Source organism: Burkholderia sp. WP42 (assembly GCF_000745665.1).
GTDB classification, from domain to species: domain Bacteria; phylum Pseudomonadota; class Gammaproteobacteria; order Burkholderiales; family Burkholderiaceae; genus Burkholderia; species Burkholderia vietnamiensis.
Genome location: NZ_JQJT01000025.1, coordinates 1 through 56640, shown reverse-complemented (window position 1 = coordinate 56640; position 56640 = coordinate 1). Strand labels below are relative to the sequence as shown.

52 protein-coding genes, 1 other RNA gene and 1 pseudogene (1 of these 54 only partly in view) are annotated in these 56640 nt (G+C 67.7%); 35 read left to right on the top strand and 19 right to left on the bottom strand.

What is annotated here, in order from left to right; genetic code table 11:
• Positions 1-21: the 3' end of a barstar family protein gene (locus EX20_RS16940; protein WP_011883246.1), read on the top strand. The gene continues 543 nt to the left of window position 1, outside the view; 21 of the gene's 564 nt are visible here — the last part of the coding sequence; its start codon lies beyond the left edge, outside the window; it ends in the stop codon at positions 19-21.
• A gap of 162 nt (positions 22-183) precedes the next feature.
• Here EX20_RS16940 and EX20_RS16935 read toward each other — a convergent pair whose 3' ends face one another.
• The 3 genes from EX20_RS16935 to speE all read right to left on the bottom strand — a co-directional run bounded on the left by EX20_RS16935 (position 184) and on the right by speE (position 2376).
• Positions 184-951 carry a 16S rRNA (uracil(1498)-N(3))-methyltransferase gene (locus EX20_RS16935; protein ID WP_011883247.1) on the bottom strand — a complete coding sequence of 256 codons (768 nt, stop codon included), beginning with the start codon at positions 949-951 and terminating at the stop codon, positions 184-186.
• A 17-nt stretch (positions 952-968) separates the two neighbouring features.
• On the bottom strand, positions 969-1385 hold the full coding sequence (locus tag EX20_RS16930) for a VOC family protein (RefSeq protein WP_011883248.1): 417 nt from the start codon (positions 1383-1385) through the stop codon (positions 969-971).
• 133 nt (positions 1386-1518) lie between these two features.
• Entirely contained in the window at positions 1519-2376 is an 858-nt protein-coding gene (gene speE, locus EX20_RS16925) for a polyamine aminopropyltransferase (RefSeq protein ID WP_011883249.1), read from the bottom strand.
• A 214-nt stretch (positions 2377-2590) separates the two neighbouring features.
• Between speE and tkt the strand changes: the two genes are divergently transcribed.
• Both tkt and gap read left to right on the top strand, forming a co-directional pair.
• Positions 2591-4663 carry a transketolase gene (gene tkt / locus EX20_RS16920; RefSeq protein WP_014722434.1) on the top strand — a complete coding sequence of 691 codons (2073 nt, stop codon included), beginning with the start codon at positions 2591-2593 and terminating at the stop codon, positions 4661-4663.
• 87 nt (positions 4664-4750) lie between these two features.
• Positions 4751-5761: a type I glyceraldehyde-3-phosphate dehydrogenase gene (gene gap / locus EX20_RS16915; protein WP_011883251.1), complete on the top strand. Its 1011-nt coding sequence runs from the start codon at positions 4751-4753 to the stop codon at positions 5759-5761.
• Between the two features lie 169 nt (positions 5762-5930).
• On the opposite strand, the gene EX20_RS16910 is transcribed toward gap, so the two are convergent.
• Positions 5931-6653, bottom strand: coding sequence for a FadR/GntR family transcriptional regulator (locus EX20_RS16910; RefSeq protein ID WP_014722435.1), 723 nt, complete (start codon positions 6651-6653; stop codon positions 5931-5933).
• A 212-nt stretch (positions 6654-6865) separates the two neighbouring features.
• On the opposite strand from EX20_RS16910, the gene EX20_RS16905 reads away from it, so the two are divergent.
• From EX20_RS16905 to EX20_RS16895, 3 genes are all read left to right on the top strand, one after another.
• Complete coding sequence (locus tag EX20_RS16905; protein ID WP_011883253.1) at positions 6866-8188, top strand: C4-dicarboxylate transporter DctA; 1323 nt, start codon at positions 6866-6868, stop codon at positions 8186-8188.
• Positions 8189-8296: 108 nt separating this feature from the next.
• Positions 8297-9304 (top strand): allantoicase, encoded by a 1008-nt coding sequence (gene alc, locus EX20_RS16900; RefSeq protein ID WP_011883254.1) that lies wholly within the window; start codon positions 8297-8299, stop codon positions 9302-9304.
• A 14-nt stretch (positions 9305-9318) separates the two neighbouring features.
• Entirely contained in the window at positions 9319-9849 is a 531-nt protein-coding gene (locus EX20_RS16895) for an ureidoglycolate lyase (RefSeq protein WP_011883255.1), read from the top strand.
• Between the two features lie 94 nt (positions 9850-9943).
• On the opposite strand, the gene fur is transcribed toward EX20_RS16895, so the two are convergent.
• The gene (gene fur, locus EX20_RS16890) at positions 9944-10372 is read right to left on the bottom strand and encodes a ferric iron uptake transcriptional regulator (protein ID WP_011883256.1); all 429 of its coding nucleotides are present in this window, start codon (positions 10370-10372) and stop codon (positions 9944-9946) included.
• A gap of 142 nt (positions 10373-10514) precedes the next feature.
• Here fur and EX20_RS16885 point away from each other — a divergent pair, with 142 nt between their 5' ends.
• The 9 genes from EX20_RS16885 (at position 10515) to EX20_RS16845 (ending at position 19810) form a co-directional block, all read left to right on the top strand.
• Entirely contained in the window at positions 10515-11321 is an 807-nt protein-coding gene (locus tag EX20_RS16885) for an outer membrane protein assembly factor BamE (protein WP_014722437.1), read from the top strand.
• Positions 11322-11387: 66 nt separating this feature from the next.
• Positions 11388-12185, top strand: coding sequence for a 4-hydroxy-tetrahydrodipicolinate reductase (gene dapB / locus EX20_RS16880; RefSeq protein ID WP_011883258.1), 798 nt, complete (start codon positions 11388-11390; stop codon positions 12183-12185).
• A 19-nt stretch (positions 12186-12204) separates the two neighbouring features.
• Positions 12205-12900, top strand: coding sequence for a MotA/TolQ/ExbB proton channel family protein (locus tag EX20_RS16875; RefSeq protein WP_034194163.1), 696 nt, complete (start codon positions 12205-12207; stop codon positions 12898-12900).
• Positions 12901-12922: 22 nt separating this feature from the next.
• The gene (locus EX20_RS16870; protein ID WP_034194162.1) at positions 12923-13378 is read left to right on the top strand and encodes an ExbD/TolR family protein; all 456 of its coding nucleotides are present in this window, start codon (positions 12923-12925) and stop codon (positions 13376-13378) included.
• A gap of 281 nt (positions 13379-13659) precedes the next feature.
• The gene (gene leuS, locus EX20_RS16865) at positions 13660-16254 is read left to right on the top strand and encodes a leucine--tRNA ligase (protein WP_034194161.1); all 2595 of its coding nucleotides are present in this window, start codon (positions 13660-13662) and stop codon (positions 16252-16254) included.
• Between the two features lie 38 nt (positions 16255-16292).
• The gene (gene lptE / locus EX20_RS16860; protein ID WP_014722440.1) at positions 16293-16847 is read left to right on the top strand and encodes an LPS-assembly lipoprotein LptE; all 555 of its coding nucleotides are present in this window, start codon (positions 16293-16295) and stop codon (positions 16845-16847) included.
• Positions 16848-16865: 18 nt separating this feature from the next.
• Positions 16866-17960 carry a DNA polymerase III subunit delta gene (gene holA / locus EX20_RS16855; RefSeq protein WP_034194160.1) on the top strand — a complete coding sequence of 365 codons (1095 nt, stop codon included), beginning with the start codon at positions 16866-16868 and terminating at the stop codon, positions 17958-17960.
• Between the two features lie 138 nt (positions 17961-18098).
• Positions 18099-19370: a glutamate-5-semialdehyde dehydrogenase gene (locus EX20_RS16850; protein ID WP_011883264.1), complete on the top strand. Its 1272-nt coding sequence runs from the start codon at positions 18099-18101 to the stop codon at positions 19368-19370.
• Between the two features lie 17 nt (positions 19371-19387).
• Positions 19388-19810: a CopD family protein gene (locus EX20_RS16845; RefSeq protein ID WP_014722442.1), complete on the top strand. Its 423-nt coding sequence runs from the start codon at positions 19388-19390 to the stop codon at positions 19808-19810.
• A gap of 87 nt (positions 19811-19897) precedes the next feature.
• On the opposite strand, the gene EX20_RS16840 is transcribed toward EX20_RS16845, so the two are convergent.
• On the bottom strand, positions 19898-20746 hold the full coding sequence (locus EX20_RS16840) for a MurR/RpiR family transcriptional regulator (RefSeq protein ID WP_011883266.1): 849 nt from the start codon (positions 20744-20746) through the stop codon (positions 19898-19900).
• Between the two features lie 295 nt (positions 20747-21041).
• Between EX20_RS16840 and edd the strand changes: the two genes are divergently transcribed.
• The 4 genes from edd (at position 21042) to EX20_RS16820 (ending at position 25644) form a co-directional block, all read left to right on the top strand.
• Positions 21042-22898, top strand: a complete 1857-nt coding sequence (gene edd, locus EX20_RS16835; RefSeq protein WP_034194158.1) for a phosphogluconate dehydratase — start codon at positions 21042-21044, stop codon at positions 22896-22898.
• Between the two features lie 19 nt (positions 22899-22917).
• Positions 22918-23544 carry a bifunctional 4-hydroxy-2-oxoglutarate aldolase/2-dehydro-3-deoxy-phosphogluconate aldolase gene (gene eda / locus EX20_RS16830; protein WP_011883268.1) on the top strand — a complete coding sequence of 209 codons (627 nt, stop codon included), beginning with the start codon at positions 22918-22920 and terminating at the stop codon, positions 23542-23544.
• A 221-nt stretch (positions 23545-23765) separates the two neighbouring features.
• Positions 23766-25127: a GntT/GntP/DsdX family permease gene (locus EX20_RS16825; protein WP_014722445.1), complete on the top strand. Its 1362-nt coding sequence runs from the start codon at positions 23766-23768 to the stop codon at positions 25125-25127.
• Between the two features lie 13 nt (positions 25128-25140).
• Positions 25141-25644, top strand: coding sequence for a gluconokinase (locus EX20_RS16820; protein WP_011883270.1), 504 nt, complete (start codon positions 25141-25143; stop codon positions 25642-25644).
• A 109-nt stretch (positions 25645-25753) separates the two neighbouring features.
• On the opposite strand, the gene purB is transcribed toward EX20_RS16820, so the two are convergent.
• Positions 25754-27142, bottom strand: a complete 1389-nt coding sequence (purB, locus tag EX20_RS16815; RefSeq protein WP_011883271.1) for an adenylosuccinate lyase — start codon at positions 27140-27142, stop codon at positions 25754-25756.
• Positions 27143-27344: 202 nt separating this feature from the next.
• Here purB and EX20_RS16810 point away from each other — a divergent pair, with 202 nt between their 5' ends.
• From EX20_RS16810 to EX20_RS16785, 6 genes are all read left to right on the top strand, one after another.
• Positions 27345-28298, top strand: coding sequence for a LysR substrate-binding domain-containing protein (locus EX20_RS16810; RefSeq protein ID WP_011883272.1), 954 nt, complete (start codon positions 27345-27347; stop codon positions 28296-28298).
• 449 nt (positions 28299-28747) lie between these two features.
• A complete protein-coding gene (locus EX20_RS16805) occupies positions 28748-30034 on the top strand; it encodes a Glu/Leu/Phe/Val family dehydrogenase (RefSeq protein WP_034194157.1) in 1287 nt (428 codons plus the stop codon).
• Positions 30035-30286: 252 nt separating this feature from the next.
• The gene (locus EX20_RS16800) at positions 30287-31180 is read left to right on the top strand and encodes a glutamate/aspartate ABC transporter substrate-binding protein (protein WP_014722447.1); all 894 of its coding nucleotides are present in this window, start codon (positions 30287-30289) and stop codon (positions 31178-31180) included.
• Between the two features lie 84 nt (positions 31181-31264).
• Entirely contained in the window at positions 31265-32005 is a 741-nt protein-coding gene (locus EX20_RS16795; protein ID WP_011883275.1) for an amino acid ABC transporter permease, read from the top strand.
• Positions 32005-32682 (top strand): glutamate/aspartate ABC transporter permease GltK, encoded by a 678-nt coding sequence (gene gltK, locus EX20_RS16790; RefSeq protein ID WP_011883276.1) that lies wholly within the window; start codon positions 32005-32007, stop codon positions 32680-32682. The genes EX20_RS16795 and gltK overlap by 1 nt, the downstream gene beginning before the upstream one ends.
• The gene (locus EX20_RS16785; RefSeq protein ID WP_011883277.1) at positions 32679-33404 is read left to right on the top strand and encodes an amino acid ABC transporter ATP-binding protein; all 726 of its coding nucleotides are present in this window, start codon (positions 32679-32681) and stop codon (positions 33402-33404) included. The genes gltK and EX20_RS16785 overlap by 4 nt, the downstream gene beginning before the upstream one ends.
• A 117-nt stretch (positions 33405-33521) precedes the next feature.
• On the opposite strand, the gene EX20_RS16780 is transcribed toward EX20_RS16785, so the two are convergent.
• Positions 33522-38771: an autotransporter outer membrane beta-barrel domain-containing protein gene (locus tag EX20_RS16780; RefSeq protein ID WP_034194156.1), complete on the bottom strand. Its 5250-nt coding sequence runs from the start codon at positions 38769-38771 to the stop codon at positions 33522-33524.
• Between the two features lie 616 nt (positions 38772-39387).
• On the bottom strand, positions 39388-40299 hold the full coding sequence (locus tag EX20_RS16775; RefSeq protein ID WP_034194155.1) for a class II glutamine amidotransferase: 912 nt from the start codon (positions 40297-40299) through the stop codon (positions 39388-39390).
• Between the two features lie 209 nt (positions 40300-40508).
• Here EX20_RS16775 and pyrC point away from each other — a divergent pair, with 209 nt between their 5' ends.
• From pyrC to rnpB, 3 genes are all read left to right on the top strand, one after another.
• Positions 40509-41573, top strand: a complete 1065-nt coding sequence (gene pyrC, locus EX20_RS16770) for a dihydroorotase (protein WP_034194154.1) — start codon at positions 40509-40511, stop codon at positions 41571-41573.
• The gene (locus tag EX20_RS16765; protein ID WP_014722450.1) at positions 41570-42451 is read left to right on the top strand and encodes a DUF3025 domain-containing protein; all 882 of its coding nucleotides are present in this window, start codon (positions 41570-41572) and stop codon (positions 42449-42451) included. The genes pyrC and EX20_RS16765 overlap by 4 nt, the downstream gene beginning before the upstream one ends.
• 12 nt (positions 42452-42463) lie before the next feature.
• Positions 42464-42875, top strand: an RNA gene (gene rnpB, locus EX20_RS29910) — RNase P RNA component class A.
• A gap of 68 nt (positions 42876-42943) precedes the next feature.
• On the opposite strand, the gene EX20_RS16760 is transcribed toward rnpB, so the two are convergent.
• Together EX20_RS16760 and EX20_RS16755 are read right to left on the bottom strand one after the other, a co-directional pair.
• Entirely contained in the window at positions 42944-43408 is a 465-nt protein-coding gene (locus EX20_RS16760) for an OsmC family protein (protein ID WP_072465471.1), read from the bottom strand.
• Positions 43409-43978: 570 nt separating this feature from the next.
• The gene (locus EX20_RS16755) at positions 43979-44284 is read right to left on the bottom strand and encodes a DUF1090 family protein (protein WP_011883282.1); all 306 of its coding nucleotides are present in this window, start codon (positions 44282-44284) and stop codon (positions 43979-43981) included.
• Positions 44285-44595: 311 nt separating this feature from the next.
• Between EX20_RS16755 and rplM the strand changes: the two genes are divergently transcribed.
• The 3 genes from rplM (at position 44596) to erpA (ending at position 46007) form a co-directional block, all read left to right on the top strand.
• Positions 44596-45024: a 50S ribosomal protein L13 gene (rplM, locus tag EX20_RS16750; RefSeq protein ID WP_009687896.1), complete on the top strand. Its 429-nt coding sequence runs from the start codon at positions 44596-44598 to the stop codon at positions 45022-45024.
• An 11-nt stretch (positions 45025-45035) separates the two neighbouring features.
• Positions 45036-45428: a 30S ribosomal protein S9 gene (rpsI, locus tag EX20_RS16745; protein ID WP_011883283.1), complete on the top strand. Its 393-nt coding sequence runs from the start codon at positions 45036-45038 to the stop codon at positions 45426-45428.
• A 207-nt stretch (positions 45429-45635) separates the two neighbouring features.
• The gene (erpA, locus tag EX20_RS16740; RefSeq protein WP_011883284.1) at positions 45636-46007 is read left to right on the top strand and encodes an iron-sulfur cluster insertion protein ErpA; all 372 of its coding nucleotides are present in this window, start codon (positions 45636-45638) and stop codon (positions 46005-46007) included.
• A gap of 88 nt (positions 46008-46095) precedes the next feature.
• Here erpA and EX20_RS16735 read toward each other — a convergent pair.
• A pseudogene (locus EX20_RS16735) lies at positions 46096-47205 on the bottom strand (anhydro-N-acetylmuramic acid kinase); the annotation flags it as partial.
• Positions 47206-47386: 181 nt separating this feature from the next.
• Here EX20_RS16735 and tyrS point away from each other — a divergent pair.
• Genes tyrS through EX20_RS16720 form a run of 3 tightly spaced genes read left to right on the top strand, consistent with a single transcriptional unit; the run spans position 47387 to position 49769 of the window.
• The gene (gene tyrS, locus EX20_RS16730; RefSeq protein ID WP_011883286.1) at positions 47387-48628 is read left to right on the top strand and encodes a tyrosine--tRNA ligase; all 1242 of its coding nucleotides are present in this window, start codon (positions 47387-47389) and stop codon (positions 48626-48628) included.
• Complete coding sequence (gene dtd, locus EX20_RS16725) at positions 48625-49083, top strand: D-aminoacyl-tRNA deacylase (protein WP_034194152.1); 459 nt, start codon at positions 48625-48627, stop codon at positions 49081-49083. The genes tyrS and dtd overlap by 4 nt, the downstream gene beginning before the upstream one ends.
• Before the next feature lie 23 nt (positions 49084-49106).
• Positions 49107-49769: a histidine phosphatase family protein gene (locus tag EX20_RS16720; protein ID WP_034194151.1), complete on the top strand. Its 663-nt coding sequence runs from the start codon at positions 49107-49109 to the stop codon at positions 49767-49769.
• Positions 49770-49871: 102 nt separating this feature from the next.
• Here EX20_RS16720 and EX20_RS16715 read toward each other — a convergent pair whose 3' ends face one another.
• The 7 genes from EX20_RS16715 to dusB all read right to left on the bottom strand — a co-directional run bounded on the left by EX20_RS16715 (position 49872) and on the right by dusB (position 56444).
• Positions 49872-50825, bottom strand: coding sequence for an oxygenase MpaB family protein (locus EX20_RS16715; protein WP_034194150.1), 954 nt, complete (start codon positions 50823-50825; stop codon positions 49872-49874).
• Between the two features lie 29 nt (positions 50826-50854).
• Positions 50855-51922, bottom strand: a complete 1068-nt coding sequence (gene ruvB, locus EX20_RS16710; protein ID WP_011883290.1) for a Holliday junction branch migration DNA helicase RuvB — start codon at positions 51920-51922, stop codon at positions 50855-50857.
• A gap of 121 nt (positions 51923-52043) precedes the next feature.
• A complete protein-coding gene (gene ruvA, locus EX20_RS16705) occupies positions 52044-52625 on the bottom strand; it encodes a Holliday junction branch migration protein RuvA (protein ID WP_011883291.1) in 582 nt (193 codons plus the stop codon).
• Between the two features lie 217 nt (positions 52626-52842).
• A complete protein-coding gene (gene ruvC, locus EX20_RS16700; protein ID WP_011883292.1) occupies positions 52843-53385 on the bottom strand; it encodes a crossover junction endodeoxyribonuclease RuvC in 543 nt (180 codons plus the stop codon).
• Positions 53386-53536: 151 nt separating this feature from the next.
• Positions 53537-55102, bottom strand: coding sequence for a bifunctional phosphoribosylaminoimidazolecarboxamide formyltransferase/IMP cyclohydrolase (gene purH / locus EX20_RS16695; protein ID WP_011883293.1), 1566 nt, complete (start codon positions 55100-55102; stop codon positions 53537-53539).
• Between the two features lie 44 nt (positions 55103-55146).
• Positions 55147-55380 carry a Fis family transcriptional regulator gene (locus EX20_RS16690; RefSeq protein WP_006476892.1) on the bottom strand — a complete coding sequence of 78 codons (234 nt, stop codon included), beginning with the start codon at positions 55378-55380 and terminating at the stop codon, positions 55147-55149.
• Complete coding sequence (gene dusB, locus EX20_RS16685) at positions 55377-56444, bottom strand: tRNA dihydrouridine synthase DusB (protein WP_011883294.1); 1068 nt, start codon at positions 56442-56444, stop codon at positions 55377-55379. The genes EX20_RS16690 and dusB overlap by 4 nt, the downstream gene beginning before the upstream one ends.
• On the opposite strand from dusB, the gene EX20_RS32915 reads away from it, so the two are divergent.
• The coding region (locus EX20_RS32915; protein ID WP_220389342.1) for a hypothetical protein at positions 56424-56640 on the top strand (217 nt) is incomplete at its 3' end. The two genes, dusB and EX20_RS32915, sit on opposite strands and share 21 nt — an antisense overlap.

Here is a 56640-nt window from a genome sequence, read left to right as displayed (position 1 = left end):
GTGTTCTATTCGTTCGCGTAAGCGCAGGTGCGGCGGCCGCCTACGCGGCCCATCCTGCAGGAAGCCCGCGTCGAGCGGGCTTTTTTGCGTCCGCGCTCGCGCGGGCCGGGCGCAGCCGGTGCTCGATATGCGACTCGCCGAGAGTTCGGGGCCGCCGCTTGCCACGCGCGGCGGCCCGCCGCATCACCACCCGCCCCAGCGCGCGGCCAGCGCCGCGAGCACGGCCGCGCCGGCCGTTTCGGTGCGCAGCACGCGCGGGCCGAGCGACAGCGCGGTGAAGCCGTGCGCACGCGCCGCGTTTTCCTCGTCCGGCGACAACCCGCCTTCCGGCCCGATCAGCAGGGTGACCGTAGCCGCGGGCGGCTGATCCGGCAGCGACGCGAACGGAATGCTCGCGCGCGGCGACAGCAGCAGCCGCAACTCGCCGTCGGCCGGCGCCGCGGGCAGCGCGTCGAGCCACGCGCCGAACCCGCGCACCGCGGCGACCTCGGGCACGCGGTTGCGCCCGCACTGCTCGCACGATGCGCGCACGACGCCGCGCCAGTGCGCGACGCGCTTGTCCGCGCGCTCGCCCGACAGCTTCACGACGCCGCGCGCCGTCGTCAGCGGCACGACCGCCGCGACGCCGAGTTCGACGGCCTTCTCGATCACCCAGTCCATCTTGTCGCCGCCGGCGATGCCTTGCGCGAGCGTCACACGGTACGGCGGCTCGGCCTCGACCGGCTCGAACGCGTCGAGCTGCGCAAGCGCGTTGCGCTTGTCGATCTCGACGAGCTGCGCGCGGTACTGTCCGCCGCTGCCGTCGAACAGCACCAGCGCGTCGCCGGGCTCCAGCCGCAGCACCTGCGCGTGACGCGCGACGTCGGCCGGCAACGCGAGCGTCGCGCCGGCGCGCAGCGTCGCTTCGACGAAAAAGCGCGGCACGGCCGCGGTGGTGGTCGCCTCGTTCATCTCGATTGCGGCTCCGTTCATGGGCGCACCCGGCACGCGAGTGCCCAGCGGTAGCCGTCGAGATCCTCGATCTGCGCGAAGCGGTCGCCCCAGAACTGGTCCTGCGGCGCGCTCAGCGACTTCGCGCCCGCATCGAGCGCGCGCTGCCAGGTCGCGTCGACGTCGTCGACGTACAGATAGAACGACTGCGGCGCGGTCGCGTTCGCATGCTTCGGCGTGAGCGCGGTCGAGCCGAATGCGCCTTCGGGCGCGAACATCACGATCAGCTGATCGTGATAGGTCATCTCGACGTGCATGATCGCGCCGTCCTCGTCATGGACGTCGCGCAGCGCGAAACCGAATGCGGCCTTGAAGAAGTCGATGGCGGCGCGCGCGTTGCGCACGGCCAGATAAGGCGTCAACCAAGGCACGTTGGCCGGACGTGGATCGGTCATCAAATCTCCTGTGGAAAGGTCGTCGCGCGGGCGTTCGGCCGCATGCGGCCGCCGCGACGGGCGTTTACCGCGCCCGCCCGCTGCGCGCCGACGAGCGCGCGATCAACCGGCATCACGACGCGTTGCGCCAAGCTCAGCGGCGCCCGCCCAGTGTATCGCGCAGCGCGCGCGGCAGGGCAAAGAGGGCCGCATGAAGTCGCGCATCGTAGTAGCGCAATCCGTGCACGCGGCGGGCGGCGAGCCGCTCGTCGACGTCGTGTGCGAACAGCGCGGCCGCGTCGAGCGTGTCGCTCGCGATCGCCATCAGCCATTGGGAGCCGTACAGCGGCACGTGCGCGGACAGCGGGTCGACGAACGCGAAGCTCGCGCGCAGATCGTCGAGCAGCGCGGCGATGCGCGCCGCATGGAACAGCGGCGAGCCCAGATGCATCGACAGCGCGGCGCGCGGCGTCAGGATCCGCTTGAGCCGCGCGTAGAACTCGCGCGTATAGAGGCCGGCCGCCGGCGAGTCGGGCGGCGTGAGGTCGAACACGACGAGATCGAAATGCTCGACGGTCGACGCGACGAACTGCGCGGCGTCGCCGATCACGACCTCGACGCGCGGATCGTCGAGCGCGCCCTGGTGCACGTCGTCGAGATAGCGGCGCGCCATCCCGACCACTTCGTCGTCGAGTTCGGCGACGACGATCCGCTCGATGCACGCGTGCTTGAGCAACTGGCGCGCGGCGCCGCCGTCGCCGCCGCCGAGCACGAGCGCCTTCTTCGGGCACGGATGCGCGAGCGCGGCCGGGTGCGTCATGCACTCGTGGTACACGTATTCGTCGCCGACCGACGTCATCGGCCGGCCGTCGAGCGTGAACAGGCGGCCGAGCTGCGGGGTGTCCCACACTTCGATGTGCTGGTGCGGCGAGGCGACGTGCGCGAGCCGTCGCGCGTTGGGAAAGCCGTACGCGGCGTCGGGCGTGGGATGAAAAAGGAGGGTCGTGCTCACGGGGGGCGCGCGGGGCGGGCAGTTCCGACGCCTGAATTATAGGAGGCGCGCGGTTTGCCGGAAATGCGTGCCCGAACACGGAGCGCCGGCAGGGGAAATGTCGGCCCATCTGTTAAAATGCCGAGCTTTGCAGCCCCGTCCGTCGGCTCCGTCCGCTTCGCGTCCTTCAGGCGCCGCATCGCGCGCCGGGAACGTTCGACGCTCGAGCTTCCGGATGCCGCCGTGCTCCCGTTTCCTCGACTCGTTCTCCGGACTCGACATGACGACTTCGTCTCCCGCCTCCACCACTTTGATGGCCAACGCGATCCGTGCGCTCGCGATGGACGCCGTCCAGCAAGCGAACTCCGGCCACCCCGGCATGCCGATGGGCATGGCCGAAATCGGCGTGGCGCTGTGGTCGCGTCACCTCAAGCACAACCCGACGAACCCGCATTGGGCAGACCGCGACCGTTTCGTGCTGTCGAACGGCCATGGCTCGATGCTGCTGTACTCGCTGCTGCACCTGACCGGCTACGACCTGCCGATCGAAGAGCTGAAGAACTTCCGCCAGCTGCACTCCAAGACGCCGGGCCATCCGGAATACGGCATCACGCCGGGCGTCGAGACGACCACCGGCCCGCTCGGCCAGGGTCTCGCGAACGCCGTCGGGATGGCGCTCGGCGAAGCGCTGATGGCCGACGAGTTCAACCGTGACGGCGCGAAGATCGTCGACCACCACACCTACGTGTTCCTCGGCGACGGCTGCCTGATGGAAGGCATCTCGCACGAAGCCTGCTCGCTGGCCGGCACGCTGAAGCTGAACAAGCTGATCGCGCTGTACGACGACAACGGCATCTCGATCGACGGCGACGTCGTCAACTGGTTCCACGACGACACGCCGAAGCGCTTCGAGGCGTACGGCTGGAACGTGATCCCGAACGTGAACGGTCACGACGTCGACGCGGTCGACGCCGCGATCGCCAAGGCCAAGCTGTCGGACAAGCCGACGCTGATCTGCTGCAAGACGGTGATCGGCAAGGGCGCGGCCACCAAGGCGGGCGGCCACGACGTGCACGGCGCGGCGCTCGGCGCGGAAGAAATCGCGAAGACGCGCGCCGCGCTCGGCTGGACCTGGGAGCCGTTCGTGATTCCGCAGGAAGTCTATGCGGCATGGGACGCGAAGGACGCCGGCCAGCGCGCCGAAGCGGCTTGGAGCGACACGTTCGCGCAGTACCGCGCGAAGTACCCGGCCGAAGCAGCCGAATTCGAGCGCCGGATGGCCAACAAGCTGCCGGCCGACTGGGCCGAGAAGGCTGCGGCGATCGTCGCCGGCGCGAACCAGCGCGGCGAGACGGTCGCGACCCGCAAGGCGTCGCAGCAGGCGATCGAAGGGCTCGCCGCGGTGCTGCCGGAACTGCTCGGCGGCTCGGCCGACCTGACCGGCTCGAACCTGACCAACTGGAAGGCGTCGAAGGCGGTGCGCGCGAATCCGGAAGGCGCGGGCGTCGTGCTCGGCAACCACATCAACTACGGCGTGCGCGAATTCGGCATGAGCGCCGCGATCAACGGCCTCGCGCTGCACGGCGGCCACAAGCCGTTCGGCGGCACGTTCCTGACGTTCTCCGACTACAGCCGCAACGCGCTGCGCGTCGCGTCGCTGATGAAGGTGCCGTCGATCTTCGTGTTCACGCACGACTCGATCGGCCTCGGCGAAGACGGCCCGACGCACCAGTCGATCGAACACGTATCGAGCCTGCGCCTGATCCCGAACCACGACGTGTGGCGTCCGGCCGACACGGTCGAGACGGCCGTCGCATGGACCCACGCGGTTGCCGCCGACCGTCCGTCGAGCCTGATCTTCAGCCGCCAGAACCTCGCGTTCAACCCGCGTACCGATGCGCAGATCGCGAACATCGAGAAGGGCGGCTACGTGCTGAAGGACTGGGACGACGAGATCGTCGCGCGCAAGATCATCCTGATCGCGACGGGCTCCGAAGTCGAACTCGCGATGAAGGCCGTCGAGCCGCTCGCGCAGCAGGGCATCGCGGCGCGCGTCGTGTCGATGCCGTCGACCAACGTGTTCGACCGCCAGGACGCCGAGTACCGCGAGCGCGTGCTGCCGCACGGCGTGCGCCGCGTTGCGATCGAAGCGGGCGTGACCGGCTTCTGGCACAAGTACGTCGGCCTCGAAGGCGGCGTCGTCGGGATCGACACGTTCGGCGAATCGGCGCCGGCCGGCGTGCTGTTCAAGTACTTCGGCTTCACCGTCGAGCACGTGATCGAGACGGCGAAGGCCGTGCTGGCCTAAGAGCATTCGCGGCGCGCGCGGCCGGCCGCGCGCGTCGCACCGTGAAGCTGCACGAAACGAATTTTTTCAGCCATCAGGAGATAGACCATGACGATCCGCGTCGCAATCAACGGCTACGGCCGTATCGGCCGCAACACGCTGCGCGCGTTTTATGAAAACGGCAAGAAGCACGATCTCGAGATCGTCGCGATCAACGATCTGGGCGATGCGAAGACGAACGCGCACCTGACCCAGTACGACACCGCGCACGGCAAGTTCCCGGGCGAAGTGTCGGTCGACGGCGACTACCTGGTCGTGAACGGCGACAAGATCCGCGTGCTCGCGAACCGCAACCCGGCAGAACTGCCGTGGGGCGAGCTGGGCGTCGACGTCGTGATGGAATGCACGGGCTTCTTCACGTCGAAGGAAAAGGCGAGCGCCCACCTGAAGGGCGGCGCGAAGAAGGTGATCATCTCGGCGCCGGGCGGCAAGGACGTCGACGCGACGATCGTCTACGGCGTGAACCACAACGTGCTGAAGGCCGAGCACACGGTCATCTCGAACGCATCGTGCACGACGAACTGCCTGGCGCCGCTCGTCAAGCCGCTGAACGACCAGATCGGCCTCGAAACCGGCCTGATGACGACGATCCACGCCTACACGAACGACCAGGTGCTGACGGACGTCTATCACGAAGACCTGCGCCGCGCGCGTTCGGCCACGCACAGCCAGATCCCGACCAAGACGGGTGCTGCTTCGGCGGTCGGCCTGGTGCTGCCGGAACTGAACGGCAAGCTCGACGGCTATGCGATCCGCGTCCCGACGATCAACGTGTCGATCGTCGACCTGTCGTTCATCGCGAAGCGCGACACGACGGTCGAGGAAGTCAACGCGATCATGAAGGAAGCTTCGGAAGGCGCGCTGAAGGGCATCCTCGGCTACAACGACGCACCGCTGGTGTCGATCGACTTCAACCACAACCCGGCTTCGTCGACGTTCGACGCAACGCTGACCAAGGTGTCGGGCCGTCTCGTCAAGGTGTCGAGCTGGTACGACAACGAGTGGGGTTTCTCGAATCGCATGCTCGATACGGCAGTCGCATTCGCGAACGCGAAGTAAGTCTGCGAATCGTGCGGCCGCGGCGACGCGGCCGGCGCGATGCACGAACCCGGCCCGGTTATTCGGCCGGGTTTTTTATTGTCCGGCGCTACATGAGCAGCGCGCCGAGCCGTTTCCCCGGCCCGCGAGCGCCAGGTGCGCGACTGCCATGCGACGCCCGCGCCGTGCGTCAACCGCCCGGCGTCGGAAAGAAGATCCCGGCACGGCGCGCAGCATTCGTGATGTGCGTCTCGATCGCATCGCCCGCCGCGGCCGCGTCGCGCGCGCTCAGCGCATCGACGATCGCGCGGTGCTCCTGCCACGTCGACAGCAGCAGCTCGCGCCGGTAGAACGGCATGCGCTGGCTTTCCTTCATGATGTCCGCGCTGCTGCGCAGCACCGACTCGATCGCCGCGTTGCCGGCGAGATGAATGATCCGCATGTGGAAGTCGAAGTCGAGGCGCGACGCTTCGTCGAGCTCGCTTTCGGTCAAGGCGACGTGCAGCTCGGCAAGGTTGTCCTCGAACCACGCGATGTCGTCGTCGGTGACGACGTGCGCGGCCATCCGCGCGGCGAAGCCTTCGAGCGCATAGCGCATCTGGTACGTGTCGGGCGGCGACGATTGCTCGGCGAACTGCCACGCATGCGCGGCGCTCGCCTGCGCGCTCTCCACATAGACGCCCTTGCCGGCGCGGATGCGCAGCATCCCGAGCGCCTCGAGCGTGGACAGCGCCTCGCGCAGCGACGCGCGGCTGATCTCCAGCTCCTCGGAGAGCTGACGCTGGGCCGGCAGCAGGCTGCCGACCGGATACACGCCTGCCTCGATCCGGTCGCGGATCGTCGCGATGGCGGCGTCGGTCACGGTGTGCGGAACGTTTTTCATGATCTGTGCAATGGCCGGTCTGACCGGCATTGTAATCCGCACGCGCGCCGCGCACGACGGCGCTACGGGTAAGCCACGACCCATCGCGTTCCGGCCCCCGTCGTGCCGGGCTCGAAGCGCGGGAAATCCCTATTTTGTCCATCCTTGACGCGACTATATCGGCTTCCTACTATCCACCATAACAGCACTGGTCATACCAGTATGAACAGACGAAACTGCAACCGTTGGATCGGGAGAGCGCCGTGTCGAAATTCCTCAATTCGCTGTTTGGCCGGGTAGTCATCGCATTGATTCTCGGGGTGGCGCTCGGTGCGTTCTTCCCGCATTTCGCCGAGTCGCTGCGGCCGCTCGGCGACGGTTTCCTGAAGCTCATCAAGATGGTCATCGGCCCGATCGTGTTCTGCGTCGTGGTCAGCGGGATGGCCAACGCGGGCGACCTGAAGAAGGTCGGCCGGGTCGGCCTGAAGGCGGTCGTCTACTTCGAGGTGATGACGACGCTCGCGCTCGGCATCGGCCTCGTGCTCGCCTGGCTCACGCGCCCGGGCGTCGGGATGAACATCGACCTGCGCTCGCTCGACGCGGCGTCGCTGTCGACGTACGCGAAGAACGCCGAAAGCCTGAAGGACACGGCCGGCTACCTGATGAAGATCATCCCGGAGACCGCGATCGACGCCTTCGCGAAGGGCGACATCCTGCAGATCCTGGTGTTCGCGGTGCTGTTCGGCTCGGCGCTGTCGCTGCTCGGCGACAAGGCGCAGCGGGTGAACGGCCTGATCGACGAGCTGTCGCACGTGTTCTTCCGCATCATCGGCTTCATCATCAAGCTCGCGCCGCTCGGCGTGCTCGGCGCGATCGCGTTCACGACCGGCAAGTACGGCGTCGCGTCGCTCAAGCAGCTCGGCTACCTCGTCGCGGTGTTCTACCTGAGCTGCTTCGTGTTCGTCACGGTCGTGCTGGGCATCGTGATGCGCATCGCCGGCTTCTCGGTGTTCAAGCTGATCCGCTACCTGCGCGAGGAGCTGTCGATCGTGCTCGGCACGGCGTCGTCGGACGCGGTGTTGCCGCAGGTCATGAGCAAGCTCGAATACATGGGCATCAAGGATTCGACCGTCGGCCTCGTGATCCCGACCGGCTATTCGTTCAATCTCGACGGCTTCTCGATCTACCTGACGCTCGCCGTGCTGTTCATCGCGCAGGCCACCAACACGCCGCTGTCGACGCACGACCTGATCGTCGTGCTGCTCGTGTCGCTCGTCACGTCGAAGGGCGCGCACGGGATTCCGGGCTCGGCGATCGTGATCCTCGCGGCGACGCTGTCGGCGATTCCCGCGATTCCCGTGCTCGGCCTCGTGCTGATTCTGCCGGTCGACTGGTTCGTCGGCATCGCGCGCGCCGTGACCAACCTGATCGGCAACTGTGTCGCGACGGTCGTCGTTGCGGTCTGGGAGAACGACATCGACCGCGTGCGCGCCAAGCGCGTGCTGAACCGCGAGCTGTGCTACGTGCCGGCGGCCGAGCAGGGCGCCGCCGCACCGGTGGCCGGCGATCAGGCGCACGCGCTCTGAGCCCCACGCGCGCGTCGCGGCTTCCCCGGCCGCGGCGCGCGAATTCCTTTCCCGCGGCCGGCGTGACGATCCGCCGGCCGCCGCCAAAATCAAGATAGTGGAGACGACATGGCAGCCCCCATCCTCGATCCGAATGCGCCGGCGTTCACGCGCCGCTACATGAACCTCGCCGATCCGCGTCTCGGCGCGCAGGCGCTGTTCGCCAGCGACGAGTTCTTCGCGCCGAAGGAGCGCATGCTGAACCCCGAGCCGGCCGTGTTCATTCCGGGCAAGTACGACGACCACGGCAAGTGGATGGACGGCTGGGAAACGCGCCGCAAGCGCACGACCGGCCACGATTTCTGCGTGATCCGGCTCGCGCGGCCGGGCGTGGTCCACGGCGTCGATCTGGACACCAGCCACTTCACCGGCAACTTTCCGCCGGCCGCGTCGATCGACGCGTGCAGCGTCGACGGCGACACGCCGCCCGACGACGCCGCATGGCGCACGATCGTCCCCGCGACGACGCTGCAGGGCAACGCGCACCACTACGTGAGCGTGAGCGACGCGCAGCCGGTGACGCATCTGCGCGTGAACCTGTATCCGGACGGCGGCCTCGCGCGGCTGCGCGTGTACGGTCAGCCGCAGCGCGACTGGCACGACGTGGCGGCCGGCGAACTCGTCGATCTGGCCGCGATCGAGAACGGCGGCTACCTGGTGGCGGCGAACAACCAGCACTTCGGTGCGGCGTCGCAGATGCTGATGCCGGGGCGCGGCGCGAACATGGGCGACGGCTGGGAAACGCGGCGCCGCCGCGAGCCCGGCAACGACTGGGCGATCGTCGCGCTCGCGCGGCCGGGCGTCATCCGGCGCGTCGACGTCGATACGGCATTCTTCAAAGGCAACTTCCCGGACCGCTGTTCGCTGCAGGCGGCGCGCGTCGCGGGCGGCACCGACGATTCGCTCGTCACGCAGGCAATGTTCTGGGCCGAACTGCTCGGCGAGCAGAAGCTCCAGATGGACCGCGTGCACACCTTCGACCAGCTGGCGGCGCTCGGCCCCGTCACGCACGTGCGCTTCAACATCTTCCCGGACGGCGGCGTGTCGCGGCTGCGTCTGTGGGGCGAACCGGCCTGACGGAGGGTATCGGCATGAGCGGACCCCGTATCCTGCGCGCACAGCCCCTGACCCGCGACGCGTTCGCGCCGTTCGGCGACGTGATCGCGCTCGAAGGCGCGCGGCACTTCCCGATCAACGGCGGTACGACCGAGCGCTTCCACGATCTCGCGACCATCGACGTCTGCGCGGACGGCGGCCGGCCGCTCGTCAGCGTGTTTCGCGCGCAGCCGCGCGCGCTGCCCGTCGCGCTGACGCTGATGGAGCGCCATCCGCACGGCAGCCAGGCATTCATCCCGCTCGCGGCGGTCGCGCGCTATGCGATCGTCGTCGCGCCGGCCGGCGAATTCCGGCCCGACGCGATGCGCGCGTTCGTCGCCGAGGGCTGGCAGGGCGTGAACTACGCAAAAGGTGTCTGGCACCATCCGCTGCTCGCGCTCGACGCGGTCAGTGACTTCGTGATCGTCGACCGCGGAGGCCCCCAGCCGAACTGCGACGAGATCGCGCTGGCCGACCCGTGGGTTCTCGAACTCGGGCTCGGCCCGGCGAGCGCGGGCGCGGCCTGACGCGGCGCCGGCCGGCGGCGACGCCAAAAACGACACGGCCCGGGCGGCGGGATGCCGGCCGGGCCGTCGCGCATGCGCGGACGAGCGCTCAGTCTCAGTGCTTGCGGTGCGGGCAGTTCTCCGTCGTGCAGGAGCCGTACATCGCGAGCGAATGCTCCTGCAGGTGGAAGCCGCGTTCCTTCGCGATCGTCTGCTGGCGGCTTTCGATCTCGGCATCGAAGAATTCCTCGACGCGGCCGCAATCGAGGCACACGAGGTGATCGTGGTGGGAGCCTTCGTTGAGCTCGAACACGGCCTTGCCCGATTCGAAGTTGCTGCGCGACAGCAGGCCGGCCTGCTCGAATTGCGTCAGCACGCGGTAAACGGTGGCGAGCCCGATGTCCAGCTGCTCGTTGAGCAGGTTGCGGTAGACGTCTTCGGCGGTCAGGTGACGCACCGGGCTTTGCTGGAAGATTTCGAGAATCTTGAGGCGCGGTAGGGTGGCCTTTAGCCCGATATTCTTGAGATCGGTCGGATTGGTCATGGCTAGGCATCCCTAGAGTACAATGCAGGGCTTCAATGTTACCGGCTTTTGGCCGTTCCAGAAACACGCGCGGCCCGCGGGGCGGGCCAGCTCGGTGACGGAAATGTTCCCGGAATCTCTTTCGCACTTTCAGAGGAGTCGCATGCGGAGTGCCATCATCGCTGCCGCCGCCGTTGCCGCGCTGGCGGGTTGTTCGTCGTACGACAGCGTGACGCAGCGCATCGCGCAGAGCATCACGCCCTATCGGATCACGGTTGTGCAGGGCAACTTCGTGTCGCAGGAGAAGGCCGCTCAACTGCAGGCCGGCATGACGCGCGAACAGGTTCGCGCGCTGCTCGGCACGCCGCTGCTGTCGGACATGTTCCACGCCGATCGCTGGGATTACCTCTTTTACTTCAAGCGCGGCTCGACTTCCGTGGTCCAGCAGCGCGACCTCGTGCTGACGTTCGCGGGCGACCGCCTCGCCAGCTGGACGGGTGCGGATAACCTGCCGTCCGAGCTCGACCTGCTCGCCGATATCGACGGCGATCGCGGCGGCAAGAAGGCGAAGGCCGCCGCCGCGGCGAAGAAGGCGTCCGAAGCCGCCGCCGCTGCTGCCGCCGCCAGCGCCGCGCAGGCGAGCGCTGCCGCGAGCCCGGCCGCCGAGCCGGCGTCCGCCGCCGCGCTCGACCAGGATGCGAACGCGCAGGCCGCACGCGCGGCGAACCGCGCGACCAACCAGGTGTCGGGGCAGGGCGCGACGGCCCGTCGCTTCACGCCGGCCGCGCAGGCCTCGGGCGGCGCGCCGGTGCCGGGCGGCCAGCCGCCGGGCGCGGCGCCGGCGATCCAGCCGCAGTTCCAGTTCCATCGTCCGCCGCAGCCGAACGTGTCGAACGACGCGTCGCCGCCGGTCGGCCCGCAGGGCGCGGACAACCTGCAGAACCAGCCGCTCACCGCGCCGGCCCAGTAAGCGGCCCGCGTGCGGAATCGGGGGCGGCAGGCGCCGCCCGCCTTTAGACCTGTCGTGTAGAAAGCCATGAAGATTGCGATTGCCGGTGCATCGGGCCGTATGGGCCGGATGCTGATCGAAGCCGTTCTCAACGATGCCGACGCGCAGCTCGTCGGCGCACTCGACCGCGCCGGGTCGCCGTTTCTCGGCCAGGACGCGGGCGCGTTCGTCGGCAAGGACACCGGCATCAAGCTGACCGACGATCTCGACGCGGTGTTCGCGCAGGCCGATTACCTGATCGACTTCACGCGCCCCGAGGGCACGATCGCCCACATCGAGGCCGCGCTACGCCACGACGTGAAGCTCGTGATCGGCACGACCGGCTTCACGGCCGAGCAGAAGGCGCAGCTGCAGGCTGCGGCGGCGAAGCTCGGCATCGTGTTCGCAGCGAACATGAGCGTCGGCGTGAACGTCACGCTGAAGCTGCTCGAATTCGCGGCGCAGCACTTCTCGCACGGCTACGACATCGAGATCATCGAGGCGCATCACCGTCACAAGGTCGACGCGCCGTCGGGCACCGCGCTGATGATGGGCGAGGCGGTGGCCGGCGCACTCGGCCGCTCGCTCGACGACTGCGCGGTGTACGGCCGCCATGGCGTGACCGGCGAACGCGATCCGTCGTCGATCGGTTTCGCGGCGGTGCGCGGCGGCGACATCGTCGGCGATCACACCGTATTGTTCGCCGGCATCGGCGAACGGATCGAAATCACGCACAAGTCGTCGAGCCGCGTGTCGTACGCGCAGGGCGCGCTGCGTGCGGTCCGCTTCCTGTCGGCGCGCGGCGCCGGCCTGTTCGACATGCAGGACGTGCTCGGCCTGCGCTGATCCTCACGGGGAAACTCCGATGGCGATTCCCACCGGCGTTGTCCACTACCTCGAAAGCGGCGATGCGATCACGCACGCCGTCGCCTACGTGCTGCTGGCGATGTCCGTCGCCAGCTGGTGCTTCCTGCTCGTCAAATCGTGGCTGCTGGTCCGCGCGAAGCGGCAGGGGCCGCGCGCGCTCGCCGCGTTCTGGCGGGCGGCGTCGCTCGACGCGGGCATCGCCGCGCTCGCCGGCGCCGATCGCGAGCGCGTGTTCGTGCCGCTCGCCGAAGCCGCGCGCGATGCGGCCGACGAACACGATCCCGCCGCGCTGGCCGCGCGCGTCGAGCGCGGCGAACGCGTGCTGCGCGCGCTGCGTCACGCGATGCTGCGCTCGCAGCGGCGCCTCGAGTTCGGCCAGGTGCTGCTCGCGTCGATCGGCAGCACCGCGCCGTTCGTCGGGCTGCTCGGCACCGTATGGGGCATCTACCATGCGCTCGGCAGCATCGCCGTGAGCGGGCAGGCGCAGATCGAGAACGTCGCGGGGCCGGTCGGCGAGGCGCTGATCATGACCGCGTTCGGGCTCGTCGTCGCGATCCCCGCGGTGCTCGCGTACAACATCCTCGGGCGGCTGGTGCGCCAGCTCACCGAGGAACTCGACGGCTTCGCGCGCGACCTGCACGTGTTCGTGTGCGCGCAACCCGTGCGGCCGGCCCAACCCGCCCAACCCGCATAACCCGCGGCCCGGAGGAACGACCATGGCATTCGGCGGGCTGGAGCACCACAAGACGTCCGCGCCGATGGCGGAGATCAACATGACGCCGCTGATCGACGTGATGCTCGTGCTGCTCGTCATCTTCATCATCACCGCGCCGCTGATGACGCACGCGATCCGGCTCGACCTGCCGAAGGTCGCGGCCGGCGTCGCGCGCGATACGCCGCAGTCGGTCACGTTGTCGATCGACGACGCCGGCAAGCTCTACTGGGACGACACGCCCGTCACGCTCGACGCGCTGCCCGCGCGCCTGCGGGCGGCCGCCGCCGCCGCCGCGCCGCCCGAGTTGCGGCTGCGCGCGTCGCGCGCGACCCGCTACGACGTGATCGCGCAGGTGATGGGCGCCGCGCAGGCCGCGGGCCTGACGCGGATCGGCTTCGTCACCGACCCGCCGCCGGCGGGCGCCGCCGCGCCCACCGCCGCGGGCGCGAAACCCTGAGCGGCGTGCGTCGCATGCACGCGCTCCGCACAAGAATGCATGCCGGCCCGCGACACCGGCCGTACCGGCCGTCACGGACGGTATAATCGTCGTTTCCGCCCGGTCGGCAGGGTTTCGCCGGGTAACCCGGAGCACCGCCGGGTTACCCGGCGAAGATCCGGCAACCACGATGCAGGCCCGCGACCCGTGTGCCTGCCGCCGCCGCCGGGCTGCCCGATTTCGTCCACTTCCGCGTGCCCGCCTGAATCGCGCGCCGCTTAAAGCCTAGTCCGAACCACACCATGCACGAGAGATACGTACCCGCCGACGTCGAAGCCGCCGCCCAGGGCGACTGGCGCGCAGCCGATGCCTACAAGACGAAGGAAGATTCGCAGAAGCCGAAGTTCTACTGCGTGTCGATGCTGCCGTATCCGTCCGGCAAGCTGCACATGGGTCACGTGCGCAACTACACGATCAACGACGTGATGTACCGCTATCTGCGGATGAACGGCTACAACACGCTGATGCCGATGGGCTGGGACGCGTTCGGGATGCCGGCCGAGAACGCCGCGATGGCCAACGGCGTGCCGCCCGCGAAGTGGACCTACGACAACATCGACTACATGAAGGGGCAGATGCAGTCGATGGGCCTCGCGATCGACTGGTCGCGCGAGATCGCGACGTGCAAGCCCGACTACTACAAGTGGAACCAGTGGCTGTTCCTGAAGATGCTCGAGAAGGGCATCGCGTACAAGAAGACGGGCACCGTGAACTGGGACCCGGTCGACCAGACCGTGCTCGCGAACGAGCAGGTGATCGACGGCCGCGGCTGGCGCTCGGGCGCGCTCGTCGAGAAGCGCGAAATCCCGATGTACTACCTGCGCATCACGCAATACGCGGATGAGCTGCTGAACGATCTCGACGGCCTCGGCTGGCCCGAGCGCGTGAAGATCATGCAGCAGAACTGGATCGGCAAGAGCTTCGGCGTGAACTTCGGGTTCCCGTACGAGCTCGACGGCGAGAAGGCGCTGCTGCGCGTGTTCACGACGCGCGCCGACACGATCATGGGCGTCACGTTCTGCGCGATCGCGGCCGAGCATCCGCTCGCGACGCGCCTCGCGCAGGGCAAGCCCGAGCTGCAGGCGTTCATCGACGAATGCAAGCGCGGCGGCGTCGCCGAAGCCGACGTCGCGACGATGGAGAAGAAGGGCATCGCGACGGGCTTCTCGGTCACGCACCCGCTGACCGGCGAGGCGGTCGAGGTCTGGATCGGCAACTACGTGCTGATGAGCTATGGCGAAGGCGCGGTGATGGGCGTGCCGGGCCACGACGAGCGCGATTTCGCGTTCGCGAAGAAATACGGGCTGCCGATCAAGCAGGTGATCGCCGCCGAAGGGCAGACGTACTCGCTGGACGCATGGCAGGAGTGGTACGGCGACAAGGACGCCGCGGTCTGCGTGAACAGCGGCAAGTACGACGGCCTGCGCTACACGGAAGCAGTCGACGCGGTCGCGGCCGACCTGAAGGCCGGCGGCTTCGGCGACAAGCAGGTGACCTGGCGCCTGCGCGACTGGGGCGTGTCGCGCCAGCGCTACTGGGGCACGCCGATTCCGATCATCCACTGCCCGTCGTGCGGCGACGTGCCGGTGCCCGAGCAGGATCTGCCGGTCGTGCTGCCGGAAGACCTCGTGCCGGACGGCACGGGCAACCCGCTCGCGAAGTCCGAGGCGTTCCTGAACTGCACGTGCCCGAAGTGCGGCGCGGCCGCGAAGCGCGAAACCGACACGATGGACACCTTCGTCGATTCGTCGTGGTACTTCTCGCGCTACACCGCGCCGGACGCCGACACGATGGTCGACGCGCGCACCGATTACTGGATGCCGATGGATCAGTACATCGGCGGCATCGAACACGCGATCCTGCACCTGCTGTATTCGCGCTTCTGGACGAAGGTGATGCGCGACCTCGGCCTCGTGAAGTTCGGCGAGCCGGCCAAGAACCTGCTCACGCAGGGGATGGTGCTCAACGAGACGTACTATCGCGAAGACGCGACCGGCAAGAAGACCTGGTACAACCCGGCCGACGTGACGGTCACGCACGACGACAAGGGCCGCCCGGTGGGCGCCACGCTGAACGCCGACGGCCAGCCGGTGGTGCTCGGCGGCATCGAGAAGATGTCGAAGTCGAAGAACAACGGCGTCGATCCGCAGGTGCTGATCGACCAGTACGGCGCCGACACCGCGCGCCTCTTTACGATGTTCGCCGCGCCGCCCGAGCAGCAGCTCGAGTGGTCGGGTGCGGGCGTCGAGGGCGCGAGCCGCTTCCTGCGCCGCGTGTGGAGCTTCGGCGCCGGCAACCGCGAGGCGCTCGCCGCGCGCGCGGGCTTCGACGCAGCGTCGCTCGGCGACGCCGACAAGGCGCTGCGCCGCGAAATCTACAGCGTGCTGAAGCAGGCCGACTTCGACTACCAGCGCCTGCAGTACAACACGGTCGTGTCGGCGGCGATGAAGATGCTGAACGCGATCGACGGCGCGAAGGGCGCGACGCCCGGCGTGCTGCGCGAGACGTACGGCGTGCTGCTGCGCGTGCTGTACCCGGTCGTGCCGCACGTCACGTTCGAACTGTGGAAGGCGCTCGGCTACGCGGACGAATTCGGCCCGCTGCTCGACGCACCGTGGCCGAAGGTCGACGAGGCCGCGCTCGAGCAGGCCGAGATCGAACTCGTGCTGCAGGTGAACGGCAAGGTGCGCGGCGCGCTGAAGGTCGCGAAGGATGCGACGCGCGAAGCGATCGAAGCCGCGGCGGTGGCCGACGAAGCATTCGCGAAGTTCAGCGACGGCAAGCCGGCGAAGAAGATCGTCGTCGTGCCGGGCCGGCTCGTGAACATCGTCGTCTGACGGCCGCCGGCCGTCGGGTGCACACAGAAGGAGCGAAGGTGATCCGCAGATCGTTTTTGATGCTCGCCGCCGGCAGCGCGCTCGCGCTGTCGGCATGCGGTTTCCAGTTGCGCGGCCAGCAGAACTACGCGTTCAAGCACCTGCTGATCGCCGGCGCGCCGGCGCCGGTGCAGGCGCGCCTGGTGCGCCTCGTCGAGGCCGGCAGCGACACGAAGATCGTCAAGTCGCCGGACGACGCCGACGCGGTGCTGAGCATGTGGGAGTCGCGCGGCCAGAACACGCTGACGCTGAACAAGTACGGCTCGGCGCAGGAGTACGCGCTGTTCTACACGCTGAACTACACGCTGACGAGCAAGGACGGCACCGTGCTGATTCCGCCGAGCGCGATCGCGCTGAACCGCGCGATGACGTACAGCGATCAGTACACGAACGCGAAGGCCCAGGAAGCCGACATCCTGTACGCCGACATGCAGAACGATGCGGTCGACCAGCTGATGCGGCGTCTCGCGATCGTCCACTCGCTGACGCCGGCGCCGGAAGACGTGGTGCCGGGCGTGGCGCCGCGCGCGCCGCTGCCGCCGCCGCCGCTCTGATCTGCCGCGCACGCACCGATGCAATTGCGACTTGATGCGCTGGAGCCGCACCTCGCGAAGGGGATGGCCGGGCTCTACACCGTCTACGGCGACGAGCCGCTGCTCGCGCAGGAAGCGTGCGACCGCATTCGTGCGGCCGCGCGCGCGGCCGGCTTCACCGAGCGCTCGGTGCATACGGTCGAGCGCGGCTTCGACTGGAGCGTGCTGCTCGGCGCGACCCAGGCGATGTCGCTGTTCGGCGAGCGCCAGCTGATCGAGCTGCGCATTCCGTCGGGCAAGCCGGGCAAGGAAGGCGCCGACGCGCTGAAGACGCTCGCGGCGACGCCCAATCCGGACGCGCTGATGCTCGTCACGCTGCCGCGCCTCGACGCGGCCACGCAGAAGTCCGCCTGGTTCACCGCGCTGCAGAATGGCGGCGTCGCGCTGAAGATCGATCCGGTCGACCGTGCGCAGCTGCCGAACTGGATCGGCCAGCGCCTGTCGATGCAGGGCCAGCGCGTCGCGCCCGGCGAAGACGGCCGCCGTGCGCTGCAGTTCATCGCGGAGCGCGTCGAGGGCAACCTGCTCGCCGCGCATCAGGAAATCCAGAAGCTCGGGCTGCTGTATCCGCAAGGCGTGCTGACGTTCGAGCAGGTGCACGACGCGGTGCTGAACGTCGCGCGCTACGACGTGTTCAAGCTGAACGAGGCGATGCTCGCCGGCGATGCCGCGCGGCTCGCGCGGATGATCGACGGCCTGAAAGGCGAGGGCGAGGCGATCGTGCTGGTGATGTGGGCCGTCGTCGAGGAACTGCGCACGCTGTTGCGGATCAAGCGCGGCGCGAGCGCCGGCAAGCCGCTCGCGACGCTGCTGCGCGAGAACCGCGTGTGGGGGCCGCGCGAGCGGCTGATCGCCCCGGCGCTGAATCGCGTGTCGGAAGCCATGCTCGAGAAGGCGCTCGCGTTCGCCGCGAAGCTCGACCGGCAGGTGAAGGGGCTGTCGGCCGTCACGCCCGGCCGCCGCACGCACGACGATCCGCCGCCCGACCCGTGGGACGGCCTGTTCCAGCTCGCGATGACGGTCGCGGGCGAGCGCGGCGAGCGACCGCCGACCGCGGGTCGCGTGCGGCGTTAAGCCCGCCCGGCGCGCTCAGCGTCCGTTCTGCAACCCGCTTACAATGCTCCGACAGGCCGCGCGGCCCGTGTTGTCCGCGCGCCGACGCTTTCCCCCGAATTCACGCCGCGCGAAGCGGCTCGTTTCTCGAGTCACACGATGGATATCGACCAATACATGACGGACCTGGGCCGCCGGGCCCGGCACGCGTCGCGCGCGATGGCGCGCGCCAGCACGGCCGCGAAGAACGCGGCGCTCGACGCCGTCGCGCGCGCGATCGAGCGCGACGCCTCGGCGCTGAAGGAAGCGAACGCGCGCGACGTCGCGCGTGCCCGCGACAAGGGGCTCGACGCGGCGTTCATCGACCGCCTGACGCTGTCGGACAAGGCATTGAAGACGATGGTCGAAGGGCTGCGCCAGGTCGCGTCGCTCGCCGATCCGATCGGCGAGATCAGCAATCTCAAGTACCGCCCGAGCGGGATCCAGGTCGGCCAGATGCGCGTGCCGCTCGGCGTGATCGGGATCATCTACGAGTCGCGGCCGAACGTGACGATCGACGCGGCCGCGCTGTGCCTGAAGTCGGGCAATGCGACGATCCTGCGCGGCGGCTCCGAGGCGCTCGAATCGAACGCGGCGCTCGCGAAGCTGATCGGCGAGGGGCTCGAGGCGGCCGGGCTGCCGCAGGACGCGGTGCAGGTGGTCGCCACCGCCGATCGCGCGGCGGTCGGCAAGCTGATCACGATGACCGAATACGTCGACGTGATCGTGCCGCGCGGCGGCAAGAGCCTGATCGAGCGCCTGATCAACGAGGCGCGCGTGCCGATGATCAAGCACCTCGACGGCATCTGCCACGTGTATGTCGACGATCGCGCCGATCTCGCGAAGGCGCTCACCGTGTGCGACAACGCGAAGACGCACCGCTACGGCACCTGCAACACGATGGAGACGCTGCTCGTGTCGAGCGGCATCGCGGCCGCGCTGCTGCCGCCGCTCGGCAAGCTGTATCGCGACAAGCAGGTCGAGCTGCGCGTCGATGCGGCCGCGCGCGCGGTGCTCGCCGATGCGGGCGTCGGCCCGCTGGTCGACGCGACCGACGCGGACTGGCACACCGAATATCTGGCGCCGGTGCTCGCGATCAAGGTCGTCGACGGGCTCGACGCGGCGATCGAGCACATCAATCACTATGGGTCGCACCACACCGATGCGATCGTCACCGAGGATCACGATCGCGCGATGCGCTTCCTGCGCGAAGTCGATTCGGCGAGCGTGATGGTGAACGCGTCGACCCGCTTCGCCGACGGCTTCGAGTTCGGCCTCGGCGCGGAAATCGGCATTTCGAACGACAAGCTGCACGCACGCGGCCCCGTCGGCCTGGAAGGGCTGACGTCGCTGAAGTACGTCGTGCTCGGGCACGGCGAAGGCCGTCAGTAACGCGAGGCGCACAACCGATGGCAATGCTCTGGGTCAAGACCTTCCATATCGTACTGATCGCCGCGTGGTTCGCCGGCTTGTTCTACCTGCCGCGCATCTACGTGAACCTGGCCATGGAAACCGATCCGGCCGCGGTGCGGCGCCTGCTGCTGATGGCGCGCAAGCTGTTCCGCTTCATGACGCTGATCGCGGTGCCGGCGCTCGCTTGCGGGCTGTGGCTCTGGCTCGTGATCGGCATCGGCCAGGGGCAGGGGTGGATTCATGCAAAGGTCACGGTGGTGCTGCTGCTCGTGATCTACCACGCGTATTGCGGGCACCTGCTGAAGGTGTTCGAGCGCGGCGAGAACCGCCGCACCGACAAGTGGTATCGCGTGTTCAACGAGCTGCCGGTGCTCGGCATGCTGATCGCGGTCGCGCTGGTCGTGATCAAGCCGTTCTGAGCGAGCGGCACGCGCCGCGGGCCAACCGCGGCTATCGACCTGCAACGGCGCTCCGATGGGGCGCCGTTTTTGCTGTGGCGTCGCGCGCTAGTCCTTTGCCGGATCGTCGATCCGGCGGCGCGTGATCGCCTCCTTCGCGCGGCCGACGCGCTCCATCAGCGCCGGCCCGCGCGACAGCGCGACGCCGACCGCCAGGATGTCGCCGATCGCGAGATGCGACATGCGCGACGTCATCGGCGAGAACACGTCGGTTTCCTCGGCGACGTTCGACGCGAGGCTCACCGTCGCCAGTTTCGCGAGCGGCGAATGGCTTTGCGTGATCGCGACGACCTTAGCGCCGCACGCGAGCGCCGAGCGCGCGGCGTCGACGATGTCGCGCGTGCGGCCGGTGTTCGAGATCGCGACCACGACGTCGTGCGGCCCGAGAAGCGCCGACGACATCGAGAACGTATGCGGGTCGGAATACGCGACGCTCGGCACGCCGAGCCGGAAGAACTTGTGCTGGATGTCCTGCGCGGCGATGCCCGAGCCGCCCGCGCCGTAGAACTCGATGCGCGACGCGTGCGACAGCAGCGCGATCGCGTCGGCGACGCTGCCGGCCGACAGGCTGTTGCGTACTTCGATCAGCGCGCCGATCGTGCGGTCGAACACCTTGCCGATGATGCCGGGCGCGGGCTCGTCGGGCTCGACGTCGCGGTACACCGACGACACGCCGGGCGCGACGCTCTGCGCGAGCCGGATCTTGAATTCGCGAAAGCCGCTGCAGCCGAGCGCCTGACAGAAGCGCGCAATGGTCGGCTGGCTGACGCCCGCGCGGGTCGACAGCTCGGTCATCGCGAGGTCGAGCACCTCGCGCGGCGCGGCGAGGATGTAGTCGGCGAGCTTGCGCTCGGACGGGCGCAACTCGGGGCGGATCGCTTCGATGCGAGGCAGCATGGGACGGCGGAAAGGGAATCGGGTTCGGATGACGGAGTGTATCGCAATCGAATTGTAGAAAATCTACATGAAAATGCTAGGTGGTGGAGTGGGGTTTTGCGGGGCCGTGCTCAGTGAGAATTAGGGTTTTCACTGAGTCGTGCCTTGCTGGTATTGGGAATGGCGGTTGCGCGCAGGATCATGTGCATTGCATGCTTGTAGTTTTTCTACTAGACTTCCTTCGTTCGTTCGACGCAACTCGATCGTCCCCACGATTCCAACCGCCGGTGTCGTCCGGCATACAGGAGCGCCCAGCATGACGTCGCTGCATCCCACCCTGGCGAAAGTCACCGATCGCGTGATCGCCCGCAGCCAATCGACCCGTTCGACCTATCTGCAGCGCATCGACCGCGCGCAAGGCAAGTTCCCGGCGCGCGGCGCGCTGTCGTGCGCGAACCTCGCGCACGGCTTCGCCGGTCTCGAAGGCAGCGACAAGTTCCAGATCAAGGCGATCCGCGAGCCCAACATCGGCATCGTGTCCTCGTACAACGAGATGCTGTCCGCGCACGCGCCGTACAAGGATTTTCCCGACATCATCAAGGCCGCCGCGCGCGAGAACGGCGGCGTCGCGCAATTCGCGGGCGGCGTGCCGGCGATGTGCGACGGCATCACGCAGGGCAACGCCGGGATGGAGCTGTCGCTGTTCTCGCGCGAGGCGATCGCGATGGGCACCGCGATCGCGCTGACGCACAACATGTTCGATGCGGCGCTGTGTCTCGGCATCTGCGACAAGATCGTGCCGGGCCTGCTGATCGGCGCGCTGCAGTTCGGCCACCTGCCGACCATCTTCGTGCCGGCCGGCCCGATGACGAGCGGCCTGTCGAACGACGACAAGGCGAAGATCCGCCAGCAGTTCGCGACCGGCCAGGTCGGCCGCGACGCGCTGCTCGAAGCCGAGTCGGCCGCGTATCACGGTCACGGCACCTGCACGTTCTACGGCACCGCGAACAGCAACCAGATGCTGATGGAGCTGATGGGCCTGCACCTGCCGGGCTCGGCCTTCGTTCACCCGCACACGCCGCTGCGCGACGCGCTGACCGCGCAGGCCGCGCGCCGCGTGCTCGACCTGACGGTCGAGCGCGGCCAGTACACGCCGATCGGCCACGTGATCGACGAGAAGGCGATCGTCAACGGGATCGTCGCGCTGCTCGCGACCGGCGGCTCGACCAACCACACGCTGCACCTCGTCGCGATCGCGCGCGCGGCCGGCATCCTGATCGACTGGAACGATTTCGACGAGCTGTCGGCGGTCGTGCCGCTGCTCGCGAAGATCTATCCGAACGGCAAGGCCGACGTAAACCATTTCCACGCGGCCGGCGGCGTCGCGTTCCTGGTGCGCAACCTGCTCGAAGGCGGTCTGCTGCACGAAGACGTGACGACGGTCGCCGGCAAGGGCCTGTCGCACTACACGCAGGAGCCGAAGCTGATCGACGGCAAGCTGACGTGGGTCGACGGCACCGCCGAGAGCCACGACACGAAGGTGCTGCGCAGCATTCGCGAGCCGTTCCAGCCGGACGGCGGCCTGCGGCTGATGCAGGGCCGGCTCGGCCGCGGCGTGATCAAGATTTCGGCGGTCGCGCCCGAGCATCGCAAGGTGAAGGCGCCCGCGATCGTGTTCGATTCGCAGGAGGCCGTGCAGGCGGCGTTCGATCGCGGCGAGCTCAAGCGCGATTTCGTCGCCGTCGTGCGGTTCCAGGGCGCGCGTGCGAACGGGATGCCCGAGCTGCATCGTTTGACGCCGCTGCTCGGCGTGCTGCAGGATCAGGGCTTCCATGTCGCGCTCGTCACCGACGGCCGCATGTCGGGGGCGTCGGGCAAGGTGCCGGCGGTGATTCACGTGTCGCCGGAAGCGCTGCTCGCCGGCCCGCTCGGCAAGGTGAAGACCGGCGACACGCTCGTGATCGACGCGGAAGCCGGCGTCCTCGACATCGAGATCGACGACGCCGAATGGCAAGTGCGCCCGGTCGCGCAGCCGCTGCACCAGGCCGACAACGAAACGGGTTTCGGGCGCGAACTGTTCGGCGTGTTCCGCGCGGCGGCCGCACCGGCCGAGCAGGGCGCATCGGTTTTCGGGACGCTGGTCGGCGAAACCGCCGCTCACGTCGCTGCATGAATTTCAAGGAGCTCCATCAATGAAGACGATTGCTGAAATCGTGAAGCTGGGCCCGGTGATTCCGGTGCTCGCATTCGACTCGGTCGAGCAGGGCGAACACGTGTCGCGCGCGTTGCACGCGGGCGGCGTCAAGGTGCTCGAAATCACGCTGCGCACGCCGGCCGGCATCGAGGCGATCCAGCGCGCGAGCCAGCTGGCGGACGACATCGTCGTCGGCGTCGGCACCATCACGAAGCCCGAGCACTGCGCGCAGGCGAAGCGCGCGGGCGCGAAGTTCGGCGTGTCGCCGGGCCTGACGAAGGACCTGCACCTCGCGTCGCTCGACGCCGGCCTGCCGCTGCTGCCGGGCGTGATGACGCCGAGCGACATCATCCAGGCGCTCGAATTCGGCTACGAGACCGTGAAGTTCTTCCCCGCGCAGCAGGCCGGCGGCGTGCCGATGCTGCAGGCGTTCCACGGCCCGTTCCCGGCGCTGAAGTTCTGCCCGACCGGCGGCATCACGGTCGAAACCGCGCCGAACTTCCTGAAGCTGCCGAACGTCGTGTGCGTCGGCGGCTCGTGGCTCACGCCGAAGGCCGCGCTCGCCGCGCAGGACTGGGCCGAAGTCACGCGTCTCGCGCAAGCCGCGAGCCAGCTGCCGCGTTGATGCTTGTACGCAATGACATCCGAACCCTCGGGAAACGGGCGCTTAGTGCTTGTTTTTCCGAGGGTTTTTGCTGATGGAACCGGTTCTATCCGCGGGCCGCAAAGATAAGTAAAATTCAGCGTCCTGACCGGGTGGGTACCCCCGGTGTTTCGGAGACCTGCATAGCCGGGCATACTCGCAACCACTCGCCCGGTTTCGAACAATCCTAGGAGGAGTGCCACATGGGGGCTGTCCAAGGCAGCATGCTGCTCGTTTTCACGCTGATCGCGATTGCCGCGTTGATCCTGATGATCGCGCGCTTCAAGATCTACCCGTTCCTGGTGCTGATCATCGTTTCGCTGGGCCTCGGTCTCGCCGTCGGGATGCCGATGGACAAGATCGTCAAGTCGTTCGAAACGGGCACGGGCGGCACGCTCGGTCACATTGCGATCGTCGTCGGTCTCGGCACGATGCTCGGCAAGATGATGGCCGAATCGGGCGGCGCCGAACGGATCGCGACCACGCTGATCGACTGGTTCGGTGAAAAGAACATTCACTGGGCGATGATGTTCGTCGCGATCATCGTCGGCCTGCCGGTGTTCTTCGAAGTCGGCTTCGTGCTGCTGATTCCGATCGCGTTCAACGTCGCGAAGCGTACCGGCAAGTCGCTGCTGGTCGTCGGGCTGCCGATGGTGGCCGGCCTGTCGGTCGTGCACGGGCTGATCCCGCCGCACCCGGCCGCGCTGCTGGCCGTTCAGCAATACGGCGCCGACATCGGCAAGACGATCGCGTTCGGCTTGATCGTCGGCGTGCCGACCGCGATCATCGCCGGTCCGCTGTTCGCGCTGACGATCTCGAAGTTCGTGAAGCTGCCGGACAACAATCCGCTGGCCGCGCAGTTCGTCGATACGCGCACCGACGGCGGCAATCGCGAGCTGCCGGGCTTCGGCCTCACGCTGTTCACGGTCCTGCTGCCCGTCGTGCTGATGCTCGTCGGCAGCTGGGCCGATCTCGTGTTCGCGCCGAAGTCGCTGCCGAACAACCTGCTGCGCTTTGCCGGCAACTCCGACGTCGCGCTGCTGATCGCCGTGCTCGTGAGCTTCTTCACGTTCGGCAAGCTGCAGGGCTTCAACCGCGACCAGATCCAGAAGTTCTGCAGCGAGTGTCTCGCGCCGATCGCCGGCATCACGCTGATCGTCGGCGCGGGCGGCGGCTTCGGCGGCGTGCTGCGCGACAGCGGCATCTCGCAGCAGATCGTCGAGACGGCGAAGCACGCGCATCTGTCGCCGCTGCTGCTCGGCTGGTTCGTCGCGGCGCTGATGCGTCTCGCGACGGGTTCGGCAACCGTCGCGATGACGACGGCCTGCGGTATCGTCGCGCCGATCGCCGCGGCGGCCGGCACGACGGTCAGCCCGGAGCTGCTGGTGCTCGCGACGGGCTCGGGCTCGCTGATCTTCTCGCACGTGAACGACGGCGGCTTCTGGCTGATCAAGGAATACTTCGGGATGACGGTCGGTCAGACGTTCAAGACCTGGTCGTTGCTCGAAACCATCATCTCCGTGCTTGGCCTGGGCTTCACGCTGGCGCTCAGCATGGTTCTGTAACAAGGGGTAGTCAATGATTCTGATCGCAATGGGCGTGTCGGGCGCGGGCAAGTCGCGAATCGGCGAAATGCTGGCGGAACGCCTGTCGTGCAGCTATACCGACGGCGACGCGTTTCACAGCGCCGCCAACAAGGAAAAGATGCACCACGGCATTCCGCTGACCGACGACGACCGTTGGCCGTGGCTGCGCGCCATTCGGGCGGCCATCGAGGAAAAGCAGCGCGCGGGCGAGACGGCCGTGTTCACGTGCTCGTCGCTGAAGCGCTCGTATCGCGACGTGCTGCGCGGCACCGACGCCGACGTGCGGTTCGTGTATCTGAAGGGCTCGTTCGACGTGTTGCGCGAGCGCCTGAAGACGCGCACCGGCCACTTCTTCGATCCGTCGCTGCTGAAGAGCCAGCTCGAGACGCTCGAGGAGCCGGGCGCGGACGAAGCGATCGAGGTCAGCATCGAATTGACGCCCGAACAGATCGTCGACGAAGTGATGGTGAAGATCGGCCTCGCGCAGCAGCACTGAGCTGCTGCTCGAGCCGGGACGGACGATTCCGTTCCGACCGTCTGAACAGCAAAAAGCCCGATGCGAAGCAGTTCGCATCGGGCTTTTTTGCGTCGGCCGACGGTCGCGCTTATGCGATCCGCTTCGCGAGCTCGACGGCCTTGCCGATGTACGACGCGGGCGTCATCGCGAGCAGGCGGTCCTTCGCGTCCTGCGGGATCGCGAGCGTGGCGACGAATTCCTGCAGCGCTTCGCGCGTGATGCCCTTGCCGCGCGTGAGCTCCTTCAGTTGCTCGTACGGATTCTCGATGCCGTAGCGGCGCATCACCGTCTGCACCGGCTCCGCGAGCACTTCCCAGCAGTTGTCGAGGTCGTCGTGCAGGCGCTGCGGGTTCACTTCGAGCTTGTCGAGGCCGCGGATCAGCGAGTCGTACGCGAGCAGCGAGTAGCCGAGGGCGACGCCCATGTTGCGCAGCACCGTCGAGTCGGTCAGGTCGCGCTGCCAGCGCGACACCGGCAGCTTGTCGGCGAGGTGGCGCAGCGTCGCGTTCGCGAGGCCGAGGTTGCCTTCCGAGTTCTCGAAGTCGATCGGGTTGACCTTGTGCGGCATCGTCGACGAGCCGATCTCGCCGGCCTTCGTCTTCTGCTTGAAGTAGCCGACCGAGATGTAGCCCCACACGTCGCGGTCGAGGTCGAGCAGGATCGTGTTGGCGCGCGCGACCGCGTCGAACAGCTCGGCCATGTAGTCGTGCGGCTCGATCTGGATCGTGTACGGGTTGAAGGTGAGCTTCAGGCGGTTTTCGATCACGTCGCGCGAGAACGCTTCCCAGTCGAATTCCGGATACGCCGACAGATGCGCGTTGAAGTTGCCGACCGCGCCGTTCATCTTGCCGAGGATCTCGACCTTCTCGATGCGTGCGATCGCGCGGCCCAGACGGGCGGCGACGTTCGCGAGCTCCTTGCCGAGCGTCGTCGGGCTGGCCGGCTGGCCGTGCGTGCGCGACAGCATCGGCTGATCGGCCAGGGCGTGCGCGAGCGCGACGAGACGCTGGTGGACGGTGCGCAGCGCCGGCACGATCACGTGCTCGCGCGCGCCGGCGAGCATCATCCCGTGCGACGTGTTGTTGATGTCCTCGGACGTGCAGGCGAAGTGGATGAACTCGCTCGCCTTCTCGAGCTCGGCCTGGCCCTTCACCGATTCCTTCAGCCAGTATTCGACGGCCTTCACGTCGTGGTTCGTCACGCGCTCGATGTCCTTGATGCGGGCGGCGTCGTGCGCGGTGAAGCGCTCGGCGAGCTGCAGCAGGAATTGCTCGGACGCGTCGGAGAAGCGCGGAATTTCGGCGAAGCCGGCGCGCGACAGCGCGATCAGCCAGTGCACCTCGACGGTGACGCGGTGGCGCATGAACGCGGCTTCGGAGAGCCAGTCGCGCAGCGCTTCGGTCTTGCTGGCGTAGCGGCCGTCGATGGGCGAGAGCGCGGTGAGGGCGAAAAGCGTATCGGGACGAGTGTCGGACATGGTCGGGCGGGGCCTCGGGGGCCGGGCGAACGAGGGGAGGAGAATCCGGCATTTTACCATCGGCGCGGGCCGGGGCCGGCCGAACCGGTCGGGCCGAGCGTGGCGGCGTCCGGCCGCGTGCGACCGACTGCGGCCGAGTGCGGCCGGCGGCCGGTAGAATGCTCGCTTCTCCCCGACCCGCCGCCCGCCGCGCCCGATCCGCATGGAACTGAAATGGCTCGAAGACTTCGTTTCGCTCGCGGAAACGCGCAGCTTTAGCCGGTCGGCCGAGTTGCGCCACGTGTCGCAGCCGGCTTTCTCGCGGCGCATCCAGGCGCTCGAGGCGTGGCTCGCGACCGAGCTGATCGACCGCTCGGTCTATCCGACGCGGCTCACGCAAGCCGGCCAGATCTTCTACGAACAGGCGCTGACGATGCTGTCGCAGGCGCACGAGGCGCGCACGCTGCTGCGCGGTCACGTCGGCGCGCCGGTGCCCACGATCGAGTTCGCGGTGCCGCACACGCTGTCGCTCACGTATTTCCCGCGCTGGCTGCAGCGGATCGAGGCGAAGATGGGGCAGGTCCACACGCGGCTGCGCGCGCTGAACGTGCACGACGCGGTGCTGTCGCTCGTCGAAGGCGGCTGCGATCTCGTGATGGGCTATCACCATCCGAGCCACCCGGTCGCGCTCGATCCCGCGCGCTACGACATGCTGGTGCTCGGCAGCGAGCCGATCAGCGCGTTTTCCGCGCCGGCGCGCGCGGGCCGGCCGCGCTACACGCTGCCGGGCACCGCCGAGGCGCGCGTGCCGTACCTGTCGTATACGCCGAACGCGTATCTCGGCCGGATGACCGAAGTGATCGTGGCGAATGCGCCGACGCCGCTGTTCCTCGATCGGGTGTACGAAACCGACATGGCCGAAGGGCTGAAGGCGATGGCGCTCGCGGGCCACGGCGTCGCGTTCCTGCCGCACAGCGCGGTCGAGGACGCGATCGCGAGCGGCAGCCTGATCCGCCTCGACCGCTCGGCGCGCGGCGGCACGCATCCGTTCACGCTGACGATGGATATCCGCCTCTACTGCGACAAGCTCGCGCTGCAGGGCGACGACCCGCGCCAGAAGCTGGTTCGGGCGCTGTGGGAAGTCGTGCGCGACGAGCTGCGTGAAACGGCTGGGTGAGGGCTGGTTGACGGTCGATTGACGGCGGACATGGGGCCGGCTGACGGCCGGGATGACCGAGACGACCAACGGTCGCGCAATCGTCGACCATCGACAGCCGACAGCCGACAGCCGACAGCCGACAGCCGACCGCCAAGCGCCAAGCGCCAAGCGCCCAAGCGCCCAAGCGCCCAAGCGCCCAAGCGCCCAACCGTCCGCCCACCCCCGCACCTAACGGCTCCCTTGCAATCCCCCGGCCGGCCGCCGCAAGCCGCCTCGCACTCCCGATCCCCCGCATTTTTCCCCCACCCGATCCCCGCCCGTTCGCCGCCGTTCTTGCGCAAATCGCCCGTGGATTTGCGCAAAATCGCGATCATGCAAGAAACGCATAATCGAATAAGCAAACGGCATTGGATAAAAAAAACGGGTTTTTCGACAATGTGCGCAATCCGTTGAACGTTGGAGCATCCATGTCTTCGCAATTGCAGTCCATCCCGTCCTACCTGCACGCCGACGATCTCGGCCCGTGGGGCAACTATCTTCAGCAGGTCGATCGCGTCGCGCCGTACCTCGGTTCGCTGTCGCGCTGGCTCGAAACGCTGAAGCGTCCGAAGCGCATCCTGATCGTCGACGTGCCCATCGAGCTCGACAACGGCACCGTCGCGCACTTCGAAGGCTATCGCGTGCAGCACAACGTGTCGCGCGGTCCGGGCAAGGGCGGCGTGCGCTACCACCAGGACGTGACGCTGTCGGAAGTGATGGCGCTGTCGGCATGGATGTCGGTGAAGAACGCGGCCGTGAACGTGCCGTACGGCGGTGCGAAGGGCGGCATCCGCGTCGACCCGCGCAAGCTGTCGCGCGGTGAGCTCGAGCGCGTGACGCGCCGCTACACCAGCGAGATCGGCATCATCATCGGCCCGAACACCGACATTCCGGCGCCGGACGTCAACACCAACGAACAGGTGATGGCGTGGATGATGGACACGTATTCGATGAACCAGGGCCAGACGTCGACCGGCGTCGTGACCGGCAAGCCGATCTCGCTCGGCGGTTCGCTCGGCCGCAAGGAAGCGACGGGCCGCGGCGTGTTCGTGGTCGGCTGCGAAGCGGCGAAGAAGAAGGGCCTCGAAATCGAAGGCGCGCGCATCGCGGTGCAGGGCTTCGGCAACGTCGGCGGCATCGCGGCGAAGCTGTTCCAGGAAGCGGGCGCGAAGGTGATCGCGGTGCAGGATCACACGGGCACGATCTATCAGCCGGCCGGCCTCGACGCGAACAAGCTGCTCGACCACGTGGCGCGCACGGGCGGCGTCGCGGGTTTCGAGGGCACGGAGCCGATGCCGAACGACGAGTTCTGGACGGTCGAAACCGACATCCTGATCCCGGCGGCGCTGGAAAACCAGATCACCGAGAAGAACGCGTCGAAGATCCGCACGAAGATCATCGTCGAAGGCGCGAACGGCCCGACCACGACCGCGGCCGACGACATCCTGAGCGCGAGCGGCGTGCTGGTGATCCCCGACGTGATCGCCAACGCGGGCGGCGTGACCGTGTCGTACTTCGAGTGGGTGCAGGATTTCTCGAGCTTCTTCTGGACCGAAGACGAGATCAACCATCGCCTCGAGCGCGTGATGCGCGAAGCGTTCGCCGGCGTATGGGCGGTCGCGGAAGAGCACAACGTGTCGGTGCGCACGGCGGCGTTCATCGTCGCGTGCAAGCGAATCCTGATGGCGCGCGAAATGCGCGGTCTGTACCCCTGATCGTGCGTGGCCGAGCGTCGCTCGGCCCACTATGAACGATACATGACGCAATCGACCCGATTGCGTACATGAACCCTCGCGGGCGATGCCGAATCCGGCGTCGCCCGCGTGCGCATTCGGGCGCGCAAAGCGCCGCGCGAAGCCGGGAGGACGGCGACGCACAGGACGATTCGTAGTGCGGTAAACAACCAGTACTTTCAAAAATATTACTTTGATACACTGGCGCGGGTTTTAGCCAAGGAGATGACCAAAATGAAATACCAGAAGGCAGTCCTGATGATCGCGGCGCTGTGCGCGTTCGCGAGCGGCGCGCATGCACAGGAGACCGGCACGCTGAAGAAGATCAAGGACACGGGCGTGATCGCGCTGGGCCACCGCGAATCGTCGATTCCGTTCTCCTACTATGACCAGAACCAGCAGGTCGTCGGCTATTCGCGCGACTTCCAGATGAAGGTCGTGGATGCCGTGAAGAAGAAGCTGAACCTGCCGAGCCTGCAGGTGAAGAACATCCCGGTCACGTCGCAGAACCGCATCCCGCTCGTGCAGAACGGCACGGTCGACATCGAGTGCGGCTCGACCACCAACAACCTCGAGCGTCAGCAGCAGGCCGCGTTCTCCGACACGATCTTCGTGATCGGCACGCGTCTGATGACGAAGAAGGATTCCGGTGTGAAGGACTTCGCCGACCTGAAGGGCAAGACGGTCGTGACGACCGCGGGCACGACGTCCGAGCGCCTGCTGCGCAAGATGAACAACGACAAGCAGCTCGGCATGAGCATCATCAGCGCGAAGGACCACGGCGACTCGTTCAACACGCTCGAATCGGGCCGCGCGGTCGCGTTCATGATGGACGACGCGCTGCTCGCAGGCGAGCGCGCGAAGGCGAAGCAGCCGGGCGAATGGGTGATCGTCGGCACGCCGCAGTCGGAAGAGGCGTACGGCTGCATGATGCGCAAGGGCGATGCGGACTTCAAGAAGGTCGTCGACGAGGCGATCTCGCAAGTCGAGAAGTCGGGTGAAGCCGCGAAGATCTACGCGAAGTGGTTCGAGAACCCGATCCCGCCGAAGGGGCTGAACCTGAACTTCCCGCTGTCCGATTCGATGAAGAAGCTGTACGCGAACCCGAACGACAAGGCGCTCGACTGACCACGCCGCCGTTGACGCAGAAATGACGCTACTGAAACGGAAGAGGCCACGCTTCTTCCGTTTCTTTTTGCTGGAGTCTTGCCCATGTCTTACCACTGGAACTGGGGCGTCTTCCTGAGCCCCGTCTCGACCGGCGAGCCGACGACTTACTTCGGATGGCTGATGTCCGGCTTCTGGGTGACGATCGAAGTGTCGCTGGTCGCCTGGGTCATCGCGCTGATCGTCGGTTCGCTGTTCGGCGTGCTGCGCACCGTGCCGAACAAATGGCTCGCCGCGCTCGGCACCGTCTACGTGTCGATCTTCCGCAACATCCCGCTGATCGTGCAGTTCTTCGTCTGGTATCTGGTCGTGCCGGAGCTGCTGCCCGCGTCGATTGGCACCTGGATCAAGCAGCTGCCGCCCGGCACGCAGTTCTTCACCGCGTCGATCGTCTGTCTCGGGCTGTTCACCGGCGCACGCGTGTGCGAGCAGGTGCGCTCGGGCATCAACGCGCTGCCGAAGGGCCAGCGTGCGGCCGGCCTCGCGATGGGCTTCACGCAATGGCAGACGTACCGCTACGTGTTGCTGCCGGTCGCGTACCGGATCATCGTGCCGCCGCTCACGTCGGAGTTCCTGAACATCTTCAAGAACTCGGCGGTCGCATCGACGATAGGCCTGCTCGACCTGTCCGCGCAGGCGCGCCAGCTGGTCGACTACACCGCGCAGACCTACGAGTCGTTCATCGCGGTGACGCTCGCGTACGTGGTCATCAACCTCGTCGTGATGGCGTTCATGCGCTGGATCGAAGGCCGCACGCGGCTGCCCGGCTACATCGGAGGCAAGTGATGCATCAGTTCGACTGGAGTAGTATTCCCGGCGCGATACCGACGCTGTGGACGGGGGCGATCGTCACGTTCAAGATCACGCTGATCGCGATCGTCATCGGCATCGTCTGGGGCACGCTGCTGGCGCTGATGCGGCTGTCCGGCGTGAAGCCGCTCGCATGGTTCGCGAAGGGCTACGTGACGGTGTTCCGCTCGATCCCGCTCGTGATGGTGCTGCTGTGGTTCTTCCTGATCGTGCCGCAGCTGCTGCAGGGCGTGCTCGGGCTGTCGCCGACGATCGACATCCGGCTCGCGTCGGCGATGGTCGCGTTCTCGCTGTTCGAGGCCGCGTATTATTCCGAGATCATTCGTGCCGGCATCCAGGCGGTGCCGCGCGGGCAGGTGAACGCCGCGTTCGCACTCGGCATGAACTACGCGCAGGCGATGCGCCTCGTGATCCTGCCGCAGGCGTTTCGCGCGATGGTGCCGCTGCTGCTCACGCAGGCGATCGTGCTGTTCCAGGACACGTCGCTCGTGTACGTGATCAGTCTCGCGGACTTCTTCCGCACGGCCGCGAACGTCGGCGATCGCGACGGCACGACCGTCGAGATGGTGCTGTTCGCCGGCGCATGCTATTTCGTGATTTGCTCGTTGGCTTCTGCCCTCGTCAAAGGTCTCCAGAAAAAGGTCACAAGATGATTTCCATCAAGAACGTTTCGAAGTGGTACGGCCAGTTTCAGGTCCTCACCGATTGCACGACCGAGGTCAGCAAGGGCGAGGTCGTCGTGGTGTGCGGGCCGTCGGGCTCGGGCAAGTCGACGCTGATCAAGACGGTCAACGGCCTGGAGCCGTTCCAGCAGGGCGAGATCCTCGTGAACGGCCAGTCGGTCGGCGACAAGAAGACGAACCTGTCGAAGCTGCGCTCGAAGGTCGGGATGGTGTTCCAGCATTTCGAGCTGTTCCCGCACCTGTCGATCACCGAGAACCTGACGCTCGCGCAGATCAAGGTGCTCGGCCGCAGCAAGGACGAGGCGACCGACAAGGGCTTGAAGCTGCTCGATCGCGTCGGGCTGAAGGCGCATGCGCACAAGTTTCCGGGCCAGCTGTCGGGCGGCCAGCAGCAACGCGTCGCGATCGCGCGCGCGCTGTCGATGGACCCGATCGCGATGCTGTTCGACGAGCCGACCTCCGCGCTCGATCCGGAAATGATCAACGAGGTGCTCGACGTGATGGTCGAACTCGCGCAGGAAGGGATGACGATGATGGTCGTCACGCACGAAATGGGCTTCGCGAAGAAGGTCGCCCATCGCGTGATCTTCATGGACAAGGGCGCGATCGTCGAGGACGACCGCAAGGACGATTTCTTCTCGAATCCGAAGTCGGATCGCGCGAAGGACTTCCTCGCGAAAATCCTCCACTGAACGCTCCCGTGTAGCGCACGCCGCTTCGACGAACCGCCCGGCCCAGCGCCGGGCGGTTTTTTTTCGGCCGCTGCCGCCGAACGGCAGCGGCGCACGGGCGACGCGACGCGTCCTGCGTTACCAGCTGTAGCGGTAGCCGGCCTGGCCGGTGACGCCGCGCCGGTAGTCGCCGCCGATGTTGCGCGCGTATTTGACGTTCGCGTACAGCGTGCCCGACTTGCCGAAGGCCGCGGTCACGCCGAGGCCGAGCTCGTACCACGTGCGGCCCAGATGCGTCGCGAACGGCGTGCCGCCGACGACGGTCTGGCCCGGCGACAGGAAGTCGTGCAGCACGTCGGCCGTGAAATACGGCGTCGCCGCGCCCAACGCGCTCGCCCCCAGGTTCGGCCGGAACATCCGTACGCCGAGGCGTCCGCGCAGCGCGTGGCTCGTCGTGCCCGACACCGCCGACACGCTGTCGTTGAATCCGTTCAGCTTCAGGTACTGATACATCAGCTGCGCCTGCGGTTCGATCGCGATCGGCGTGGCGCCGATGCCGAACGGCTTGCCGGCTTCCTGCGACAGCGCGATGCCGAAGCCGTTCTGCGATGCGTCGTTGCCGTAGCTGTCGCGATAGCGGTTGCCGTAGTGCGTGACCTGCCCGACGCTGTCGAAGTAGGTGCCGTCGGTCAGATAGCGAGTCCAGTAGCCGCCGGCGCTCTGCGCGTGCATCTCGACCGAGCCGGTCGACGTCGACAGGCCCGGCGCATCGGCGCGCGCCGGATCGCTGAAGCTCGCATTCGACACGCCGATGCTCGCCGTCACGCCCGCATGCGTGCTGCCGCCGTCCGGCGCCTGGCCGAGCGTCCAGTCCTTGCCGAACTGCGCGAAGAAGGTGCGCTCGTCGGCCGCGAAGCGGCCCGCGTTCGCATCGAAGCTCTGTCCGCCGATGCGGCCCCACACGCCGTCGCGGTTGCCGGGCGCCTGCTTGTCGACGTTGTACACGTCGCCGACGCGCTCGTGCAGCTTGCCGAGCGTCGAGAAGCCGTAGTCGGCGTTCAGGAGCGGCGTCATCGCGAAGCCCGCGACGCCCGGACGGTACGCGAGCGTGCCGGCGCCGCCGCCGGCGGTCAGCGGGCCGACCGCGATGACCTGGTTGGACGGATCGAGCTGCGAGCGCAGATACCAGCCGTTGGCGTCGAGCTGGCCGCCGCGATAGAGCCGGTATTCGTATGCGCCGGCCTGGACCGGGCCGGCGAGATGGAACGCGGACGCGGCCGTCGTGCCGCCGTTCGCCGTGACCACCACCGGAATGCCGTCGCCGGTCGTCTGCGCGCCGCTGCCGGCGGTGTTCGCGATCTTCAGCGCCGTCGTGCCGCTTGCGGCGCCGCCGTTCACGATCAGCCGGTCGGTCGGCGACGCGTCGGCGCCGAGATAGGTGTTCAGCGCGATCGTGCCGCCGTTGCCGACGTAGCCGCCGGTGGTCAGCGTCTTGTAGCTGCCGGCCGCCGTCGGCGCGCCCGACGGCGCGGCGAATGCGACCAGGCCCGCGTTGTTCAGGCTGCTCAGCACCGAGCTGCCGGTGATCCGCCATGCGCTCGTCGCGTCGACGTTCAGCGCGACCGGATCGATCTTGCCCGTCAGCGTCGTGCCGTTCGTCAGCGACACGGTCCCGGTGCTCGACGCGTCCGACACGATGTCGCCGGCCAGCGTCACGGCCGAAGCGTCGAAGCGCGCGACGCTGCCGTTCGCGAGGTCGAGCAGCGTGCCGTTGCCGGCCGTCACGATGGTGCCGTTGCGTACCGCGATGTCGACCGCGCCGCCGCGCGCGGCGAACGCCGGGCCGGCGACCGACGCGACGCTACCGCCGTCGACCAGCACCGAACTCGTCGCGCCGCTCGCGCGCGAGTCGACGCTCAGCAAGCCGGCCGTCGCGCCGTGCAGCGTCGTGCCGGTCAGCGCGAGCACGCCGCCGCCGTCGACGGTCGCGCCGTTGCCGGCCGCGCTCGTGAGCGTCGAGCCGGTGTCGCCGATCCGGCCGCCGTTTTGCGCGACGACGCCGTCGGCTGCCGCGCCCGCCGCCGCGATCTTCGCGCCCGACAGCAGCGCGGTCGCGCCGCCGCCGACGACCAGCCCATGCGCGCCGGCGCCGGTGGTCGAGACGGTGGTGCCGTCGGCGGCCAGCGTCGCATCGGCGCCGGCCACGACGATGGCGCGCGCGTTTTCGCCCGCGGTGCGCACGACGCTCGCCGCATCGGTCGCGATGCGCGTGCCCGCGCCCGTCGACGAGATGCCGTCGGCGCCGTTGCCGGTCGTGCCGATCTGCGTGCCCGACAGCACGATCGTCGTGTTGGTACCGAGGTTGTCGATGCCGGCGCCGCCGCCGCCCACCGCGATCGACGTCGCGCCGGCCGCGAGCGCGCCGTTCGCGACGCTCGAGTCGATCAGCACGCCGTGCGCGCTCCCGTTCGCGACGATGGTGCCCGCGCCCGACAGCACGACCGACGCGCCCGCGCCGGTCAGATGCACGCCGGCGACGCCGTCGTCGGCGCCGATCGTGCCCGCGTTGTTCAGCACGGCCGACGCGCCTTGCACGAGCGCGCCGGTGCCGTCCGACACGCGGATCGTCGACATGTTGTCGACCGTGCCGAGCGCGCCGATCGCGACGCCGGTCGAGCCGGCGCCGGTCAGCAGCACCGCGTTGCGGTTCTCCAGCGTGCCGAGGTTGCGCGCAACGAACCCGGTCACGCCGGCGCTCGACGACATGACGGCCGCGTCGTTGCCGAGCACCGTCGCGACCGGCGCGCCGGCGTTCGCGCCGGCCAGGTCGTGGGCCTGGCCGTCGACCACGCCCGCCGTGGCGCCCGCCGCGTTCAGGTTGATCGTCGCGCCGGCGTCGATCGTGCCGTGTGCGCCGCCCTCGACCGCCACCGCGATGCCGTTCGCGCCGCGCACGTTGTAGGTCGCGGAGCCGGTCGACAGCGTCGTGCCGGCGCCGGTCGCGAGCACGCCGCGCGCGCGCTCGCCGTTCACGTCGGTCGTCAGCGTGCCGGCGGCCGACGCGCCCGTGTAGGCCGCGCCGGCTGCGATGCGGAACAGCGTCGAGTCGTCGGTATCGACGCTCAGCCGCTGCGCGGCCACGTTGATCGTCGAGCCGGCGCCGTACACGTAGAAGCCGATCTGGTTCGTACCGGACGTGAAGCGCGGCACGGCGTTCGCGCCGACGTCGATCGCGGCGCCCGCGCGCGCGTGGGCGCCGATCGCGCCATTGCCGGTCAGGTCGAGCGCGCCGTCGAGCGTGGCCTTCGCGCGCGGGCCTTCGGCCCAGACGCCGTAATTGCGTGTGTCCGACGCCGCGTCCAGCCCGCCGGCGACGTCGATCGTGCCGGTCGACGTCGCGGCCGTGGCGGTCGAGCCGGTGCCGACCACCATGATGCCGATGCCGTTCACGCCGTTCAGCGTGATCGTGCCGGTGTTGGTCACGGTCGCGGCCGTGTCGGCCGCGAGCATCCCGACGTTCGCGAGCGGCGTGCGGGGCGCCGCACCGTTCACGACGATCGTGCCGGCGTTGCGCAGCGTGCCGGACGACGAGCCGATGCTCGCCATCGCGGCGCCGTTCTGCGTCTGCGAGCCGATCACGATCGAGCCGAGGTTCGCGGCCGTGCCCGATGCGCCGAGCAGGATGCCGTAGCCGTGCGCGGACAGCGCGACGTCGGCCGCCGCCGCGCCCGGCCGGTACTGCGCCGCGCGTCCGACGTAGATCGTGCCGCCGGCCTCGTTGGTGAAGGCGCCGCCGTCCGCGAGGCCGCCGATCACCTGGCTGTCGAGCGTGGTTGCGTTGACGCCGACGTTCAGCGTGCCGGCGTTCGACGCGGTTGCGCCGTCGGTCGCCGCGATCGCGTAGCTGAGCAGGGTCGGCCGGTTGCCGTCGAGCGTCCATGCGGCGACGTTCATCACGCCGTTGTTCACGAACGTGGTGCCCGCGCCGTTCGCGTACACGCCGTTGCCCTCGGTGTAGGCGTGGAAGCCGAAGTTCTCGGGCGGCGCGGCGCCGGCGGTGTCGAAGTTCTCGCCGGCCGCGTAGCCGGACGAGATCACGCCGTTGTTGACGCCGCTCGCACCGGTGAGCAGCCGCACGAGCGTGAAGTCGCCCGACAGGCTGCCGTCGTTGACGAACTGCGCGCCGTTTTCCGCGAGCACCGCCGAGCTCGATTCGATCGCGCTGGTGCCGCGGAAGTCGATCTGGCCGTCTCGGCCGATATGCAGCGTCGCGTTCGCGCCGGTGCCGTGCAGCGCGGCCAGATGGTCGATCGGCAACGTGTTCTTGTCGCCGGCCGACACGTCGTTCGCGTACTGGAAGTTCTGCCTCGAGAACGTGACGGCCTGGCTGAACGCGCTGTCGTACGCGGCTTGCGAGCCGAGCGCGCCGCTGCGGACCGAGCGTACGAGAAAGTCGTTGTATGCGGCGAGCGACGCGGCGTCGTCGACGCGCCAGCGGCTGCCGTCGAACGCGGTGAAGGTGCCCGCGTAGGCCGGCACGTCGAGCTGCAGGTTGCCCACCGCGCCGCCGGCCTCGACGTAGTCGCCGGTCGTGAACAGCACCTGGTTGCGCGAGTTCCAGTTGACGACGCTTGACGCGGTGCCGGTGCCGTCCGCGAAGGCGAGGTCCGTCTGCTTCGCCGCGATCGTGATCGCGTTGCCGGCCGCGTCGGGCGCGTTCGCCGCGTTGCCGAGCGACACGTTCAGTGTGCCGCCCGAGCGCTCGACGGTGCCGATCCGCGTGTTCAGGTACTGGTTGCCGTCAACGTCGTGATAGAGGGGCACGTAGGTCGCGCCGAGCGTCGATGCGGCGAACGCGGACGAATTGTAGGTCGCAACCGATGCGTGGGTGCCGGTGATCGAATCGGGCGTGCTGACGCTCTGCGTCTTGCCGCCGAGCGAGACCAGCGGCTGGTCGGGATTGCCCGTCACGATCGTGGTCGTGCCGAGCGGGACGCGCGTGTAGCCGGCGTCGCCGCCGTTCTGGCTGGTCCATGCGCCGGTCGCGGCGACGGTATCGCCGCCCGTGACGGTCGTCGCCCCGGCCAGGTTGTCGTTCACGGTCGGGCTGAAGCTGCCGACGGTGCAGCTGCCGCCGCTCGCGACCGCCGACCCGTCGCCGCAGGTCGATGCATGTGCGGCGCCGGCCGACAGCGCGGCGAATGCAGCGCCGGCCATCGCGGCGCGCAGCGGCGCCAGCCGGATCGCGTCGCGGCTCGCGCGACGGCTCGTGGCCGATGTGCCGACAGATGTGCTGCCCGAGCGCTTGCCGCGTGCCCGGGCCGTCTCCGCAACCGCGACCCAGCAGCCGGCGGCTTCGCTCCATATCGATCGAAATGAGTGATTCACGACAACCCCTCTTTGCTTTTTTTGAAGTGATATCCACCGCGGCGCGGTGAAAGCGCATTCCGCGGCCGAAAATGGTTCGAGCCGGCGTGCGCGCCATTGGCCGCATTGCCGTCGTCACGTGAATCGCTTTTCGATATACCGAGGATGAGCGGAGTCTACTGATCTGAATCGCGAAGGATTATCAAAAAAATGAGTGCCGTTGTGATAATGTCGACTCGGTCCGGTATTTTTGAATTATGTGATGAATCGAACCGAAAGCCTTTCTGGTAAAGGCTTGAGCGATATCGTGCGAGGCGGGGTAATCCCGTCGCTCGACGGTGGGCTGGCGCACTGTTCCAAAATGGCGCTGCGATAGAATATGGCTTCCGGAAGGTGGGCGGGGATTTAAAAGGCGTTCCGTTTTATCGCGTATATATTATTTTCGCGTGAACGTTGATTAAATCAAGTTAATGTTGCGTCGCCGCGGTTTGGCGCGCGTCATTGTGGTTTGATTGAAACGAAAGCCGATTGCCGGCGAACGAGCGGCGCGTTGTTCGGCAATGGCTCGTCGCGCGGCCGGCCGGGCCGCGGTCGCTTCATCATGCTGAGATGGAGAAGGAAGGGCGGCGCGTGCGGCTCAGAAATCGATCGCGTCGTCGGCGTCGTCCGCGGCGGCCAGCGCCTCGCGATGCATGCCGCCGCACGGCGCCGAGGCCGACGCGTCGAGCGCCGGGTTGCGCAGCTTCTCGAGCACGCGCTCCGGCACCGGAATCCGCGTCCGCGCGGCGACGTCGCCGCACTGGAACATGATCAGCTCGCCGGGCTCGAACGACGTCCAGACTTCGTTGTCGGTCAGCGGCTGCGTGGCGATCACCGCGACGCGATCTTCGGGCGTCGTGTATTTCGCGAAGTCGATCGACAGGTCTTCGTCGACCAGATGCGCGGTGGAGAACGGCCAGCGCCGCACGATGTAGTGCAGCCGCGTCGAGCAGTGTGCGAACAGCGCCTGGCCGTTCGACATCAGGAAGTTGAATACGCCGTGATCGGTGATGTCGCGCGTCAACTCACTGACGCGCTCGAACAGCTCCGGCAGCGGCGGCTGTGCGCCGGGGAATGCCTCGCGCAGCCCTTGCATCAGCACGCAGAACGCCTTCTCGCTGTCGGTCGTGCCGACCGGGTGGTAGACGCTGCCGTCGAGATCGGGTTCGTAGTCCTGCAGATCGCCGTTATGCGCGAAGATCCAGTGACGCCCCCACAGCTCGCGCATGAAGGGGTGGCTGTTCTCGAGCAGGATATGGCCTTGCGTGGCCTTGCGGATATGCGCGATCGTGTTCTTCGACTTGATCGGATAGCGCTTCACCATTTCGGCGATCGGCGACGTGGCCGAGGCCTGCTGATCGATGAACAGACGGCAGGCCTTGTCCTCGAAGAACGCGATGCCCCAGCCGTCGGCGTGGTGATCGGTGAGGCCGCCCCGGGCCGCGAAACCAGTGAAGGAGAATGTGACGTCCGTCGGCGCGGCGCAGTTCATTCCTAGGAGTTGGCACATTTTACTTGGGGCGGGGGCGGAAGCAGGGTAACCAACCGGGTGAACCCCGGTACAATATGGCTCCTAGCATATCACCGAGCCTCGAGCGGTAAAAAGCGGATTCCGCCGGCCCAAGGCCCCGTGTTGCGGTTTGCCGTCAGTCGGCCCGTGCACGCGTGCTCCGGCCCCGCCGATCCTCGATGGCCAGCCCGTTCCTCACGACGCCTCCTATGACTGCCTCGAACGCTTCCTCCCCGGCGACGCTCACGCTCGCCCGTCCCGACGACCTGCATCTGCACCTGCGCGACGGCGACATGCTGGCCGCGGTGCTGCCGCACACCGCACGCCAGTTCGCGCGCGCGATCGTGATGCCGAACCTGAAGCCGCCCGTCACGACGACCGCGCACGCGCAGGCCTATCGCGACCGGATCCTGGCCGCGCTGCCGGCCGGCAGCGCGTTCGAGCCGCTGATGACGCTGTACCTGACCGACAACACGGCGCCCGACGAAGTTCGTCGCGCACGCGACAGCGGCTTCGTGCACGGCGTGAAGCTGTATCCGGCCGGCGCGACGACGAACTCGGATCACGGCGTGAGCGACCTCGCGAAGTGCGCGAAGACGCTCGAGGCGATGCAGGAAACCGGCATGCCGCTGCTCGTGCACGGCGAGGTGACGGACCCGTCGATCGACATGTTCGATCGCGAGAAGGTGTTCATCGATCGCGTGATGACGCCGCTGCGCCGCGATTTCCCCGCGCTGAAGGTCGTGTTCGAGCACATCACGACGAAGGATGCGGCCGACTACGTGCGCGACGCCGATGCGGCGCCGGGCCTGCTCGGCGCGACGATCACGCCGCAGCATCTGCTGTACAGCCGCAACGCGCTGTTCGTCGGCGGCATTCGCCCGCATTACTACTGCCTGCCCGTGCTCAAGCGCGAGACGCACCGCGTCGCGCTCGTCGAAGCGGCGACCTCCGGCAACCCGCGCTTCTTCCTCGGCACCGACAGCGCGCCGCATGCGCGCGGCGCGAAGGAAACCGCCTGCGGCTGCGCCGGCTGCTACACGGCGCTGCACGCGCTCGAGCTGTATGCGGAAGCGTTCGACCAGGCCGGCGCGCTCGACAAACTGGAGAATTTCGCGAGCCGCTTCGGCGCCGATTTCTACGGCCTGGCGCACAGCACCGACACGGTCACACTGCGCCGCGAGACCTGGGAGCTGCCGACCGAGGTGTTCGCGGGCGATACGCCGGTCGTGCCGCTGCGCGCCGGCGAGACGATCGGCTGGAAGTTCGCGTGAGCGTCGCGCCGCCGTGCGCCGCCGCTCACGCGGCCGACGGCGGGGCGGCGCAATTCGCGCGGATCGACTGGTCCGCGCCGTGGCTCGCGCAGTACGACGAGCCGGGCCGTTTGCTGCAGGTGGCCGCGCTCGCGGGCGAAGCCGCCTTGCTCGATGCATTGGGCGACGCGGCCGGCGCACGCACGAGCGGGCGCGGCAGGCCGCTGCGCTTCGTGCCGCAGGCCGAACTGCCGCCCGGCGTCGCATACGAAACCCACATCGCCGACACGGGGCGCGTGCCGACCCGCCACAATCTTCACGACTTCTTCAATGCGCTCGTGTGGCTCGCCTATCCACGCACCAAGGCCGCGCTGAACGCACGGCAGGCCGCGGCGATCGACGCCGCGGGCGGCGTCGGGCCGGTGCGTGGGTCGCTGCGCGATGCACTCACGCTGTTCGACGAGAATGCGGCGCTGTTCGTGACGGCCGAGCGCGCGCTCGCCGACGCACTGCGCGGCTTCGACTGGCAACGTCTGCTGGTGAGCTCGCGCGCCGCGTGGGGTACGCGCTGCGAGGCGCGCCTCGTCGGCCATGCGCTGCTCGAGAAGCTGGTGGCGCCGTACAAGTCGTGTACCGCGCACGCGTGGATCGTCGAAGTCAGCGACGACTACTTCTCGTGGCCCGACGCGCGCCGCGCCGCGCATCTCGACGCACGGATCGCCGACGAACTCGCGACGCGCGCGCTGACGAGCCGCGATTTCGCGCCGCTGCCGGTGCTCGGCGTGCCGGGCTGGTGCGACGCGAACGCCGCGCCGGCGTTCTACGACGACCCGGCCGTGTTCCGCAGCGGTCGACGGACGGACGCCGCGCGCGCTGCGGGCGGCGGCGCGCAGTGCTAGAATGCGCGTCGCAAAGCAGGCCAGGCAGTCGCGGCCTCGCCGCCTTCGGGCAGGCGGGGGCGAGGAAAGTCCGGACTCCACAGGGCAGGGTGATGGCTAACGGCCATCCGTGGCGACACGCGGAACAGGGCAACAGAAAGCAAACCGCCGATGGCCCGGCGCAAGCCGGGATCAGGTAAGGGTGAAACGGTGCGGTAAGAGCGCACCGCGGCGACGGCGACGTTCGCCGGCACGGTAACCTCCACCCGGAGCAATTCCAAGTAGGCAGGCGCGCATTTTCGGATGCAGGATGGGGCCCCCGTCTCGTCTGCGGGTAGGAAGCTTGAGCGCGTCAGCAATGGCGCGCCTAGAGGAATGGCTGCCACGCGCGGCGCGCTTCGGCGTGCGGCGTGCACAGAATCCGGCTTATCGGCCTGCTTTGCCGTTCGAATGCACAAGGGCCGGCGCTCCATCGGGAGCGCCGGCCCTTTTTATTGCGTCGGCGCAGCGCGCTTAGTCGGCGACGATGTCGAACGAATGCGTGAGCTCGGCCGTCTTCGCGATCATGATCGACGCGGAGCAGTATTTGTCGTGCGACAGGTTGATCGCGCGCTCGACCGTGGCCGGGTTCAGGTTGCGGCCCGTGACGGTGAAGTGGAAGTGGACCTTCGTGAACACCTTCGGGTCCTCGCTTGCGCGCTCGGCCTTCAGCGTGACCGAGCAGCCGGTGACTTCCTGGCGGCTCTTCTTCAGGATCAGCACGACGTCGTACGCAGTGCAGCCGCCGGTGCCGACCAGCACCATTTCCATCGGGCGCGGAGCGAGGTTATGTCCGCCGCCTTCCGGCGCGCCGTCCATCGCGACGAGGTGCCCGCTTCCGGTCTGGGCCGAAAACGCCATCCCGTCCTGACCCATCCAGCTTACTTTGCATTCCATGCTTGCGCTCCAGCGTTGCCTGATTCGGATTCGATCCGGCATTGTAGCCCGCTGCGCAACGGTCGGCTGATGCACTGCACGACGCGAAACGGCGAGCCGGCCTCGGCGGCGTCGCGTCGGCCATTTGGCTGGTATTTCCCTGCTGGCTTTAGGGGTTTTACTCTAGGCGGGGCGGGACGATTGGCGCGGCGTTTTCGGCTATGCAACTGATTTGAAAGAGGAAATCCATGAGGCCCAGTGCGCGCCTTGGATTCCGCATTATGGTTTTGGATTTCGTAATGCAGATTTTCTTGTGAAGTCGGAGGGGCATTCGTATAATGAGCTCCATTGGTTGTCGCGCTGCGGCAACCTCCGAATGTCTCCTCCACCCTCCTCCAAAGGTGGATTAAGCCCGAACCAAACGTTCGGGCTTTTTTTCGTCCAATGCAAACATCGGCGCGCCGGTTGCGCGGTCTGAAAGCGCTTTGAGAGCGGCGAATCCGCGGTGCTTTTGCGGCGGGTGGGCGGCGCTTCGGCAGCGGGCGAGCGCGCCGACATTGGTTCTATTTCGACAGGTGTTCGACACCGGCTCAGGGCCGCTATGGCCCCCGCTCGACAGCGGTTCGACACCGATCAGACGGGCTGCCTCGCCGCCGGCCGCGGCGCCGGCCGTGCCGGCGTGCTGGTCGGCTGCGTCGGCGTTGCCTGGGCGTCGCTGGCCGAAACGTCGCCCTGTTCGTGTGCGCAGAAATGGCGTACGCGCTCGCGCACCGCGCGCAGGCGGGCGACGCGTTCCTCGGTATGGGATTCGCGCGCGTCGGCGATGCGCGCGTCGAGTGCGGCGAGCTTGGCCTCGCAGGCCTGCTGGGCGGCGCTCGCGGGGACGGCGGCAGCCAGCAGGGCGGCCGCGAAAATGGGCATAAGTCCTTGTTTCATCATGCTTGCTTGTTGTTTTTTCGTGGTCGGCCGGTCGCGCGCGGCAAGGTCATGTGCAACGCGCGACGGGTGCGCCGCCGGGCGCTCGGATCGCCCGGTGCGGCACGGCACGCCGGAATTTTCGCCGATTTCGGGCGCCGCCGGCGCGGGCCACGGATTCTCTTTGACCGCCCTGTGGTATTTCCTTTATAATTCAGGGCTTTTCCGCATTCATGCCCACGGAAAAAGAACAGGGAGAGCCTGCACCGCGCCTCGAAGCGCACTCAGACAAGCAGGAAGAACACATCGGGCAAAGCATTTTTTTTGGATCGATCATGAAGACGTTTTCCGCAAAAGCCCATGAGGTGACGCGCGAATGGTACGTGATTGACGCGACGGATAAGGTTCTCGGCCGTGTTGCCAGCGAAGTGGCACGCCGTCTGCGCGGCAAGCACAAGCCTGAGTTCACCCCGCACGTCGACACTGGTGATTTCATCATCATCATCAACGCGAGCAAGTTGAAGGTCACGGGCAACAAGACGCTGGACAAGAAGTACTACCGTCACTCGGGCTACCCGGGCGGCATCTATGAAACGACGTTCGGCAAGATGCAGGAACGCTTCCCGGGCCGTGCGCTCGAGAAGGCGGTCAAGGGCATGCTGCCGAAGGGCCCGCTCGGCTACGCGATGATCAAGAAGCTGAAGGTCTACGCAGAAGCGACGCATCCGCACTCGGCTCAACAGCCGAAGGCGCTCGAGATCTAAGGGGAGCCCACATGATCGGTAACTGGAACTACGGTACGGGCCGCCGCAAGAGCGCAGTCGCACGTGTCTTCATCAAGGCTGGCAAGGGCGACATCATCGTCAACGGCAAGCCCATCGCTGACTACTTCTCGCGCGAAACGTCGCTGATGATCGTGCGTCAACCGCTGGAACTCACGAACCACGGCCAGACGTTCGACATCAAGGTCAACGTCAACGGCGGCGGTGAAACGGGTCAGGCAGGCGCAGTGCGTCACGGCATCACCCGTGCATTGATCGACTACGATGCGACGCTCAAGCCGTCGCTGTCGAACGCAGGCTTCGTCACGCGCGATGCGCGTGAAGTCGAGCGTAAGAAGGTCGGTCTGCGCAAGGCACGCCGCGCAAAGCAGTTCTCGAAGCGTTAATTCTGCTTCATGGCCACGCCGCTTTCGGGCGGTGTCCGCCGAAAAAACCGCCAGCTTTCACGCTGGCGGTTTTTTTATGCCCGCTCGACGCGGGTGCCCATGGCGTTCGCTTTACCGAAATCAACAAGAACCTATTGATTTCATGGACATCGGCACGATCTTCTGATCCGCCCTACAATAGCGGCTAAAGCTTTTTGGAGAGTTCGCATGAACGCTGTTAACGAATCCGCAGCAACGACGGCCGAAATGCCGGTCCCGTTCGTCTTCACCGACGCCGCGGCCGACAAGGTCAAGCAACTGATCGACGAAGAGGGCAATCCCGACCTGAAGCTGCGCGTGTTCGTGCAAGGCGGCGGCTGCTCGGGCTTCCAGTATGGCTTCACGTTCGACGAGGAAGTCAACGAGGACGACACCGTGATGGACAAGAACGGCGTCCAGCTCCTGATCGACTCGATGAGCTACCAGTATCTGGTCGGCGCCGAGATCGACTACAAGGACGACCTCAACGGCGCGCAGTTCGTGATCAAGAACCCGAACGCCACGACCACCTGCGGTTGCGGCTCGTCGTTCTCGGTCTGAGCGCGACTCGGATCCTGTCCGGTTCGCCGGAATAAGAAACGGGGCTTGATGCCCCGTTTTTCATGTCCGCGCGCCGCGCGTCATCGGATCAGCGCGGATACAGCGCGCCGAGCACGCGCTCGCCGGCCGCGCCCGTCACGCTGGCCAAATTGCCGGGCAGGCGCGCGGTGAAGCGGTACGCGAGCCATGCGAACGCGAGCGCCTCGACCTGTTGCGGCGGCACGCCGAGCGCGGCCGTCGTGTCTACCGTGGCTAATACGCCGGCTTCCTGCAGCGCGCGACGCAGCGCGTCGAGTAGCACGGGATTGCGGGCGCCGCCGCCGCACACGAACACGGCCTTGCAGCCGGCTGCGTGCCGTGCGATCTCGCGGGCGACCGACACCGCGGTGAGCGCGGTCAGCGTCGCCTGCACGTCCTCCGGCGCAACCTGCGCAAAGCCGGCCAGCTTCGCGTCGAGCCACGCCGCGCTGAACAGGTCGCGCCCGGTGCTTTTCGGCGGCGGCGCGGTGAAATAGGGTTCGTCCAGCAGCGCGTCGAGCAACGCCGCATGCACGGTGCCGCGCGCGGCGAACTTGCCGCCGTCGTCGTACGGCTTGCCGAGGTGGCGCGTCGCCCATGCGTCGATCAACGCGTTCGCCGGCCCGCAGTCGAAGCCGCGCACGTCGCTGCCTTCAGCCGGCAGGATCGTGATGTTGCTGATGCCGCCGAGGTTGCAGACGACGCGCGTGTCGCCCGGCGCGCCGAACACCGTCGCATGAAACGCCGGCGCCAGCGGCGCGCCGTGGCCGCCGGCCGCGACGTCGCGCATGCGGAAGTCGGCGATCACGTCGACATGCGTGAGCTCGGCGAGCAGCGCCGGATTGTTCAGCTGACGCGTGTAGCCGCGTTCGGGACGGTGCCGGACCGTCTGGCCGTGCACGCCGATCGCGCGCACGTCGTCGCGCGACAGGCCGGCCGTACGCTGCAACTCGTGGCAGCACACCGCATAGCGCGCGACGAGCGCATTCGCGGCGACCGACTCGCGGTCGATCTCGTCGTCGCCCGGCTGCTGCAGCGCGAACAGCGCGTCGCGCAGCGACTGCGCGAAGCCGACGAACGCTTCGGCGAGCACGACCGGCGCGCGGCCCGTTTCGAACCGGACCGCGACGCCGTCGACGCCGTCCATGCTGGTTCCCGACATGAGTCCGAAGTAGACGCCGTCGGCCGGATGGGCGGGTTGCGGGTGTCGTTGCGGCACGTTGGGTTCTCCTGGATCGAGCGGCGCGGGCCGGTGCCGCGCGCCTCGCACCTGATTATCCGCGCAACCTGACGCGTCGTTAAGCGATGCGCGCGCAAGTTATGGGAAAATCCCTGTCTTTGCGACATTCTTCCTGGCACCGATGAGCACCGAACCCAGTTCCAAGCCCGTTTTCCCGATCACCGACGAAGTCCGCCACGCGCTCGCCGTCACGAAGCGCGGTGTCGACGAACTGCTGATCGAGGAAGAGTTCGCGCAGAAGCTCGCGCGCAGCGCGGCCACCGGCAAGCCGCTGCGCATCAAGCTCGGGCTCGACCCGACCGCGCCCGACATCCACATCGGCCATACGGTCGTGCTGAACAAGATGCGCCAGCTGCAGGACCTCGGGCACACGGTGATCTTCCTGATCGGCGATTTCACGTCGCTGATCGGCGATCCGTCCGGCCGCAACGCGACGCGCCCGCCGCTCACGCGCGAGCAGATCGAGTCGAACGCGAAGACTTACTTCGACCAGGCCGCGCTGGTGCTCGACCGCGACAAGACCGAGATCCGCTACAACAGCGAGTGGTCGATGCCGCTCGGCGCCGACGGGATGATCAAGCTCGCGTCGCGCTACACGGTCGCGCGGATCCTCGAACGCGAGGACTTCACGAAACGCTTCCAGAGCGGCATCCCGATCTCGATCCATGAATTCCTGTACCCGCTGATGCAGGGTTACGACTCGGTCGCGCTGAACGCCGACCTCGAGCTCGGCGGCACCGACCAGAAGTTCAACCTGCTGGTCGGCCGCGAACTGCAGAAGCAGTACGGCCAGGAACAGCAGTGCATTCTGACGATGCCGCTGCTCGAAGGGCTCGACGGCGTCGAGAAGATGTCGAAGTCGAAGGGCAACTACGTCGGCATCAGCGAGAAGCCGACCGACATGTTCGGCAAGCTGATGAGCATCTCGGACACGTTGATGTGGCGTTACTTCGAACTGCTGTCGTTCCGCAGCCTCGACGAGATCGCCGGCTTCCGCCGCGAAGCCGAAGGCGGCCGCAACCCGCGCGACTTCAAGGTGCTGCTCGCGCAGGAAATCGTCGCGCGCTTTCACTCGCAGGCCGACGCCGAGCGCGCGCTCGAGGACTTCAATCACCGCGCGAAGGGCGGCGTGCCGGACGATATCCCGTCGGTCACGCTCGCAGGCGCGCCGCTCGCGATCGGCCAGTTGCTGAAGCAGGCGGGCCTCGTGCCGTCGACGAGCGAAGCGCTGCGCAACATCGAGCAGGGCGGCGTGAAGATCGACGGCGCGACCGTGTCCGACAAGGGCCTGAAGGTCGACGCCGGCGAGTTCGTCGTGCAGGTCGGCAAGCGCCGCTTCGCGCGCGTCACGCTGACCGCATGATCGCGCTGATCCAGCGCGTGAAGCGCGCCGACGTGCAAGTCGGTGAGCGTACGACCGGCGAGATCGGCGCGGGCCTGCTCGCGCTGGTCTGCGCGGAGCGCGGTGACACCGAGGCCGCGGCGGACAAGCTGCTCGCGAAGCTGCTCGGCTATCGCGTGTTCAGCGACGCGGCCGGCAAGATGAACCTGCCGGTGTCGAACATCGACGGCGCGGGCCGCGCGGGCGGCCTGCTGCTCGTGTCGCAGTTCACGCTGGCGGCCGACACCAACAGCGGGCTGCGGCCGAGCTTCACGCCGGCCGCGCCGCCCGATGAAGGCAAGCGCCTGTTCGATTACTTCGTCGCGGCCGCGCGCGAGCGTCACCCGATCGTCGAGACCGGCGAGTTCGGCGCCGACATGCAGGTATCGCTCGTCAACGACGGCCCCGTGACATTCTGGCTGCAAGTGCGGCCCTGATTCTTTCCCGGAGGCGCGCCGCGATGGCGACCACGCAGATCCTGTTCATCCGTCACGGCGAGACGGCCTGGAACCGCATCAAGCGCATCCAGGGCCACATCGACATTCCGCTGGCCGACTCGGGGCTCGCTCAGGCGCAGCGGCTCGCCGTGCGGCTTGCGCGCGAAGCGCGCGAGGGGCAGCGCCTCGACGCCGTTTATTCGAGCGACCTGATGCGGGCGCAACAGACCGCGCAGCCCTTTGCCGACGCGCTCGGCTTGCCGCTCCAGTTGCGCGAAGGGCTGCGCGAGCGCGCATACGGCGTGTTCCAGGGCCATGACAGCACCGAGATCGAGACGCTGTTTCCCGATGCATACGCCGCATGGCAGACCCGCGACCCGGGCTTCGCGCCCGATGGCGGCGAGTCGCAGCGCGCGTTCTATCATCGCGTGCTGCATGCGCTCGAACCGATCGTCGCCGCTCATCCGGGCGGCCGCATCGCGTGCGTCGCGCACGGCGGCGTGCTCGACTGCGTGTACCGCTTCGCCAACGGTCTCGACCTCGCGGCGCCGCGCAACTATCAATTGCTCAACACGAGCATCAACGTCGTCGACTACGCTGACGGCCGCGCGCAGGTCGTGCAGTGGGCCGACGTGGCGCACCTCGACGCCGCGAGCGACGACGACGGCTATCGCAAGGTGCTCTGAGGCGGTCGCATCGGCGTGACGGGTTGGCGGGCGTCAGTGCGTTGCCGGCATCCGGCCGCGCGTTGGTGACTCTGACCTACTGAGCGACTTACCGACTCACCGTCACGCAGGCGGCTCGCCGCCCGACGGCGCTGAGCTGGCGCGGCGCCGTGCGCGTTTCGATACGCCGTTCACGAGCGCCCAGCGCAGCACCGGCGCGACTGCGCGCACACCGGGCCGGACCACCGCCCGCCGCAGCGGCGCGAACCGCGCGAGGCCGAGCATCTGCTGCGCCCACGGCGGCAACAGGTCGATCCCGGCGTGCATCACCAGCGTGGCGGCCGGCCGCAGCGCAGGCTTCGCGAGCGGCGCGTTCAGCAGGATGCGGATCACTTCGAACGTGCGCGGGCCGGCTTCGAGCTCCGGCTGCATGCGCGCGAGATAGGCGGCGACCTCCGCGCGCGAGCGCGGCACGGCCTGCGCGCCGAGGCGCTCGGCGATCTGCGCGGTTTCCGCGTAATAGCGATCCTGACATTCGCCGCTCAGCGCCGGATTCACATAGCGCAGATGCGCGGCCAGGAAGCTCGATACTTCCGCGACATGCACCCACGTGAGCAACGCCGGATCGTCGGCGCGGTACGGGCGGCCGTCGGGCGCGGTGCCCGATACGCGCGTGTGAATGGCCTTCACGCGCTCGATCAGCGCGAGCGCGTCCGCGCGATTGCCGAACGTGGTGCCCGATATGAACGTCGCCGTGCGGCGCAGGCGGCCGAGGATGTCGGTGCGAAACGACGAATGATCCCAGACGCCCGCCAGCGCGAGCGGATGAAGCGCCTGCAACAGCAGCGCCGAGACGCCGCCGGTCATCATCGACGCGAAATCCGCATGTACGCACCAGCAGACCGCGTCCGGCCCGAACAGCCCGGGGTCGCCGGGCGGTGATGAATAGTCGATCGACGGGCCGCCGCTGCCGGTCGTCAGGTGCGTGACGCCGGCCGCGAGCCGCTTGCGCAGCGGCTCGATCCAGCGCGGGCCCGCGCTCGGCGCGGCGGGATGACGACGGGGCGGCGTGGTCATGGCTGGTTGGCCGGGAGCGACGCGGCGGGCTACGCGCCGTCGGGCGTGTTCCACATGCTGCCTTCCGCACTGCCGGCCGCCGGCGCGGACAGCCCGAAATGGCGGTAGGTGAGCAGCGTCGCGACGCGCCCGCGCGGCGTGCGCTGCAGGAAGCCTTGCTGGATCAGGTACGGTTCGAGCACGTCCTCGATCGTGTCGCGCTCCTCGCCGATCGCGGCCGCGAGGTTGTCGATGCCGACCGGGCCGCCGTCGAACTTGTGCAGGATGGCTTCGAGCAGCTTGCGGTCCATCAGGTCGAAGCCGACCGGATCGACGTCGAGCATCGCGAGCGCGGCATCGGCGACGGCCGCGGTGATCTGTCCGTCGGCCTTCACTTCCGCGTAGTCGCGCACGCGGCGCAGCAACCGGTTCGCGATCCGCGGCGTGCCGCGCGAGCGCTTCGCGATTTCCAGCGCGCCGTTCGGGTCGATCTGCGCGTTCAGCAGTGCCGCCGAGCGCCGCACGATGCGCGACAGCTGCTCGGCGTCGTAGAACTCCAGCCGCGCGACGATCCCGAAGCGATCGCGCAGCGGATTGGTGAGCATCCCCGCGCGCGTCGTTGCGCCCACCAGCGTGAACGGCTGCAGATCGAGCTTCACGCTGCGCGCGGCCGGACCTTCGCCGATCATGATGTCGATCTGGTAATCCTCGAGCGCCGGATACAGGATTTCCTCGACGACCGGCGACAACCGGTGGATCTCGTCGATGAACAGCACGTCGTTCGCTTCGAGATTGGTCAGCAGCGCGGCGAGGTCGCCGGCGCGCTCGAGCACCGGGCCCGACGTCTGGCGCAGATTCACGCCCATTTCGCGCGCGATGATGTGCGCGAGCGTGGTCTTGCCGAGGCCCGGCGGGCCGAACAGCAGCACGTGGTCGAGCGGCTCGGAGCGGCGTTTCGCGGCCTCGATGAAGATCTCGAGCTGACCGCGCACCTTCTCCTGGCCGACGTAATCGTCGAGCTGGCGCGGCCGCAGCGCGCGTTCGAACACCTCCTCGTGCGACGAGGCGGGCGTGGCGGCGATGATCCGCTCGGCGGCGAGTTTGTCGGTTTCAATCATGCGGGCATTGTACCGCGCGCCGTCGCGCGCCCGAATCGGCCGAACGGCCGACTGGCGCGCGCCGCCAGGCGGCGCAACACTGGCTCCGACAGCCCGGCCCGACAGCCCGACAGCCCGGCCGTTACGCCTTCGACAGCGCCTTGAGCGCGAGCTTGATGCCGTCGGACACGCCGGTGCCGGCCGGCACGTTCTTGATCGCCGCGAGGCCTTCCTTTTCGGAATAGCCGAGCGCGACGAGCGCGTTCAGGATGTCGGCCGCGTGGTCGGACGGCGACGCGGCGCCGGCGAGCGCACCGAGGTCCGCGCCGAGCTTGCCCTTCAGTTCGAGCAGCAGGCGTTCGGCGGTCTTCTTGCCGATTCCCGGCAGGCGCGTGAGACGGGCGGCGTCCTGCATCGTCACGGCTTGCGCGAGCTCCTGCACGCTCATGCCGGACAGCACCGCGAGCGCCATGCGCGCGCCGATGCCGGTGATCTTCAGCAGCTCGCGGAAGGTCGTGCGCTCCTGCGGCGTCAGGAAGCCGTACAGGAGGTGGGCGTCCTCGCGCACGATCTGCTGCGTGAGCAGCACGACGCGCTCGCCCGTTTGCGGCAGGTTGTAGAAGGTGCTCATCGGCACGTCGATTTCATAGCCGACGCCGTTGCAGTCGACGAGCAGGTGAGGCGGGTTCTTTTCGAGCAGGATGCCGGCGATGCGACCGATCATGGATGGCGGGATGCGAGGAAGAAAGCGCGAGTGTAGCGCAGCTGCGGCGCGATGCCGATGGGAGGGTGCCGGGGGTGCTTGCGCGAGGTGCGCGAGTTGCGCAAGGCCGGCGAAATGGCGAACCGGCAAACCCGCGAAACGGCGCACCGCGACTACGCACACGTTTCGTGCGAGACGATCCGCCGTGTCGCGCGCCGGACCGACGAGGCCGCCCGCGTCAGCCGACGAGCCGCCCGCGTCGCACACGCAGCCCCTTGCGCGCGAGCGCCGGCGCGAGGCCGCTGATCGTGCCGAGCGTATTGCCGCTGTGTGCATGGCAGATCGCCATCCCGAGCGCGTCGGCCGCGTCGCTGCCCGGCTGGCCCGACAGATTGAGGAGCCGCGTGACCATCTCCTGCATCTGCGATTTGGTAGCGCGGCCGTAGCCGACGACGGCCTGCTTCAGTTGCAACGCGGTGTACTCGGCAACCGGCAACCCGCCCGCGACGAGCCCGCAGATGGCGGCGCCGCGCGCCTGCCCGAGCAGCAGCGTCGACTGCGGGTTGACGTTGACGAACACCTGTTCGATCGCGGCCTGGTCGGGCGCGTGTTCGCGCACGAGCGTCGACACGCCCTGGAAGATCGTGCCGAGCCGCGTGGCGAGGTCGGCGGTTGGCGTGCGGATCACGCCGCTCGCGACATACGCGAGCCGATGGCCGCTGACGTCGATCACGCCGAAGCCGGTGACGCGCAGGCCGGGGTCGATGCCGAGAATTCGCATGAGTGAGGAGAAAGACGGGATGCAGCGATACTACAACGAACGGTGCGCGGCGCCGGCCGCACGACAGCATGCATCGGCGCCGCGCAATAAAAAACCCGGCGAGCAGGCTGCCGCCGGGTTCTCGAGCCGCGGCCACACGGGCCGCGAGCGATCAGTGACGGAAGTGACGCACGCCCGTCAGCACCATCGCGATGCCGTGTTCGTCGGCCGCCGCGATCACTTCGTCGTCGCGCATCGAGCCGCCCGGCTGGATCACGCAGGTCGCGCCCGCGGCCACGACCACGTCGAGACCGTCGCGGAACGGGAAGAACGCATCCGACGCGACGGCCGAGCCGGCCAGCGTGAGGCCCGCGTTCTGCGCCTTGATGCTCGCGATGCGCGCGGAGTCGACGCGGCTCATCTGGCCTGCACCGACGCCCAGCGTCATGCCGTTGCCGCAGAACACGATCGCGTTCGACTTCACGTACTTCGCGACGCGCCATGCGAACAGCAGGTCGTCCATTTCCTTCGCGCTCGGCTGGCGCTTCGTGACGACGCGCAGCTCGCTCGGCTGCACGTTCCGCGAATCGAGCGACTGCACGAGCAGGCCGCCGCCCACGCGCTTCAGGTCGAATGCGTTGTGGCCGTCGCCGAGTGCGATCTCGAGCAGGCGAACGTTCTGCTTCGCGGCGAATACCTGCTGCGCGGCGGCCGAGAACGACGGCGCGATCAGCACTTCGACGAACTGCTTCGCGACGGCTTGCGCGGCTGCCTCGTCGACTTCGCGGTTGAACGCGATGATGCCGCCGAACGCCGACGTCGGGTCGGTCTGGAACGCCTTCGCGTATGCGTCGGCCGGGTCGTTGCCGACCGCGACGCCGCACGGGTTCGCATGCTTGATGATCACGCACGCCGGTGCGTCGAACGTCTTCACGCATTCCCACGCCGCGTCGGAATCGGCGATGTTGTTGTACGACAGTTCCTTGCCCTGCAGCTGGCGGTAGTTCGCGAGCGCGCCGGCCGGTGCGGCCAGATCGCGGTAGAACGCGGCGCTCTGGTGCGGGTTCTCGCCGTAGCGCAGGTCCTGCACCTTGTCGAACGCGAGGTTCAGCGTGGCCGGATACGTGCTGCGCGAGGCGTGCTGCAGCTCGTCGGTGAGGCTCGTCAGGTAGTTCGTGATCGCGCCGTCGTATTGCGCGGTGTGCGCGAACACCTTCGTCGCGAGGCGGAAGTTGGTCGCGTAGCCGATCGCGTTGCCGTTCGCCTTCATTTCATCGAGCACGACCGCGTAGTCGGCCGGATCGACGACGACGGTCACGTCGCGGTGGTTCTTCGCGGCCGAGCGCAGCATCGTCGGGCCACCGATGTCGATGTTCTCGATCGCGTCGGCGAGCGTGCAGTCGTCCTTCGCAATCGTCGCGACGAACGGATACAGGTTCACGACCAGCAGGTCGATCGTCGGGATGTCGTGCTGTTCGAGCGCCTGCATGTGCTCGGGCAGATCGCGGCGCGCCAGGATGCCGCCGTGCACCTTCGGGTGCAGCGTCTTCACGCGCCCATCGAGCATTTCCGGGAAGCCCGTGTAATCGGCCACTTCGGTCACGGGCAGGCCGGCGTCTGCGAGGAGTTTCGCGGTGCCGCCGGTCGACAGCAGCTTGACGCCGAGGTCGGACAGCGACTTCGCGAAGTCGACGATGCCGGTCTTGTCGGAAACGGAAATGAGCGCTTGCTTGATCATGATGGAACCACCAATAGCCAGGGAAACGGGGACGGGACGGCCGGCTACAGCAGGCCGTGCTGCTGCAGCTTCTTGCGCAGCGTGTTGCGATTGATGCCGAGATACTCCGCGGCGAGCGACTGGTTGCCGCCGGCCTGTACGAGCACGACCTCGAGCATCGGCTTTTCGACGCAGGACATCACCATTTCATAGACGTCGTGCGGATTGGAGCCGTCTAGATCCCGGAAATACACGTCCAGGCTCTCGCGGACACATTGTTCGATGTTGTGCTTGCTCATGCTGCTAACTGGTTATGGTCGTCCGACTCGCGCTGGCCGTTTTCGGGTTCGTCGTCGACGTACACGAGGCGGTCCGACAGCGCCTCTTGCGCGTCGAAGAATGCGTTGACGGCGGCGAGCTGCTCGCGGGTGGAATCGAGCGTGTTCATCCTGTGCCGGAACCCGTTGGCACCGGAAAGGCCGCGAGTGTACCAGCCGATGTGCTTGCGCGCAGTACGGACTCCGGTGAATTCGCCATAGAACGCGTAGTGATCTTCCAGGTGCTCGTTCATCACCTGCCGGATCTCGTCGATGCGCGGCGGCGGCAGCAGCTCGCCGGTTTGCAGGAAATGATCGATTTCGCGGAACAACCACGGACGGCCTTGCGCGGCGCGACCGATCATCAGTGCATCGGCGCCGGTGGCGTCGAGCACGGCCTTCGCTTTCGCCGGCGACGCGATGTCGCCGTTCGCGACGACCGGAATGCCGACGGCCGCCTTCACGGCCGCGATGGTTTCATACTCGGCGTCGCCGTGGTACAGGTCGGCGCGCGTGCGGCCGTGCACCGTCAGCATCGAGATGCCCGCGGCTTCGGCGAGGCGGGCGACGGTGACCGCGTTCTTGTGTTCGCGATCCCAGCCGGTGCGGATCTTCAGCGTGACGGGCACCGCATCCGGCCCCGTGCCGACCGCCGCGACGACGGCCTCGACGATGCGCTGCACGAGCGGCTCGTTCTGCAGCAGCGCCGAGCCGGCCGCGACGTTGCAGACCTTCTTCGCCGGGCAGCCCATGTTGATGTCGATGATCTGCGCGCCGTTGTCGACGTTGTAGCGGGCCGCTTCGGCCATCATCGCCGGATCGGCGCCGGCGATCTGCACTGCGATCGGCTCGACTTCGCCCTCGTGGTTGGCGCGCCGCATCGTCTTCGCGCTCTTCCACAGCTGCGCATTCGACGCGACCATTTCGGACACCGCGTAGCCGGCGCCGAGCCGCTTGCACAGCTGGCGGAACGGACGATCGGTGACGCCGGCCATCGGGGCGACGAACAGGTTGTTGCGCAGAACGTGAGAGCCGATAACGGGCATCGCAATGGCACCGCCCGCGAGCGCCGGGACGTCGCGGGCCAAAAAGGGCGGAGGGAAAACGCGCATTTTACCGTATTCCCATGCCCCGCCGATTTGACCCGGTTTGACCGGGTTCGACCGATCATGTCGAACGCGCCGAATGCGCCGAACGCACCGAACGCACCGAACGAGCCGAACGAGCCGAACGAGCCGAACG

Bases quoted from the DNA above. Each gene is read 5' to 3' on its own strand.
- gap (WP_011883251.1), top strand. From the start codon at position 4,751: ATGACGATCCGCGTCGCAATCAACGGCTACGGCCGTATCGGCCGCAAC.
- ruvB (WP_011883290.1), bottom strand. From the start codon at position 51,922: ATGATTGAAACCGACAAACTCGCCGCCGAGCGGATCATCGCCGCCACG.
- eda (WP_011883268.1), top strand. From the start codon at position 22,918: ATGAAGACGATTGCTGAAATCGTGAAGCTGGGCCCGGTGATTCCGGTG.
- rplM (WP_009687896.1), top strand. From the start codon at position 44,596: ATGAAGACGTTTTCCGCAAAAGCCCATGAGGTGACGCGCGAATGGTAC.
- EX20_RS16895 (WP_011883255.1), top strand. From the start codon at position 9,319: ATGAGCGGACCCCGTATCCTGCGCGCACAGCCCCTGACCCGCGACGCG.
- EX20_RS16775 (WP_034194155.1), bottom strand. From the start codon at position 40,299: ATGTGCCAACTCCTAGGAATGAACTGCGCCGCGCCGACGGACGTCACA.
- EX20_RS16760 (WP_072465471.1), bottom strand. From the start codon at position 43,408: ATGCCGGATCGAATCCGAATCAGGCAACGCTGGAGCGCAAGCATGGAA.
- erpA (WP_011883284.1), top strand. From the start codon at position 45,636: ATGAACGCTGTTAACGAATCCGCAGCAACGACGGCCGAAATGCCGGTC.
- ruvC (WP_011883292.1), bottom strand. From the start codon at position 53,385: ATGCGAATTCTCGGCATCGACCCCGGCCTGCGCGTCACCGGCTTCGGC.
- EX20_RS16870 (WP_034194162.1), top strand. From the start codon at position 12,923: ATGGCATTCGGCGGGCTGGAGCACCACAAGACGTCCGCGCCGATGGCG.
- EX20_RS16690 (WP_006476892.1), bottom strand. From the start codon at position 55,380: ATGAGCAAGCACAACATCGAACAATGTGTCCGCGAGAGCCTGGACGTG.
- EX20_RS16845 (WP_014722442.1), top strand. From the start codon at position 19,388: ATGGCAATGCTCTGGGTCAAGACCTTCCATATCGTACTGATCGCCGCG.
- alc (WP_011883254.1), top strand. From the start codon at position 8,297: ATGGCAGCCCCCATCCTCGATCCGAATGCGCCGGCGTTCACGCGCCGC.
- EX20_RS16930 (WP_011883248.1), bottom strand. From the start codon at position 1,385: ATGACCGATCCACGTCCGGCCAACGTGCCTTGGTTGACGCCTTATCTG.
- tyrS (WP_011883286.1), top strand. From the start codon at position 47,387: ATGAGCACCGAACCCAGTTCCAAGCCCGTTTTCCCGATCACCGACGAA.
- tkt (WP_014722434.1), top strand. From the start codon at position 2,591: ATGCCGCCGTGCTCCCGTTTCCTCGACTCGTTCTCCGGACTCGACATG.
- EX20_RS16800 (WP_014722447.1), top strand. From the start codon at position 30,287: ATGAAATACCAGAAGGCAGTCCTGATGATCGCGGCGCTGTGCGCGTTC.
- leuS (WP_034194161.1), top strand. From the start codon at position 13,660: ATGCACGAGAGATACGTACCCGCCGACGTCGAAGCCGCCGCCCAGGGC.
- EX20_RS16755 (WP_011883282.1), bottom strand. From the start codon at position 44,284: ATGATGAAACAAGGACTTATGCCCATTTTCGCGGCCGCCCTGCTGGCT.
- ruvA (WP_011883291.1), bottom strand. From the start codon at position 52,625: ATGATCGGTCGCATCGCCGGCATCCTGCTCGAAAAGAACCCGCCTCAC.
- EX20_RS16910 (WP_014722435.1), bottom strand. From the start codon at position 6,653: ATGCCGGTCAGACCGGCCATTGCACAGATCATGAAAAACGTTCCGCAC.
- dusB (WP_011883294.1), bottom strand. From the start codon at position 56,444: ATGCCCGTTATCGGCTCTCACGTTCTGCGCAACAACCTGTTCGTCGCC.
- EX20_RS16785 (WP_011883277.1), top strand. From the start codon at position 32,679: ATGATTTCCATCAAGAACGTTTCGAAGTGGTACGGCCAGTTTCAGGTC.
- fur (WP_011883256.1), bottom strand. From the start codon at position 10,372: ATGACCAATCCGACCGATCTCAAGAATATCGGGCTAAAGGCCACCCTA.
- EX20_RS16840 (WP_011883266.1), bottom strand. From the start codon at position 20,746: ATGCTGCCTCGCATCGAAGCGATCCGCCCCGAGTTGCGCCCGTCCGAG.
- EX20_RS16715 (WP_034194150.1), bottom strand. From the start codon at position 50,825: ATGACCACGCCGCCCCGTCGTCATCCCGCCGCGCCGAGCGCGGGCCCG.
- EX20_RS16850 (WP_011883264.1), top strand. From the start codon at position 18,099: ATGGATATCGACCAATACATGACGGACCTGGGCCGCCGGGCCCGGCAC.
- EX20_RS16810 (WP_011883272.1), top strand. From the start codon at position 27,345: ATGGAACTGAAATGGCTCGAAGACTTCGTTTCGCTCGCGGAAACGCGC.
- EX20_RS16885 (WP_014722437.1), top strand. From the start codon at position 10,515: ATGCGGAGTGCCATCATCGCTGCCGCCGCCGTTGCCGCGCTGGCGGGT.
- EX20_RS16875 (WP_034194163.1), top strand. From the start codon at position 12,205: ATGGCGATTCCCACCGGCGTTGTCCACTACCTCGAAAGCGGCGATGCG.
- dapB (WP_011883258.1), top strand. From the start codon at position 11,388: ATGAAGATTGCGATTGCCGGTGCATCGGGCCGTATGGGCCGGATGCTG.
- purH (WP_011883293.1), bottom strand. From the start codon at position 55,102: ATGATCAAGCAAGCGCTCATTTCCGTTTCCGACAAGACCGGCATCGTC.
- EX20_RS16935 (WP_011883247.1), bottom strand. From the start codon at position 951: ATGAACGAGGCGACCACCACCGCGGCCGTGCCGCGCTTTTTCGTCGAA.
- purB (WP_011883271.1), bottom strand. From the start codon at position 27,142: ATGTCCGACACTCGTCCCGATACGCTTTTCGCCCTCACCGCGCTCTCG.
- EX20_RS16820 (WP_011883270.1), top strand. From the start codon at position 25,141: ATGATTCTGATCGCAATGGGCGTGTCGGGCGCGGGCAAGTCGCGAATC.
- edd (WP_034194158.1), top strand. From the start codon at position 21,042: ATGACGTCGCTGCATCCCACCCTGGCGAAAGTCACCGATCGCGTGATC.
- holA (WP_034194160.1), top strand. From the start codon at position 16,866: ATGCAATTGCGACTTGATGCGCTGGAGCCGCACCTCGCGAAGGGGATG.
- EX20_RS16795 (WP_011883275.1), top strand. From the start codon at position 31,265: ATGTCTTACCACTGGAACTGGGGCGTCTTCCTGAGCCCCGTCTCGACC.
- EX20_RS16825 (WP_014722445.1), top strand. From the start codon at position 23,766: ATGGGGGCTGTCCAAGGCAGCATGCTGCTCGTTTTCACGCTGATCGCG.
- EX20_RS16720 (WP_034194151.1), top strand. From the start codon at position 49,107: ATGGCGACCACGCAGATCCTGTTCATCCGTCACGGCGAGACGGCCTGG.
- rpsI (WP_011883283.1), top strand. From the start codon at position 45,036: ATGATCGGTAACTGGAACTACGGTACGGGCCGCCGCAAGAGCGCAGTC.
- dtd (WP_034194152.1), top strand. From the start codon at position 48,625: ATGATCGCGCTGATCCAGCGCGTGAAGCGCGCCGACGTGCAAGTCGGT.
- pyrC (WP_034194154.1), top strand. From the start codon at position 40,509: ATGACTGCCTCGAACGCTTCCTCCCCGGCGACGCTCACGCTCGCCCGT.
- EX20_RS16805 (WP_034194157.1), top strand. From the start codon at position 28,748: ATGTCTTCGCAATTGCAGTCCATCCCGTCCTACCTGCACGCCGACGAT.
- gltK (WP_011883276.1), top strand. From the start codon at position 32,005: ATGCATCAGTTCGACTGGAGTAGTATTCCCGGCGCGATACCGACGCTG.